This is a genomic window from Streptomyces sp. NPDC060232 (assembly GCF_042726555.1).
Taxonomy (GTDB): domain Bacteria; phylum Actinomycetota; class Actinomycetes; order Streptomycetales; family Streptomycetaceae; genus Streptomyces.
Genome location: NZ_JBHXAG010000004.1, coordinates 289176 through 334861 on the forward strand (window position 1 = coordinate 289176; position 45686 = coordinate 334861).

The following is a 45686-nucleotide window of genomic DNA, read 5'->3' on the forward strand; positions in this document are numbered from 1 at the left end:
GGCCCCGAGACGCCGCGCACACCACGCGCACGCCAATGCGATGGGGAGGGCAGTACTAGTGACCGCAGAAGCAAGCGGTTCTGTGGTGCGCCGCATCCTCCTGGGCTCCCAGCTCAGGCGACTCCGAGAATCCCGCGGCATCACCCGTGAGGCGGCCGGCTACTCGATCCGCGCATCCGAATCGAAGATCAGCCGCTTGGAGTTGGGAAGGGTGAGCTTCAAGGCAAGGGACGTGGAGGACCTCCTCACGCTCTACGGAGTCACGGACAGCACCGAGCGCGAGTCCCTCCTGGGACTGGTCCGCGAGGCCAACGCGACCGGCTGGTGGCACAGTTACGGCGACGTGCTGCCGGGCTGGTTCCAGACCTACGTCGGGCTGGAGGGCGCCGCGTCGCTCATCCGCATCTATGAGGTGCAGTTCGTCCACGGCCTGCTGCAGACCGAGGCCTACGCCCACGCCGTCGTCAGCCGCGGCATGCCCGGCGCCTCCGCCGCCGAGATCGACCGCCGCGTCGCGCTGCGCCTGGAGCGGCAGAAGGTGCTCGTGTCCGAGAGCGCCCCCGTCTTCCACGCCGTCCTGGACGAGGCCGCGCTGCGCCGCCCGTACGGCGACCGCAACGTCATGCGCGGCCAGTTGGAGCACCTCATCGAGGTCTCGCAGCGGCCCAACGTGCAGCTCCAGGTGATGCCCTTCTCCTTCGGCGGGCACGCGGGCGAGAGCGGAGCCTTCACCCTGCTGCGCTTCCCCGAGTCCGACCTGCAGGACATCGTCTATCTGGAACAGCTCACCAGCGCCCTCTACCTGGACAAGGACGAGGAAGTGGGGCAGTACGGGCGGGCGATGGAGCGCCTCCAGGCCGACTGCCCCGACCCCGACCGGACCCGGGATCTTCTCCGCGGCCTACTCCAACTGTCTTGATCCGCACGTAGTATGACGTCTGATCAGTGCATGATGACCGATCGGTCTCCGGTGCAGCGCACGGGTGCGCGCTCGCAGTAAGGGATGGCATGTCCATATTCAGCGACCTCGCTCACCAGTACATCGACGGCGAATGGCTGGCCGGCAACGGTTCATGGGACATCATCGACGTCAACCCGTACAACGGGGAGAAGCTCGCGGCCATCACCGTGGCCACCGTCGAGCAGGTGGACCAGGCGTACCGCGGCGCCGAGCGCGCCCAGCGGGAATGGGCCGCCACCAGCCCGTACACCAGACGCGCGGTCCTGGAGCGCGCCCTGCGGATCACCGAGGAGCGCGAGAAGGAGATCGTCGAGGCGATGATCGACGAGCTCGGCGGGACCCGTCCCAAGGCCGAGTACGAGGTCCACCTCGCGATGGAGTTCATCCGCGAGTCGCTCCAGCTGGCCGTCCGGCCGGAAGGAAGGATCCTGCCCTCGCCGGTCGAGGGCAAGGAGAACCGGGTCCAGCGGCTGCCCGTCGGCGTCGTCACCGTGATCAGCCCCTTCAACTTCCCCTTCCTCGTCACGCTCAAGTCGGTCGCCCCGGCCCTGGCCCTGGGCAACGCGGTGGTCGTCAAGCCCAACCAGAACGCCCCGGTCGTCGGCGGCGGCGTGATCGCCAAGATCTTCGAGGACGCCGGGCTGCCCGCCGGCCTGCTGAGCGTCCTCGTCACCGACATCGCCGAGATAGGCGACGCGCTCCTGACGCACCCCGTCCCCAAGGTCATCTCCTTCGCGGGATCGGACCGGGTCGGCCGGCACGTCGGCGCGATCGCCGCCCGCCACTTCAAGCGCACGGTCCTGGAGCTCAGCGGCAACAGCGCGCTCGTCGTCCTCGACGACGCCGACCTCGACTACGCGGTGGACGCGGCCGTCTTCAGCCGCTTCGTCTACCAGGGCCAGGTCTGCATGGCCGCCAACCGGATCCTCGTGGACGCCTGTGTCGCCGAGGAGTTCACCGAGAAGTTCACCGCGCGCGTGCGCGCCCTGAAGACCGGCGACCCGCACGAGGCCGACACCCACATCGGCCCGCTGATCAACTCCTTCCAGGCCGACGCCCTGACCGCGCTCGTGGACCAGGCCGTTGAATCCGGTGCCCGGGCACTCGTACGGGGCTCTACGCGCGGCAACCTGGTCGAGCCGACGGTGCTCGCCGGGATCCCCGAGGACTCCCCGCTGCTGGGCCAGGAGATCTTCGGCCCCGTCGCGCTGCTGGTGGTCTTCGACGGCGAGGACGAGGCCGTACGGCTGGCCAACGCGACCCCGTACGGGCTCAGCGGCGCCGTGCACACCCGGGACGTGGAGCGGGGCGTGCGCTTCGCCCAGCGGATCGAGACGGGGATGATGCACGTCAACGACTCCACGATCGGGGACGAACCGCTGGCCGCGTTCGGCGGGGAGAAGGCCTCGGGCCTGGGCAGGCTGAACGGCGAGGCCACCGTCGAGGCGTTCACCACCCAGAAGTGGATCTCCGTCCAGCACGGGCGGACGGCGTTCCCGTTCTAGTTAGACTCGGCCGGGCGTAGGCAGCCGCCCGGGGGAGATCGAGTTGAGCAACATACCGGAGACCGGCCGGACCCCTCGGGTCCAGAACCGGCTCGTCGTCATCCAGGTCGTGGTCTTCTCCCTGCTGCTCACGCTGGGCGGACGGCTGTGGTACCTCCAGATCCGCAACGGCCAGGAGTACACCGACGAGGCGAAGAACAACCACGTCCAGCAGGTGGTCCAGCCGGCCGTGCGCGGCTCGATCCTCGACTCGCGCGGGGTCCCGCTCGCCGACAACGCCACCCACCTGGTGGTCTCCGCGAGCCGTACCGAGCTGCTGAAGATGAAGGACAAGGGCAAGTCCGTGCTGACCCGGCTCGCCGAGGTGCTGGGCACGGACCCGCAGGAGGTCGTCGACAAGGTCCGGCTCTGCGACTCCAAGACCAAGCAGCCCTGCTGGAACGGCTCGCCCTACCAGCCCATCCCGATCAGTGACGAGGCGACCACGGAGCAGGCCCTGCAGATCCGTGAGCACCCCGAGGACTTCCCCGGCATCACGGCCGAGGCGACCGCGCTGCGCCGCTACGCGGGCCCGGACGGGGCCAACACCTCCCAGGTGCTGGGCTACCTCTCGCCGGTCACCGACGAGGAGATCGCCAAGGCGAAGAAGACCGACTCCCCCTACCTGCGCTCCGACCAGGTGGGCCGCTCCGGTCTGGAGCGCACGTACGACAAGGATCTGCGCGGCAAGGCCGGTGTCACCCGCTACGAGGTGGACAACCTCGGCCGGGTCATCGGGCAGGGCGAGACAGACCCGGCGCGGCCCGGCTCGAACATCGTGACCTCGATCGACTCCCGCGTGCAGGCGGTCGCCGAGCGCGAGCTGAACAACGCGATGATCGACGCCCGCAAGGTCCACGACAGGAACACCGGCCGCAACTACGAGGCCGACTCGGGCGCGGTCGTGGTGATGGAGTCCAAGACGGGCCGGATCGTCGCGATGGCCTCGAACCCGACCTACGACCCCAACGCCTGGGTGGGCGGCATCTCCGCGAAGGACTACGCCTCCCTCACGGACAAGGAGTCCAACTACCCGCTGCTGAACCGCGCGATCCAGGGACAGGCCGCGCCGGGCTCCATCTTCAAGGTGGTCACCTCGACCGCCGCGGTCAACGCCGGCTACCCCTTCAACAACCGCTACCCCTGCCCCAGCTCGTACTCGGTGGGCAACCAGACCTTCACGAACTTCGAGTCGCAGGGCTACGGCGACATCACCATCGGCCGGGCCCTGGAGGTCTCCTGCGACACGGTCTACTACCTGATCGCGGACCAGGAGTGGAAGAAGGACGGCGGCATCAAGCCGAAGAAGGACCCGAAGGACTGGTTCTTCAAGACGGCCCACGAGTTCGGTCTGGGCAAGCGCACCGGCATCGACCTGCCCAACGAGGTGCCCGGCCGGGTCCCCGACCGCAAGTGGAAGCAGGACTTCTTCGACGCCAACAAGGACGCCTGGTGCCGGGACGGCAAGAAGAACGGCAGCTTCGCCGAGAAGATCGCCTACGAGAACTGCCGCCAGGGCAACCAGCTGCGCGAGGGTGACGCGATCAACTACTCGATCGGGCAGGGCGACACGCTCGTCACCCCGCTCCAGATGGCGTCCGTCTACGCGGCCATCGCCAACGGCGGCACCCTGCACCAGCCGAGTGTCGGCAAGGCGGTCGTCAGCGCCGACGGGACGTCGGTGAAGGAGATCGCCCCCAAGGAGACGGGCAAGCTCCCGATGGACGCCAAGACGCGCGACAACATCGACCGGGCCCTCGCCGGCGTGGCCACCGACGGCAGCGCCGCCTGGCGCTTCGGCGGCTGGCCGCAGAAGCAGATCCCGATGCACGCCAAGACCGGCACGGCCGAGGTCCAGGGCAAGCAGACCACCTCGTGGTTCGCCTCCTACACCGAGGATTACGCGATCGTCATGACGATCTCCCAGGGCGGCACCGGCTCCGGGGCCTCCGGGCCGGCCGTCCGCAAGATCTACGAGGCGATGTACGGGCTCGACCCGACCGGGAAGCAGGACCTCTCCAAGGCCCTGCTCCCGAAGCCCGCCACGGCGCTGCCCGCGATTCGGCCGGACGAGGAGAACACGTCGAACCCGGCCGGGGAATGAGGACAGGATCTGACCGCATCGCTCCGTAGCGTGTGGGTTGCCGGGGGAGAGGCCCCCGGCGACACCACGCAGAGGCGGTCCGGTCATGGCCCAGATTTCCACCGAGGTCCTCGGCGACGAGCGCGGCACGCTCCTCGCCTTCGTCGAGTCCCAGCGCGCGGCGATCCGCGAGACCCTTCTCGGACTCGACGAGGAGCAGGCGGCGAGCCGCCCCAGCGTCAGCGAGCTCAGCCTGTCCGGAATCCTCAAGCACGTGGCCGAGTGTGAGCTGAGCTGGTTGCGCATGGCCCAGCAGCGGCCGAACGAGCTCCAGCGCACCGAGGAGAACTACAGCGAGGCCTTCCGGCTCGTGGACGGCGAGTCCGTGGCCTCCGTCCTGGCCTTCTGGGACGGGATCCGGCAGGAGACGGAGGCCTTCGTCGCCTCCGTGCCGAGCCTGGACGCCACCTTCCCGCTGCCGCCCGCGCCCTGGTTCCCGCAGGACGGCAAGGTCTCGATCCGCTGGATGCTGCTGCACCTGGTGGAGGAGTTCGCCCGGCACGCGGGCCACGCCGACATCGTCCGCGAGTCCCTCGACGGCACCAAGGCGACGGGCTAGGCGAGGGGCCGGACGGCCGGGGCTTAGCCTGGCCCCATGTCAGCGATCCGGCTTCTTGTCCTCGGCGCGGTCCGCCAGCACGGGCGGGCCCACGGGTACCAGGTGCGCAACGACCTGGAGTACTGGGGCGCCCACGAGTGGTCGAACACCAAGCCGGGATCGATCTACCACGCGCTGAAGCAGATGGCGAAGCAGGGCGTCCTGCTCGCGCACGAGGTGGCGCCGAGCGCGGCGGGCGGACCGCCGCGCACCGAGTACGAGGTGACGGACGCCGGCCGCGAGGAGTACTTCAGGCTGCTGCGCGAGGCGCTCGCGGCGTACGACCAGAAGACGGACGTGCTGTCGGCGGCGATCGGCTTCATGGTCGACCTGCCGCGGGACGAGGTGCTGGCGCTGCTGCGGGAGCGGCTGGCGAAGCTGGCGGGCTGGCGGTCGTCGGTGACCGACTACTACACGCCCGAGGGCGGCCCGGAGGCGCTGGGCCACATCGGCGAGATCATGCACAGGTGGGTCCACTCCGCCGACGCCGAGGCGGAGTGGACGCGCGGGCTGATCGCCCGGATCGAGGGCGGCGCGTACTCCTTCGCGGGCGAGGGCGGGGAGCCCTTCGTGGGGGTACTGGCCGAGGGCCAGGAGAACCCCTACGCCTAATCAAGTTTGACTAGCTCGCGAGCGGGCACTACTTTTGCGGATCCTGGTATTCAAATTTGACTAGTGAGGAGTGGACTTTGGCGATCTCCGTCCAAGGCGTCCACAAGCGCTACGGCGACAAGCAGGCCCTGGCCGGGCTCGACCTGGAGGTGGCTCGCGGCACCGTGCACGCCGTGCTCGGCCCCAACGGCGCCGGCAAGACCACGGCCGTGCGGATCATGAGCACCCTGCTCCGGCACGACGAGGGGACGGTCCGGGTGGCGGGCCACGACGTGGCCGCCGACCCGGCGGCCGTGCGCTCCCGCATCGGCCTCCTCGGCCAGCACGCGGCGCTCGACGAGGAACTGGCCGGGCGGCAGAACCTGGAGATGTTCGGCCGCCTCCACCACCTGGGCGCGCGCCGGGCCGGGCGGCGCGCCGACGAACTGCTGGAGCGCTTCGGCCTCGCGGACACCGGCCGCAAGGCGGTGAAGCAGTACAGCGGCGGCATGCGGCGCCGGCTCGACCTCGCCGCCTCCCTGATCACGGACCCGCAGGTGCTGTTCCTGGACGAGCCGACCACCGGCCTCGACCCGCGCGGGCGCGCCGAGGTGTGGAGCGCCGTCCGCTCCCTGGTGGGCGGCGGTACGACCGTCCTGCTCACCACGCAGTACCTGGAGGAGGCCGACCAACTGGCCGATCGCATCGCCCTCGTCGACGGCGGCCGGGTCGCGGCCGAGGGCACGGCCGACGAACTGAAGGCCCTGGTCGGCGCGGACCGGATCGTCGTGGTCCTGCGGGACGCGGCCCGGCTGGCGCAGGCGGCGCGGCTGCTGCCCGATCCTGCCGTCGACCCCGACACCCTGACTCTGAGCTTCCCGGTCCAGGACCGGATGGCGGGCCTGGCCCGGACCCTGCGGACGCTGGAGGAGGCGGGCGTCGAGGCGGTCGACCTCGCCGTCCGGCGCCCCACGCTGGACGAGGTGTTCCTGCACCTGACCGACCGCGAGGAGGTGGCCGCATGAGCGCGGTCTGGGTGGTCTCGGACTCCTGGACGATGACCCGGCGCGAGCTGGCGCACTGGGCGCGGCAGCCGGTCCAGATGGTCGTCGGGCTGGTCTTCCCCGTGATGATGCTGCTGATGTTCGGCTTCCTGGTGGGCGGCGGGCGAGGGATCGACGGCGAGTACGTCGAGTTCCTCGTCCCGGGGATGCTCGCCCTGACCATGGCCTTCGGGCTGGAGGCCACCCTGACGGCCGTCACCCAGGACCTGAACAAGGGGGTGATCGACCGCTTCCGCGCCATGCCGATGTCCTCCTCGGCGGTCCTGGTGGGCCGAAGCGCCGCCGACATGCTCCAGTCGGCGGTGGGCCTGCTGGTCCTGGCCGCGGTCGGGCTGCTGCTCGGCTGGCGCTGGCACGGCGGCGCGGCGGCCGCGCTGCTCGCCTTCGGGCTGCTCCTGCTGCTGCGCTTCGCGATGCTGTGGATCGGGATCTGGCTCGCCATGGTCGCGGGCCGGCCGGAGCTGGTCCAGGCGGTGCAGATCCTGGTGTGGCCGGTGGGCTTCCTGTCCAACGCGTTCGCCACGCCGGAGTCGATGCCGGGCTGGCTGGGCGTGGTGGTGGAATGGAACCCGCTCTCGGCGACGGCCACCGCCGTCCGCGACCTGTTCGGCAACCCGGCCGCGGCGCCCCCGTCGTGGGCCGCCGACCACGCGGCCCTGCTGGCGGTCGCCTGGCCGCTGGTGCTGCTCGCGGTCTTCTTCCCGCTGGCGGTGGGCCGCTACCGGGCACTGAGCAGGTAGCCCGCGAAAGGGACTTGCACCTCACGCGGCGTGAGGAACCACAGTGAGGGACGTACCCGAGCAGAGGAGGGAAGAGATGGGCTACTCCGTGGGCCAGGTCGCCGGTTTCGCCGGGGTCACGGTGCGCACCCTGCACCACTACGACGAGATCGGGCTGCTCTCCCCGGGCGGCCGCAGCCACGCGGGACACCGGCGGTACGACGACGCCGACCTGGACCGGCTGCAGCGGATCCTGTTCCACCGGGAGCTCGGCTTCCCCCTCGAAGAGGTCGCGGTCCTGCTGGACGACCCGCAGGCGGATCCACAGGAGCATCTGCGCCGGCAGCATGCCCTGCTGACCGACCGGATCGCCCGGCTCCAGCAGATGGCCAAGGCCGTTGAGCACGCCATGGAGGCGAAGAAGATGGGCATCAACCTCACGCCCGAGGAGAAGTTCGAGGTCTTCGGTGACGCGGACCCCGAGAGGTACGCGCAGGAGGTCGAGGAGCGCTGGGGAGACACCGAGGCGTACGCCGAGTCCCAGCGCCGCGCGGCCTCGTACACGAAGGACGACTGGCAGCGGATCCAGGACGAGTCCGCCGAGTGGGGCCGCCGGTACGCCGCGGCCATGGAGGCTGGTGAACCCGCCGACGGCGAGGCCGCGATGGACCTGGCCGAGGAACACCGCCTGCACATCCACACGTGGTTCTACGACTGCCCGTACGAGATGCACACGTGCCTCGGTGAGATGTACGTGGCGGACGAGCGCTTCACGGCGTTCTACGACGCGGTGAAGCCGGGCATGGCCGCACACCTGAGGGACGCGATCCTGGCGAACGGTGTGCGCAAGGCGTAAGCGGAACGTCACACCCGCGACCCCCGCCGGTACCTGGAACCGGGCGGGGGTCGTGTGCGTTGATAATTGAAACCGCCCCCATCGCTGCCTTCCCCCGATTCCAGGAGAGTCCGGAACCCGTGTATACGCTTGCGCTCGGCCCTGAGTGGCTGTCCCCGGACTACCTGATCTCGCACTTCGGTCTGATCGGCATCCTGGTCATCGTCTTCGCCGAGTCGGGTCTTTTCGCCTTCCTGCCCGGCGACTCCCTGCTCTTCACCGCGGGCCTGCTGGTCGCGGACGGGCAGTACATCAAGCAGCCGCTGTGGCTGGTCTGCACCCTGATCGTCGCCGCGGCGATCATCGGCGACCAGGTCGGCTACATGATCGGCAAGTACTTCGGGCCGAAGCTCTTCAACCGGCCCAACTCCAAGCTCTTCAAGCGGGAGAACCTGGACAAGGCGCACGAGTTCATGGACAAGCACGGCCCCAAGGCCATCGTGCTCGCCCGCTTCGTGCCGATCATCCGCACCTTCGCCCCGATGGTCGCGGGCGCCGGCACGATGAAGTACCGCACCTTCCTGACCTACAACATCATCGGCGGCATCGGCTGGGGCGCGGGCGTCACCGTCGCGGGCTACTGGCTCGGCCAGATCGAGTTCATCAAGACGAACATCGAGCCGATCCTCGTCGGCATCGTCCTCATCTCCGTCATCCCGGTCGTCTTCGAGGTCCTGAAGGCCCGCAAGGAGAACAAGGCGAACGCCGCCCAGGCCCCGGACGCGGCCGCCGTCGTCGACGGCACCGGCCCGCAGTCCCCGGGCCCGCGCGGCCGCCACGCCAAGCGCTGAGACCACGCGTCGTCGAACGGGCCGCACGCCCGCCCCGCCGGGGGCAGGGGGTGCGGCCCGTTCCGCATGCCGGGGCCGGTGTGCGGGCCGTCGGCGGGCCCTCAGTAGCCGCGGGTCCGCTTCGCCGCCGCGCGGCCCTTGACGGCGCTCGCCGCCCCGGGGATGCGCATGAACAGCCGGGAGGTCTCCGACCCCAGGTTGACCCCGATCGCGATGGCCAGCGCGATGGCCGCGGCGTTCACCAGGGAGCCCAGCCCCTCGTTGAGCCGGTCCTCGGCGATCAGCAGCAGCCCGTAGTACGTCGCCGAGCCGGGCAGCAGCGGCCCGATCGCGGCGGTGACGTACGGCAGGGCGGAGGCGAAGCGGTAGCGGGAGAAGAGCTGCCCGAAGAGCCCCACCAGCCCGGCCGCGATGCACGTGGACGGCACGGGCGGGATCCCGCCCGCGTAGTGCAGCGCCCCGAACGTCACCCACGCCACCCCGCCGTTGAGGGTCACGATCCACACGGTGGAGCGTTCCTGCTGGAGCAGGATCGCGAAGGTGAAGACGAGCACCATCGACGCCGCGATCTGCACCAGCGGCCGCTGGGTGATCTGGAGGACCTCCTCCGGCTTGGGCGAGGCGCCCAGCTGGAGCCCGAGATAGAGCACGACCAGCACGCCCATGATGATGCCGATGAAGAGGTACATGACCTCCAGGAGCCGGGCGGCGGCGGTGATGTAGAAGCCGGTCAGGCCGTCCTGCACGGCCGCGACCAGGGCCCGTCCCGGCAGCAGCGCGAACAGCCCGCCGGTGATCACGGCGGAGGCCTTGATGTTCTCGATCTCGGCGAGCTTGAGCGCCACCCCGAAGGCGGCCGGCGGCATCGCCGCGGCCACGAACTGGTAGAACTCCGGCAGTCCGCGCCCGGCGCACAGCCACGCGAGCCGGTCGCCGAGGACGGCGCCGAGCGCCGCCGCGAAGAAGACCAGCACCCCGCCGCCGACCAGGGTCGAGGCGGCCCCGGCGAGGAGCCCGGCGGCCGCCGTGAGCACCCACGTGGGGTACGGGTGCCGGTTGCGCCGGATCTCGGCGAGGCGCCGGTAGGCCTCCTCCAGCGAGATGTCGGTCTCGGGCGAGCTGATGTCCGCCACCAGCCGGAACACGGCCGCCAGACGGGTGTAGTCGGTGCCCCGGCGGCGCACGGTCCGGCTGGCCGAGACCGGGTGGTCGACCAGCGACGGCTGGTGCGTGATCGACAGCATGGTGAAGGTGACGGTCGGCTCGCAGCGGTCCAGCCCGTAGGAGCGGGCCACGGCGAACATCGCCGCCTCCACGTCCTCGGAGCCCTCGCCGCCCGACAGCAGCAGCTCCCCGATGCGCAGCGTCAGGTCGAGCACGCGGCCCACGGCCGGCCCCGCCTCGCTCGGCCGCTGCACGAGGTCCGGAACGGGGCGCACGTCGACCGGCATGCGCAGCATCGTGCGCATGCGGTCCTGCCAGGGCGACTCCTTCATCTGGGCGACGGGGAAGCCCTGGCCCGGGGTGTAGGCGGGCGGGGAATGCGCGGCGCTGTAGGTGGCCGGCGCGGCGAAGGCCGACCCCTCCGGCTCGGGCTGTGCCGGCTCCGCCCCCGGCGGGCGCACGAACTCCGAGGTGGGCTGGTCGTCGTCGGGGACCTCCGGTCCCGTGCCGGGAGGCGGCGTGAAGGCGCTGTGCGCTTCGTCGGACCGGGGCTTGCTGTCCTCCGCCCCGTCGGCCTCCGCCACGCGTCCTCCCGTTCGTGATCACCCGGAGTACCAGTATGCGGAACCGTTTCCTCCCCGTCGAAACCTGGTTCCCCGCCGAACACGACGGCGGGCGGCACCCCCCCAGGGGGATGCCGCCCGCCGTGTCACCGTCGCGCGGGCCCGGGGGAGACCCCCGGCCCGTCACCGCCGCCGAGCCTGAGCTCAGTGGTGGCCGCCCTGCGCCTCCAGGCGCTTGTACGAGGCCTCGATCTCGGCCTCGGCCTCGGTGCGGCCGACCCAGTTCGCGCCCTCGACGGACTTGCCCGGCTCCAGGTCCTTGTAGACCTCGAAGAAGTGCTGGATCTCCAGGCGGTCGAACTCGGACACGTGGTGGATGTCGCGCAGGTGCTCCACACGCGGGTCGGAGGCCGGCACGCACAGCAGCTTGTCGTCGCCGCCCGCCTCGTCCGTCATGCGGAACATGCCGATGGCGCGGCACTTGATCAGGCAGCCCGGGAAGGTCGGCTCGTCAAGGATGACCAGCGCGTCCAGCGGGTCGCCGTCCTCGCCGAGGGTGTTCTCGACGAAGCCGTAGTCGGCCGGGTAGCTGGTCGAGGTGAAGAGGCGACGGTCCAGACGGATCCGGCCGGTCTCGTGGTCCACCTCGTACTTGTTCCGCGAACCCTTGGGGATCTCGATGGTGACGTCGAACTCCACGTCCTGCTCCTCCATGATCAGCTTCATTGCTTCGAGACGGCATTGATTCAACTGCGTGCGCGTCCGGCCCAGCCCTGTCGGGTGGGGTGCCATGCTCGCGGCAAGACGCAGTGGTTAAGTGTCCCTCACGCATATGTGTGATCGCGAAAGGGGCTGGTCCGAGGTGCCATTGGTCAAGACGTGGCAGCTCACCGCGGGTGCGGCCGTCGCCGGCCTCGCCCTGTCGGTGGCAGCGGTGGCCGCCGCCGGTCCATGGGACTCCGGCCAGCGTAAGGCCGAGCGGGACGCGGCCGCCTCCTGGGGCCGCACGGGTGGCGCAGATCACGGTGGCGCGGCCGGCGCCGGCGCCGGCTCCCTCCCCCAGGCCGCGCCCAGCGCCCCGGGAGTACTGGGCGCCGTCGGTCCCGGCGAACCGCGGGGGCAGGCCGCCGCCGCCGGACCCGCCGACGCGCTGGCCGCCCGGCTGGGGCCGCTGCTGGCCGACCCGGCGCTCGGCACCGTCCGTACCGCCTCCGTGGTGGACGCCGCCACCGGGCAGGTGCTCTACGAGTCCGGGGCGCGCGAGCCGATGACCCCCGCCTCCACCGTCAAGATCGCCACCGCGGCGGCCGTGCTCGCCGCGCTCGGGCCCGAGCACCGGATCAGGACCACCGTCGTGCCCGGCGCCACCCCGGGACAGGTCGTCCTGGTCGGCGGCGGCGACCCCTCCCTCACCGCGAAGAAGAAGAGCCCCGCCGGATCCGGCGGCAGCCTCGTCGCCCTGGCCGCGGACGCCGCCCAGGCCCTCAAGGCCGCCGGCACCGACACGGTGACCCTGGGGTACGACGACAGCCTCTACACCGGGCCCGTCCGGCACCCGATCGGCGTCAATCCCAACATCGCCCCCGTGACCGCCCTGGCGGCCGACGAGGGCCGCCCCGACGACTCCACCTCCGGACCCGTGGACCGCGTCGACGACCCCGCCAAGGCCGCCGCCCGCGCCTTCGCCACCCTGCTGTCGGAGCGCGGCATCAAGGTCACCGCGGAACCCGTCCGGGCCAAGGCCGCCGCCGGCGCCCAGCCACTGGCCGTCACCCAGTCCACCCCCGTGGCCGGGCTCGTCGAACGGATGCTGACCAACAGCGACAACGACATCGCCGAGGCCCTCGCCCGCCAGACCGCCCTCGCCTCCGGGCAGCCTGCCAGCTTCGAGGGCGCCGAGAGGGCCGTCACCGCCAGGCTCGCCGGCCTCGGCATCGACACGGCCGGCTCCCGCTTCGCCGACGGCAGCGGCCTGAACCGCGCCGACAAGGTCAGCGCCGGCCTGCTGACCGGCCTGCTCGCCAAGGCCGCAGACCCCCGCCACCCCGAGCTGCGGCCCGTCCTCACCGGGCTCCCCGTCGCCGGCTTCACCGGCACCCTGCGCGCCCGCAACGCGGGCAGCTCGCCGGCCGCCGGCCTGGTCCGCGCCAAGACCGGCACCCTCACCGGAGTGAACTCCCTGTCCGGCACCGTCGTCGACTCCACGGGCAGGCTCCTCGCCTTCGCCTTCCTCACGGCGGGCAGCCCCGGCCCCGAGGGCGCCGAGAAGGGCCTCGACAAGCTGGCCGCCGCCGTCGCGGCCGCTCCGTAGGGGGTCCGCCGGAGGGCTCGCCCACGTACGGTTGACGCATGACGAGCATCAGTGGTGCGGAGATGGTCGACTGGAACCTCGCGGTGGCGACGGCGACCCGGCTGGTGCGACCCGGCCCGGAGGTCACCCGGGACGAGGCGCGGGCCGTCGTCGCCGAACTGCGCGGGCACGCCAGGACCTCGGAACGGCACGTACGCGAGTACACCCGGATGATCCCGGACGGCGGCGCCGTCCCCGACACCCCCGTCCTGGTCGTCGACCGGGCCGGCTGGGTCAAGGCCAACGTCGCCGGATTCCGGGAGCTGCTCACGCCGCTCCTCGGCAAGATGCAGGAGCGCCGCGCCGGCGCCCCCGGCGGAGCGGTCCTCAGCGCGGTCGGCGGCAAGGTCACCGGCGTCGAGCTGGGCATGCTGCTGAGCTTCCTGGCCTCCAGGGTCCTGGGCCAGTACGAGACCTTCGCGCCCGTCTCCCGCGACCTGCCGGCCTCCGCTGCGGGCGGCCGGCTGCTGCTCGTCGCCCCGAACATCGTCCACGTCGAGCGCGAGCTGGAGGTGGCCCCGCACGACTTCCGGCTGTGGGTCTGCCTGCACGAGGAGACGCACCGTACCCAGTTCACGGCCGTCCCATGGCTGCGCGCCCACCTCGAAGGCGAAATCCAGACGTTCCTCGGCGCCACCGAAATCGACCCGATGACCGTCCTGGAACGCATCCGGGAGGCCGTCCAGTCCTTCGCCGGCGCCCGCCCGGACGCCGAGGAGGCAGACGAGGGCCGCTCCCTCGTCGAGCTCGTGCAGACCCCCGAGCAGCGCGAGATCCTGGCCCGCCTCACCGCCGTGATGTCCCTGCTGGAGGGACACGCCGACTTCGTCATGGACGGCGTCGGACCCCAGGTGGTGCCGTCGGTCGCCGAGATCCGGGAGAAGTTCCAGCAGCGCCGCGCCAGCGGGGCGGGCCGCCTCGACGTCGCCCTGCGCAAGCTGCTCGGCCTCGACGCCAAGCTGCGCCAGTACCGCGACGGCGAGCGCTTCGTGCGCGCCGTCGTCGGCCAGGTCGGCATGGAGGGCTTCAACCGGGTCTGGACCTCCCCGAACACGCTGCCCACCAAGGCGGAGATCGACCGGCCCGCGGACTGGGTGGCCCGGGTCCACGGCAAGGGGAGCGAGGGGAGCGGAGAGGCCGGGGAGGGGTGACCTCCGTGGAGCACGGGCCCGCCCCGCACCGCCGGGGCGGGCCCGTGCCGCCCAGCCGCTTCCCTCGCGTTCACCCGCGCCACACGTGACGGAGAGGCCTAAACATGTCTCACTGGGGGAAGCAGCATCACCCGTCCGAGGGACCGTGAGCCGTATAAGGGCGTGCGATGCTCGGGGAACGGCTCGGTTCTGTCACCATCGACGCACTCTGAGTGACATCCTCCCGTTCCGCGGGGGCAGCCGGGCAAGCACCCCCAGCACACCACCCGAAGCCTCCGAGGCATCCGAACTCCATCGAAGGGCACCGGACATGGGTCCCCATCCTGCGGTCGCGGCGATACGCCTGGCGGTCCGCCGCGTACTCCACGACGTCCTCACCGAGCTCACCGACCGCCCCCGGACCCCGTCCGGAGCCTTCCCCTGCGCCGACTCTCGCACCGGCGCGGACACCCCGCCACTCGTGCTCGTCGCCTGCTCCGGCGGCGCCGACTCCATGGCCCTCGCCTCCGCCCTCGCCTTCGAGGCCCCCAAACTCGGCATCCGGGCCGGCGGCATCACCGTCGACCACGGACTGCAGGACGGCTCCGACCAGCGCGCTGCCGAGGTCGTCACCCGCATGACCGCCCTCGGCCTCGACCCGGTGGAGTCCGTCGCCGTGCGCGTCGGCCGTGACGGCGGCCCCGAGGCCGCCGCCCGCGACGCCCGCTACGGCGCCCTGGACGAGGCGGCCGACCGCCTCGGCGCCGCCGCCGTGCTGCTCGGCCACACCCGGGACGATCAAGCGGAAACCGTCCTGCTGGGCCTCGCCCGCGGATCCGGCATCCGCTCGCTGTCCGGCATGCCCGAGGTCTCCGGCGGCCCCGGCGGCCCCGGACGCCCCGGCCGCGGCCACCGCTACCGCCGCCCCTTCCTCCAGGTCGACCGGCAGACCGCCCGCAAGGCGTGCATGGTCCAGTCCCTGGCCGTCTGGGACGACCCGCACAACATGGACCCGGCCTACACCCGCTCCCGCCTGCGCCACGAGGGACTGCCCGCCCTGGAGAAGGCGCTCGGGAAGGGCGTCGTCGAGGCCCTCGCCCGCACCGCCCAGCTCTCCCGCGACGACGCCGACGCCCTGGACGCCTGGGCCGCCGAGGCGGAGGGCGGCGTACGCGACGAGGACGGCCGCCTGGAGTGCGCCAAGCTGTACGCCCTGCCCCCGGCCGTCCGCCGCCGGGTGCTGCGCAGGGCCGTCGTCGCCGCCGGCTCCCCCGCGGGCTCCCTCTTCGCCCGCCACATCGAGGAAGTCGACCGCCTCATCACCGGATGGCGCGGCCAGGGAGCCATCAACCTGCCCGGCAGGGTGGAGGCCCAGCGGCAGGGTGGCAGACTTGTCATCCGGCAGGGCTGATTGGTGCTGAAACACGGCTGAGCCCTCCGGGGGACACCCCGGAGCCCCGGCCGACAACGAAAGTGATGCGGGTGGACGAGAAGGACATGGGCAACGACCTCCAGTCGGTGCTCATCACCAAGGAAGAGATCGACGCGAAGCTGGCCGAGCTGGCCGCGAAGATCGACGCGGAGTACGCGGGCAAGGACCTGCTCATCGTCGGCGTGCTCAAGGGCGCCGTCATGGTGATGGCGGACCTGGCGCGCGCCTTGTCCACCCCGCTCACCATGGACTGGATGGCGGTGTCCTCGTACGGCGCCGGGACCCAGTCCTCCGGTGTGGTGCGGATCCTCAAGGACCTGGACACCGACATCAAGGACAAGCACGTCCTGATCGTCGAGGACATCATCGACTCCGGTCTGACGCTGTCCTGGCTGCTGTCGAACCTCGGCTCCCGCCAGCCGGCCTCCCTGGAGGTCGTCACGCTGCTGCGCAAGCCGGAGGCCGCGAAGGTCGCGATCGACGTGAAGTGGGTCGGCTTCGACATCCCCAACGAGTTCGTCGTGGGCTACGGCCTCGACTACGCGGAGAAGTACCGCAACCTGCCGTTCGTCGGCACGCTCGCCCCGCACGTCTACGGCGGCTGACCCCGCCCCGCCCCGGGAATCCCCGGCGCCGCCGGGGAACCTGGGGGCGATTCCCGCCGTTGGAGCAGGGGAAGGCGGGTCTGTCAGCCGTCCCACGGGCCGCGGGTGACAATTCAGGGGTACATTCCGAAGAACAGTCTTTACTCACACAGCAGCATTTACCTACGGGCAGGAGGGACGGGGCGCCTGGCGCCCCGTATGGATGGACGTGAAGCGATACTTCCGTGGGCCGGTCATGTGGATCGTGCTGGCCGTCCTCGCCGTGGTCGTGTTGATGAATGTCGTCGGCTCCGGCGGCGGCTACAAGTCGGTGGACACCAGCGAGGTCATCAAGGCGATCAACACTGGCCAGGTGGAGACAGCCAAGCTGACCACCGGCGACAGCCAGATGATCAAGATTGAGCTCAAGCAAGGCGAGAAGCTCGGCAAGCACGACGGCACCAAGTTCCAGGCCAACTACATCGGGGATCAGGGCGTCCAGCTCGCCCAGAGCCTCCAGACCAAGTACGACGCCGGTCAGATCCCGGACGGATACTCCGTCACCCCGGACAAGACCAGCCCGTTCCTGAGCGTGCTGCTCTCGCTCCTGCCCTTCGTCCTCATCGTCCTCGTCTTCCTGTTCCTGATGAACCAGATGCAGGGCGGCGGCTCCCGGGTCATGAACTTCGGGAAGTCCAAGGCCAAGCTCATCACCAAGGACACCCCGAAGACGACGTTCGCCGACGTCGCGGGTTCGGACGAGGCCGTCGAGGAACTCCACGAGATCAAGGAGTTCCTCCAGGAGCCGGCGAAGTTCCAGGCGGTCGGCGCCAAGATCCCCAAGGGCGTGCTGCTCTACGGCCCGCCCGGCACCGGAAAGACCCTGCTCGCGCGCGCCGTCGCGGGCGAGGCCGGTGTCCCCTTCTACTCGATCTCCGGTTCCGACTTCGTCGAGATGTTCGTCGGTGTCGGTGCCTCGCGTGTCCGCGACCTGTTCGAACAGGCCAAGGCCAACGCGCCGGCGATCGTCTTCGTCGACGAGATCGACGCCGTCGGCCGGCACCGCGGTGCGGGCCTCGGCGGCGGCCACGACGAGCGTGAGCAGACCCTCAACCAGCTGCTCGTCGAGATGGACGGCTTCGACGTGAAGGGCGGCGTCATCCTGATCGCCGCCACGAACCGCCCCGACATCCTCGACCCGGCGCTGCTGCGCCCGGGCCGCTTCGACCGGCAGATCGCGGTCGACCGTCCCGACATGCAGGGCCGTCTGGAGATCCTCAAGGTCCACCAGAAGGGCAAGCCGGTCGCCCCGGACGTCGACCTGGGCGCCGTCGCCCGCCGCACGCCCGGCTTCACCGGTGCCGATCTCTCCAACGTCCTGAACGAGGCCGCGCTGCTCACGGCCCGCTCGGACAAGAAGCTGATCGACAACCACTCGCTGGACGAGGCGATCGACCGCGTCGTGGCGGGTCCGCAGAAGCGGACCCGGATCATGTCGGACCGGGAGAAGAAGATCACCGCGTACCACGAGGGCGGACACGCCCTGGTCGCGGCGGCCTCCCCGAACTCCGACCCGGTCCACAAGATCACGATCCTGTCCCGCGGCCGGGCCCTGGGCTACACCATGGTCCTGCCCGACGAGGACAAGTACTCGACCACGCGCAACGAGATGCTCGACCAGCTGGCGTACATGCTGGGCGGGCGCGCGGCCGAGGAGCTGGTCTTCCACGACCCGACCACGGGCGCGGCGAACGACATCGAGAAGGCCACCGCCACGGCGCGGGCCATGGTCACGCAGTACGGCATGACCGAGCGTCTCGGTGCGATCAAGTTCGGCGGCGACAACACCGAGCCGTTCCTGGGCCGCGAGATGTCGCACCCGCGGGACTACTCGGAAGAGGTTGCGGCGCTGGTCGACGAAGAGGTCAAGAAGCTCATCGAGACCGCGCACAACGAGGCCTGGGAGATCCTCGTCGAGAACCGTGACGTCCTCGACAACCTGGTCCTCGCGCTGCTGGAGAAGGAGACGCTGGGCAAGGAGGAGATCGCCGAGATCTTCTCGACCATCGTCAAGCGTCCGGCCCGCCCCGCGTGGACCGGCTCCTCCCGCCGCACCCCCTCCACCCGCCCGCCGGTGCTCTCCCCCAAGGAGCTGCAGCTGACGAACGCGGCGAACGGCTCGGCCTCCGTCGCGCCGGTCTCCACGGAGAAGGGCATCGAGGTGGCTCCGGAGGACCGCCCCGAGTAACGGCGGAGCCGACCCACCCGGAATGGAAGCCGCGCCCCCCAGGTTCTAGCCTGGGGGGCGCGGCACATTTGTACGACCGCGTGTGCGGACAGGAACGAGGAAGAGATGACCGACCCAGTGACCCTGACCGGTGACGAGGGCACGATCGGCGAGTTCGACGAGAAGCGCGCCGAGGCGGCGATCCGAGAGCTCCTGATCGCGGTCGGCGAGGACCCGGACCGCGAAGGCCTCCTGGAGACCCCGGCACGCGTGGCGCGCGCCTACCGGGAGATATTCGCCGGCCTGTACCAGAAGCCGGAAGAGGTCCTGACCACGACGTTCGACCTGGGCCACGACGAGATGGTCCTCGTGAAGGACATTGAGGTCATGAGCTCATGTGAACACCATCTGGTCCCCTTCCACGGCGTCGCCCACGTGGGCTACATCCCGTCCACCGACGGCAAGATCACCGGTCTGTCGAAGCTGGCCCGCCTCGTGGACGTGTTCGCCCGCCGCCCCCAGGTGCAGGAGCGCCTGACCACGCAGATCGCGGACTCCCTGATGGAGATCCTGGACCCGCGCGGGGTCATCGTGGTCATCGAGTGCGAGCACATGTGCATGACCATGCGCGGGGTCCGCAAGCCCGGCGCGAAGACCATCACCTCGGCGGTTCGCGGCCAGCTCCGCGACCCCGCCACCCGCAACGAGGCGATGTCCCTGATCATGGCCCGCTAGGTCCTGTCTGGAGTTCCGGCGCGGGAGAAGGGGCGGCGTCTGGTGCCGTCGGATCCAAGGCGGGGGAGGGAGTCGACGCGGAGCGTCGGCGACTGACGACAACGCCGGAAGCGGCGGTGCCGGACGCCGCAACGCCGCGGGGGAACTCCAGACAGGACCTAGGGTCCTGGGTCCTGGTGCCGTCGGTGCTGCCCGCACAAGCGAGGGTCCCCTGCGTGATGTCACGGAGGGGACCATCGCTTGTGCCGGTGTCCCGGTCAGGCGCGGGCGGGGGCCTGCGGGGTGGGGTCCTCGTCCTCGGGGAGTTTCAGCACGCGCTCCAGGAAGAGGGCGGCGGCGATGACCGCGATGCCCGCGAGGACCGAGAAGCCGGCGTACCAGGCCTGCTCGCGCCGCGCGGGGACGTCGAGGGCGTCCGTCAGCAGGAAGACGCCCACACCGCCGTACATGCCCGCCACCAGCGCGGCCACCAGAGCACTGGCCTGCCCGAAGACCACCGCGCGGGCCGCCATCAGCGGCTCCACGCCCTTCGCGCCCGGCCGGCGCTCCCGCTGGGCCTTGAGCCGGGCCTTCAGCGACAGCGCCGTGGCCAGCAGCACCGCCGCGATGGCCCCCAGGACGATCGGTGCGGCCAGCGGAACGCCCGGGAGGGTGCCGTACGCGTTCCACAGCCGGGCACCGGACCAGGACAGGACCCCGGCGACCACGAAGATGCCCGCCAGGATCCCCGGCCTCAGTTGCTTCACTTGCCCGTCCCCACTTTCAGCGAGTAGCCGTGAACAGGCTACTAACGACTACTCGGGGAGGTGGAGTTCCAGGTCGGGGCGCGGCGTGACGCCGCTCAGGCCGATTCCGGCCAGGAGGGCGGACACCGGGCCGCGGCCCGGGAGCTGGGCCTCCGGGTCGATGTCGTGCCAGGGCGCCAGCACGAAGGCACGCTGGTGGGCGCGCGGGTGCGGGAGGGTGAGGACCGGGTCGTCGCAGACGCGGTCGGCGTACGCGACGATGTCGACGTCGATCGTGCGCGGGCCCCAGCGCTCGTCGCGGACGCGGTCGAACGCCTCCTCGATGGCGTGCCCGCGCTCCAGCAGAGAGGACGGGGGCAGGGTGGTCTTCACCGCGATGACCGCGTTGAGGTACGAGGGCTGCGTGCCGGGCTCGACGCCCCACGGCTCGGTCTCGTAGACGGGGGAGACGGCCTTGACCCGCAGGCCGGGGGTGTCGCCGAGGGCGTCGACGGCGCCCTGGAGGGTCTCCAGGCGGTTGCCGAGGTTCGCGCCGAGCGCGATGACGGCCCATTTCGGGTTGGACAGGGTCACGTCCGCCGCGTCGACCGTCTCGACGACGGAGGCGGGTACCGGCTGGACGGTGGGGTCGCTCTGAGCGTTCAGTCCGTTGTTCATGCGCGGCTCCGGGTGATCGTGATGGTCACGTCGTCGAAGGGGACGGTGATGGGCGCGTCCGGCTTGTGGACGACGACCTCCACCTGCGCCACCGCTTCGTGCTTCAGGCACTGCTGGGCGATCCGCTCGGCCAGGGTCTCGATCAGGTCGACGGGCTCGCCCTGGACCACGGCGACGACCTCCTCGGCGACCACCCCGTAGTGCACGGTCTTCGCCAGGTCGTCTCCGGCCGCCGCGGGGCGGGTGTCGAGGTGCAGCACGAGGTCCACGATGAAGGTCTGGCCTTCCTCGCGTTCCCGGGGGAAGACGCCGTGGTGCCCGCGAGCCTTGAGGCCGCGCAGCGCGACACGATCCACGCGAATCACTCCTGCTTTCGTAGGTGCTTGCGGCCTCGGGGCTCCCCGCGGCCATGGGCCTGCGCCGAGTGCGGTCGGCGTCGTCCGACTTCGAATTTACCTGCGAAACAGTCCGGTCCCCGCCGTAGGGGTCAGGAGGCGGTGTCCTCGTCGTCCTCGTCGGACTCCGTGAGCACGGGAGAACCGTGGTGGGACCACAGGCGCCAGCCGCCGGATGTGCGTCGGAACACATTCGTGGCGACGACCAGCTGGCCGACGAGCGGGCCGAGCTCTCCGCCGTCCTCGGCGGGGCCGCCGCTGAGGATGTTCTCCGTGCACGTCACCAGTGCCGTGTCGCCTATGACGGCCACCTTGGTGTCGGTGAGGAAGAACTGGATGTACTCGGTGTGGGACATGATCAGCGCGTACGAGCGCAGTACCTCGCCGCGGCCGGAGAGCACCGGCCAGCCGGGGTGCACGCAGGAGATCTCGTCCTCCAGCCAGAGCGCCGACAGAGCGTCGAAGTCCCCCCGCTCCATTGCCTCGTAGAAGGCCGTGTTGACCTCTTCGACCGCTTCGATGTCGGTTCTGCTCACGGGGCTCCTTGTCGGTCGATGAGGATCAAAGGGCCCCTTCCACGGCACGGGCCACCCGAACCGCATCGGCGGTCGCCCGTACCTCGTGGACCCGTACGGCCCAGGCACCCTGGTGGGCGGCGAGCGCGGAGACGGCGGCCGTGGCGGCGTCGCGTTCGCGGGCCGGCGGCGGCGGGGCGTCCGCCCCGCCGGCCAGGACCCGGCCGAGGAAGCGCTTGCGCGAGGCGGCGACCAGCAGCGGGAAGCCGAGGGCGCGCAGGTCCGCCATGTGCGCGACCAGTGCCAGGTCGTGCTCGGCGTTCTTGGCGAAGCCGAGGCCGGGGTCGACCAGGAGCCGCTCGGGGGCGATGCCGCCGGCGACGACCGCGTCGATCCGGGCCCGCAGCTCGGAGGTGACCTCGGCCACGACGTCGTCGTAGACGGCGAGGCTGTTCATGTCGGCGCTGAAGCCGCGCCAGTGCATCACCACGAAGGGCACCTCGGCCGCGGCGACCGCCGGGATCATGCCGGGGTCGGCGAGACCGCCGCTGACGTCGTTGACCAGCGCGGCGCCGGCGTCGACGGCCCGGGCGGCGACGGCCGCGCGCATCGTGTCGACGGAGACGGTGACACCCTCGGAGGCCAGTCCGCGCACGACGGGAACGACGCGGCGCAGCTCCTCCGCCTCGTCGACGCGGGAGGCGCCGGGGCGGGTGGACTCGCCGCCGACGTCGACGAGGTCGGCGCCCTGGGCGACGAGGTCGAGCCCGCGCTTGACGGCGGCGGTGGTGTCGAACCAGCGGCCGCCGTCGGAGAAGGAGTCGGGGGTCACGTTGACGACGCCCATGACCGCGCAGCGGTCCCATTCCGGCAGACCTGCGACCCGGCCCCGGCCGGTGGCTCCGCGCTTGATGTTCATGGCTCCAGGGTAGGGCTGCCCGGTCTGTCCCAGCCTGCCCGGGCTCTGCCCGGCCCGCCTCCGGCCCGCCCGGGGCCGCCGCCCCAGGGCCCGCGGCCGGGACCGGGCACGGAGAAGGCCCGGACAGGGGCTGCCTGCCGGGCCTTCGGGGTGTCGCGGGGCGATGAGGGGGAGAGTGCTGTGACCGCCAAGGTTCACCGGGTCACGGTGCCCGGCACGGCACCTCGCCGCGTTGTCGGACCACGCACGTACGTCCAGTACGAGCCGTGGCCCTCCGCCTTGCGATGCACCGCGCCGAACACCGCGACCCGGCAAACCTCTCCGGCCACAGCACTACGCGGCCTGGACCTCGCGCTCCGGCTGCTTGGAGACGGGCGCCATCAGGTTGTGGGTGCAGGTACGGACCGGCTTGGGACGGCGGCGGCTCGCGAAGAGCCGCGGCAGGGCCAGCGTGACGAAGCCCTCGGCCTGCATCGCGGCGAAGCCGATGCGGGGCAGGTCGCGGGTGGTGCGGAAGACCACGAAGCGAGGCTCCCAGCGCGGGCGGAACTTCGCGTTGAACTTGTACAGCGACTCGATCTGGAACCAGCGGGAGAGGAAGACCAGCAGGTTGCGCCACATCCGTAGGACGGGGCCGGCGCCGATCTTCTCGCCGCGGGCCAGCGCCGAGCGGAACATCGCGAAGTTCAGCGAGACCCGCTCGATGCCCAGGGACGGGGCGGCCTCCAGAGAGGCGACGATCAGCAGCTCGTTCATGCCCGGGTCGGCGCCGCGGTCGCGGCGCATCAGCTCCAGCGACATGCCGTCCGTGCCCCACGGCACGAAGTGCTGGATGGCCTTCAGGTCGCCGAAGGGGCTGGCGTCGTCCTCCTCCACGCGGTGCGCGGTGGCGATGAAGCAGTCGCCGTCGCCCGGGTCGCCGACCCGGCCCAGCGCCATCGAGAAGCCGCGCTCGGTGTCGGTGCCGCGCCAGGCCTCGGCTGCGCCGCGGACCTGCTCCAGCTCCTGCGCGGTCAGCTCGCTGACCCGGCGGACCTTGGTGGTGTAGCCGTTGCGCTCGATGCGCTTCACCATCTGGCGGACATTGCGCATGGCGCGGCCCGAGAGGGAGAAGTCTTTGACATCGACAATCGCCTCGTCACCCAGCTCCAGGGCGTCCAGGCCGGTCTCGCGGGTCCAGACCTCGCCACCGGTCTCGCTGCAGCCCATCACGGCCGGGGTCCAGGAGTGGGCCTTGGCCTCCTCCATGAACCGCTCGATCGCGCCGGGCCACGCCTCGACGTCGCCGATGGGGTCGCCGGAGGCGAGCATCACGCCGGAGACGACGCGGTAGGTGACGGCGGCCTTGCCGCTGGGGGAGAAGACGACGGCCTTGTCGCGGCGCAGCGCGAAGTGGCCGAGGGAGTCGCGGCCGCCGTGCCTGGCGAGCAGCTCGCGCAGCCTGCCCTCGTCGTCGGCGGTGAGCTGGGCGGCCGGGTGCTCGGGGCGGAAGGCCAGGTAGATCGTGGTCAGCGCGGTCAGCATGCCGAGGGCGCCGAGGGAGTAGCCGACGGTCCAGGACACCCGGCCGGCGTAGTCGACGGGGCCCTCGAAGCCGAAGAGCCCGTAGACGACGTGGGTGATCTGCTCGTACAGGCCCGGGTTGCCGACGACCTTGCCCGGGTGGACGTTGACGATGACCAGGCCCAGGCCGATGGAGCCGGCGCTCATCAGGACGAAGTTCGCGAGCGCCTTCCAGCGGCTGCGCGGGTCGGGCAGCGCCTTGAACTCGCCCTGGTGGCGCAGGAGCAGCGCGAGGAGCACCGCCGCGATGACCACGCCGGTGATCGAGTGGCGGTACGCGAACTGCGCGGCGGCGCCCGCGGGCAGCAGGACGACGGCGGCCCGCCAGGCGCGCCGCTTGTGCCGCTTGAGGCCGTGGGCGAGCAGCAGGAGCAGTACGCCCGCGCTGATGGAGAGGGCGGCCGCGAACGGGCCGAAGGAGCCTGGCAGCACCTCGGTGACCGCGTGGATCCGGCTGTGCCGGAAACGCGGGAAGACCCCCGCCGCGATGTCCAGAAGGCCGACGATCATGACGGCCGTACCTACCAGGCCGGGCACCGACTCCGGCTGTGGGCCTCGGAGGATTCGGCGGACCCTGCTCGGAACCTGTCCCGACTTATCGCCATCTATCCTGCTAGACATCGCTTCCCGTTGCTCCGCGAGAGATCAAGTGGTCGAAGGCCGCGACAGCCTCCGGTGTGTGGTGCGTCCCTTAGGACGACATCGACGGACAGCGGGTTCACTCTTCCGTCGGAAATTTCCAGTCCTGCCATCAGAAAGTCGACTGACTGCTCATGGGTCTCACCAGTAATACGGTCCTGGCGCTGGCCGTCCTCGCCGGTGTGCTGCTGTTCGCGGCCACCATCTGGTTCTGGCCGAAGCTCTCGGGCCGCACCTGGCGTGCCTTCGCCGGCCGCATCGGGCTCCTGCTGGCGACCCAGCTGGCGCTGTTCTCGGCGGTGGGTCTCGCGGCCAACAAGTCGTTCCTGTTCTACGGTTCCTGGGCCGACCTGTTCGGCCAGGAGACCTCGATGGGCAAGGTCGTCGACCACTCGATGAGCAGCAAGGACATCAAGGTCGTCGACAAGCAGAAGCTGGACGTCCCCGGCGGTGCCAAGCCCCAGGTGGGCGGTCAGATCCTGAAGGTTGCCATATCCGGGCAGAAGTCGAAGATCACCAGCCCCGGCTACGTGTGGCTCCCGCCGGAGTACTTCCAGCCGCAGCACAAGGACGAGACCTTCCCGGCGTCCATCGTCCTGACGGGCTACCCGGGCACCGCCGAGAACCTCATCAAGGGGCTCGACTACCCGATGAAGGCCTTCAGCCTGTCCAAGGCGGGCAAGATGAAGCCGATGATCCTGGTCATGCTGCGCCCGACCGTGGCGCCGCCGCGGGACACCGAGTGCGTCGACGTACCCGGCGGCCCGCAGACCGAGACCTTCTTCGGGGTGGACCTCCCGCAGGCCGTCCAGGACACCTTCCGGGTCGGCAAGAAGCCCGAGAACATGGGCTTCATCGGCAATTCCACGGGCGGTTACTGCGCCCTGAAGATCGCCGCGCACTACCCGCAGACCTTCGGTGCCGCCGCGGGTCTGTCCGCGTACTACGACGCTCCGGACGACCCGACGACCGGTGACCTGTTCCACGGGGACGAGAAGCTGAAGAAGCGCGCGGACATCCTGCACGTCATGGAGAACAAGAAGCCGGCCGGTACGTCCTTCCTCGTCACCAGCAGCGAGAAGGGCGAGCCGAACCTCGCGGACACCAGGAAGTTCATCAAGAAGGTGCAGGGCCCGGACCGGGTCTCCTCCATCATCCTCGACAGCGGTGGCCACAACTTCAACACGTGGCGCCGGGAGATCCCGCCGATGCTGATGTGGATGAGCGGCCGCATCCAGGCCTGACGGCCGGGCGGTACGGCAGCGGAGCCAAGGGCCCGGCCTTTCAGGTCGGGCCCTTTCTCATGCCTCCTGCAACTCGGCCCGGCGCAGCGCCCGGTGGACGTCCTGCGGGGTGAGTACGCCGGCCAGCTCGCCGGTGTCGGGGTCCGTGACGCCGATGCGCCCCGAGTCCTCCTGGAGCAGTGCGGCGAGCGCCTCGCGCAGCGTCGCGCCCAGCCGGACCGACGCCGCCGGCGCCTCCCCGTCCGCGGGTGCCAGGTCGGCGGCCCCGACCGTGGTGACCGCGAGCCGCTTGAGGCCCCGGTCGGCGCCGACGAAGGAGGCCACGTACGGGGTGGCGGGCGCTGCGAGCACCTCCGCCGGGCGGGCGAACTGCTCGATGGTGCCCGTCCCGTAGACGGCGATGCGGTCGCCGAGCCGGATCGCCTCCTCCAGGTCGTGGGTGACCAGCAGGATCGTCTTGCGCACGGTCTTCTGCAGGGTCAGGAACTCGTTCTGGAGCCGCTCGCGGACCACCGGGTCCACCGCGCCGAAGGGCTCGTCCATCAGCAGCACCGGCGGATCGGCGGCGAGCGCGCGCGCCACGCCGACGCGCTGGCGCTGCCCGCCCGACAGCTGCTCCGGGTACCGGCCGCCGTACACGGACGGGTCCAGCCCGACCAGTTCGAGGAGCTCGGCGGCCCGGGCGCGGGCCGCGGCCCTGGGGGTGCCGATCAGCTGCGGCACGGTCGCGGTGTTCTCCAGCACGGTCTTGTGCGGGAAGAGCCCGACCTGCTGGATGACGTACCCGATCCGGCGGCGCAGCTCGACCGGGTCGGCGGCCGCGATGTCCTCGCCGCCCAGCAGGATCCGGCCGGACGTCGGGTCGATGAGGCGGTTGACCATCTTCATGGTGGTCGTCTTGCCGCAGCCGGACGGTCCGACCAGCGTGACCAGCTCTCCTTCCGCCACCTCGAAGGACAGGTCCTCGACGGCCGTCGTCCCGTCGGGGTAGCGCTTGGTCACATGCTCGAATCGGATCACGGAGCCATCTTTCCCCACGGGCGGCGTACGCGGGTGAAGGGCGTGTTGCCCTCTGCGAAAGATTCCGGCCATCGGGAGCCGCGGGGGTTAGGGTCGTCCAAGACCGCGCGATCGAGCATACGTACGTTTCATGACGGGGGGTGAGGTACATGCCGGCACGGAACTGCCTGGTGGCGAACGACTGGATCTGCTGGGACTACGTCACCTCCCGCTCGCAGGAGCTCACCGACGCCACCGTCGAACACGTGTGGATCACCGGTGCGTCCGTACTGATCGGCCTGGCCGTGTCCGTACCGCTGGCCCTGCTGGCCCGCCGCGGCCGGCACTGGGCGGCGCCCGTGCTCACCTTCACCACCCTGCTCTACACCGTCCCCTCGCTGGCCATGTTCTCCCTGCTGCTGCCCGTCTTCGGGCTGTCGGCGGCGCTGGTCGTGACCGGCCTGGTGCTGTACTCGCTGACCATCCTGGTCCGCAACGCACTGGCCGGCCTGGAGGCCGTGCCCGAGGAGGTGCGGGAGGCCGCGCGCGGCATGGGCTACGGCCCCGGGCGGCTGCTGTGGCAGGTGGAACTGCCGCTCGCGCTGCCCGCGCTGCTCGCCGGCGTACGGATCGCCACGGTCTCGACGATCGCCCTGACCACGGTCGGCTCCATCGTCGGCAAGGGCGGCCTCGGCAACCTCATCGCCCCGGCGGTGAACAGCTCCTTCAAGGCGCAGGTGCTCACCGCCTCGGTGCTGTGCGTGCTGCTCGCGCTCGTCGCGGACCTCCTGCTGCTCGGCCTGCAGCGGCTGCTCACGCCGTGGACCCGGGCCGGCGCCCGCCCGGCCGCCCCGGTGAAGGGGGCCTGACGGCATGGGCGGTGTGGTGGGAGGTGCCTGGGACTGGCTCGCGGACGGCGCCAACTGGGCCGGGGAGAACGGCGTCTGGCACCGGCTCGGCGAGCATGTCTACGTCAGCGGGATCGCGCTGGCGGCGGCCTGTGCGATCGCGCTGCCCCTCGGCCTGTACCTCGGCCACCTCGGCCGGGGCGGCACCCTCGCGGTCAACGTCTCCAACGCCGGCCGGGCGGTCCCGGTCTTCGCGGTGCTGGCGCTCTTCATGGTCTCCCCGCTGCGCAACGCGGGGTATCTGCCGACCGTCGCCGCCCTCGTGCTGTTCGCCGTCCCGCCCCTGCTGACGAACGCGTACGTCGGCATGCGCGAGGTGGACCGCTCGGTGGTGGAGGCCGCCCGCGGGATGGGCATGTCCGGCGGGCAGCTCTTCTGGCGGGTGGAACTGCCCCTCGCGCGCGGCCTGGTGATGACCGGGCTGCGGTCCGGCGCCGTGCAGGTCGTCGCCACGGCCACGATCGCCGCGATGGTCGGCCAGGGCGGCCTGGGCCGGATCATCACCGCCGGTTTCAACACCTACAACACCCCGCAGGTCGTCGCCGGAGCGCTGCTCGTGGCCGCCCTGGCCCTGCTGGTGGAGGGCGTGCTGGTGGCGGCGGACCGGCTGCTGCCCCGGACCGGCGCCCACCGCTGATTCCCGTCCCCCCATCCCTTCACTTCCCTCGAACGGAGCAACTCCATGACCAAGACCACGCGCGTCCTCGGCGCGTCCCTGGGCGCACTGGCCCTGACGGTGTCGCTGGCCGCGTGCGGCGGTGACAGCCTGGAGAAGAGCAAGGACGGCGGCTCCGCCGCCCCGGCCGCCGACGGCAGGGGCAGCCTGGTGATCGGCGCGGCCGGGTTCACCGAGTCCAACGTGCTGGCGGAGCTGTACGCGCAGGTCCTCAGGGACGCGGGCTACAGCACGTCCGTCAAGACGGTCAACAACCGCGAGCTGTACGAGCCGTCGCTGGAGAAGGGCGAGATCGACGTCGTCCCGGAGTACGCGGCCACCCTCGCGGAGTTCCTCAACGCCAAGGTGAACGGGCCGAAGGCCCCCGAGGAGAAGCCGGTCGCCTCCAGCGACGTCGCGGCGACGGTGGCGGGCCTGGAGAAGCTCGCGGCCCCGCTCGGACTGAAGGTGCTGCCCGCGGGCGCCGCGGTGGACCAGAACGCATTCGCGGTGACCAGGGAATTCGCCGAGAAGAACAACCTCAGGTCGCTTTCCGATCTCGGCCGGTCGGGGTTGAAGGTGAAGATCGCAGCCGGTGATGAATGCGCTGTCCGCCCCTTTTGCGGTCCGGGGCTGACCACAACATACGGAATTGAGGTTTCCGGTATCGACCCCAAGGGCGTCGGCACCCCGCAGGCCAAGCAGGCCGTGAAGGACGGTGTCGACCAGCTCGTGCTCACCACGACCACGGACGCCACCCTCGACAGCTTCGGCCTGGTCCTGCTGGAGGACGACAAGAAGCTCCAGAACGCGGACAACGTCCTCCCGGTGGTCAACGCCAAGGACGCCGGCGCCCCCGAGATCGCGGCCGCCCTCGACAAGCTGACCAAGGTCCTCACGACCGCCGATCTGGTCGACCTGAACCGGAAGGTGGACGCCGAGCGCGCCAAGCCCGCCGACGTCGCGAAGAGCTACCTGGAGTCGAAGGGCCTTCTGAAGAAGTAGTGCCTACGGGTTGGTGGAGGAATGTGGGGTAACTGCCCGGGAACAGATTGCCGGGTGGTATCCCACACGACCTCCACGCCCTGTAAATTTCAGGCCATGCCCCGAGGACGCCACCGCAATCCCGAACCGCTGCACCGGCTGCTCACCCCGACGGCCGTCGCCGCTGTCTGCGTCGCCGGCGCCGCAGCGGCCTGGCTGCCGGCCGGCCCCGAAGACGTGACCGTGCTGCGGCTGCTCGTGGCCCTCGCCGCGGCCGCCGGGATCGCCGGCGCTGTCATGATGCGGTCCTGGGACCGCGCGGCGGGCCGCCGGGTCGCGGAACTGGCCCGCGAGCGGGTCAAGGACGAGTGGCGGACCGACGAGCGGATAGCCGAGCTGGAGTCCGACCTCGAAGAGGCCCGGATGCTGCGCGGCAGGCTCGACGCCAAGCTGCGCGCCAAGCGCGTCGAACTGGCGGGCCTGCGGGGCGAGCACGCGGCCCTGCTGCGCCGGTACGCGACGGCCGAGACCGAGCGCGCCAGCGCCCTGGAGAAGCGCCGGCTGCTGGCCATCGAGGCCTCCGCGGCCCCGGCGCCCACGGACCCCAAGCAGCTCCCGGCCGTCTCCGAGGAGCGCACCTCGGCGGGCGCGCCCACCTCCCTGGGCTACGCCCGGGCGCACGCGGCCATGGCCGCGCTGGCCCGTAGGGCGCAGGAGCGGGCGCTGCCCAAGGCGCGGGCCGTGGGCGAGCTGCCCACGGCGGCGCCGGCCACCGCCGGCTCCTTCCCGGCCCGCCGCCCCGCGGCCGCCGTGGCCCCGTACGCGGCCCAGCGGCGTACGGCCTCCCGCGTCGAAGGCGGCTTCGACTTCTTCGGCACCAAGAACTCCGCCCAGGCCCGCGCGGCGATCGAGGCGGTACAGAACGAGGACCTGGCCGACGTGGTGGGCGCCGAGGCCCTCGCCGTGCACAAGGCGGAGTCCGTCCAGGAGACGGCCGAGCCGGAGTTCAAGCCGCCGACCGAGGAGACCCGCGCGGTGGGCCAGGTCATCGACCTGACGGCCCACGACGAGACCGAGCCGCTCGACGTGGTCCGCCTGCGCACCGCGATCTCGTAGGTCCTGTCTGGAGTTCCCCCGCGGCGTTGCGGCGTCCGGCACCGCCGCTTCCGGCGTTGTCGTCAGCCGCCGACGCTCCGCGTCGACTCCCTCCTCCGCCTTGGATCCGACGGCACCAGACACCGCTCCTTCTCCCGCGCCGGAACTCCAGACAGGACCTAGCGGCCCTCTCAGAACAGCGGCAGCTGCCCGGGGAATTCGGGCAGGACGAAGCCGTCCAGCGTCGGCGCGGTGGCGCCGAGCACCACCCGGGCCCGGGATCCGGGGCAGGACACCAGGTCCGCGCGGTCCCGCGGGGCGGGAGGGTCGTGGCGGGCGATACGGCCCGCGGTGACGGCGCAGTCGCGGCCGCAGACGGGGCAGGCCCGGCGGGGGGAGTGGGACATGCCGCCAAGTCTGCCCTGCCGTACCGACAACCAGTCCCCCGCGGTCTCCGCGGTCTCCGCGGTCCGCCGCTCCGCCGGCCGGACCTCGTGCGTCCGCTCCACCCGGGCCCACAGGGCGCCCCGGTCGGCGGCGGTCAGGTCGTCGGTGGCCGGTCGTCCTGGCCCGGCCGAAGCCTGACGGCTACTTGTCGATGTCGCCGACCACGAAGAACAGCGAGCCCAGGATCGACACCATGTCCGCGACCAACTGCCCCGGCAGCAGGACGGCCAGCGCCTGGATGTTGTTGTAGGAGGCGCTGCGCAGCTTCAGCCGGTACGGGGTCTTCTCGCCCTTCGAGACCAGGTAGTAGCCGTTGATGCCCAGCGGGTTCTCGGTCCAGGCGTAGGTGTGGCCCTCGGGCGCCTTGAGGACCTTGGGCAGGCGCTGGTTGACCGGGCCCGGCGGGAGGCCGTCCATCCGGTCCAGGCAGGCCACGGCGAGGTCGAGGGAGTTGTGGGTCTGCTCCAGCAGGCACTCGAAGCGGGCCAGACAGTCGCCCTCGGTGCGGGTGACCACCTTCAGCACGTCCTGGAGGTCGCCGTAGGCCAGGTACGGCTCGTCGCGGCGCAGGTCGAAGTCGACGCCGGAGGCGCGGGCGATCGGGCCGGAGACCCCGTACGCGTGGACGGCCTCGGCGGACAGGACCCCGACGCCGCGGGTGCGGCCGCGGAAGATCTCGTTGCCGTGGACCAGCTTGTCGTAGACGTCCATCCGGGTGCGGACGTCGGCGATGGCGGCGCGGGCCCGGCCGAGCCAGCCGGCCGGGAGGTCCTCCTTGAGGCCGCCGACGCGGTTGAACATGTAGTGCATGCGGCCGCCGGAGATCTCCTCCATGACGGCCTGGAGCTCCTCGCGCTCGCGGAACGCGTGGAAGATCGGGGTGATACCGCCCAGTTCGAGCGGGTACGAGCCGAGGAACATCAGGTGGTTCAGCACCCGGTTCAGCTCGGCGAGCAGCGTCCGCATCCACACGGCCCGCTCGGGGACCTCCATGCCGAGCATCCGCTCGACGGCCATGACGACGCCGAGCTCGTTGGAGAACGCGGACAGCCAGTCGTGGCGGTTCGCGAGCATCACGATCTGCCGGTAGTCGCGGGCCTCGAAGAGCTTCTCGGCGCCGCGGTGCATGTAGCCGACCACCGGCTCGGCGCTGGCGATCCGCTCGCCGTCCAGGACGAGGCGCAGGCGCAGCACGCCGTGCGTGGAAGGGTGCTGGGGGCCGATGTTGAGCACCATGTCGGTGCTCTCCGCCGCGCCGCCGATGCCGACCGTGGTCTCCGTCATGCGGGCATTGTCTCAGTCGCTCGTGCCGGCACGCCGCCACCCTAAGGTGGGGGAATGGATACCGGGACGAAGGGTGGGACGGACGGCCTGCGGTGGGTGGGGCTGCCCGGCGGGCTGCTCACCATGCGGCGGACGCTGCTCGTGGTCTGGTCCGGTCTGCTGGCGGTGGCGACCGCACTGCTCCTCGGGCTGCTCGTGGGCCCGGAGTGGGCAGCGGTCGGGGCGTTCTGGCCGGCTGCGGGGGTCTGGGGCTGGGTGCTCCTCGGGCGGAACTGGCGGTCCTGGCGGTACGCGGAGCGTGCCGACGACCTGCTGATCAGCCGGGGAGTGCTGTGGCGGGAGCAGACGGTGGTCCCGTACGGCCGGATGCAGCTGGTCGAGGTCACCTCGGGCCCGGTGGAGCGGCGCTTCGGCCTGGCCTCCCTCCAGCTGCACACGGCGGCGGCCGCCACCGACGCCCGGATCCCGGGGCTGGTGCCGGCCGAGGCGGAGCGGCTGCGCGACCGGCTCGCCGCCCTCGGCGAGGCAAGGTCGGCGGGCCTGTGACCCCCGGTGCGGTGGGCGGTGAGTCGGGTACCCCGGAGCCGGTGGGTGGGCAGCCGGTGACCTCCGGTCCGGCGGGAGGCGGGCCCGGCGCCCGGCCGGGGGCCCCGGGGCCCCCGGGCGGCGAGCCGCAGGGGTCCGGGCCGGCCGGGGCGAACGGCCCGACGGGGGGCGCCGCGGAGGGGCCCGGCGGACAGGCCGTGGCCGAGCGCCGGCTGCATCCCTTCACGCCGCTGCGCCGCGCCTGGGTACCGATCGCCGCGACCGTGGGCATCCTCGCCCAGCAGGGCGACCGGGCGGCGCGCTGGGTGGCGGACCTGTCGACGGCCCTGCGGCTCGTGACGCTGGTGGGCGTGGTCCTGATGTTCGGCGTGTACGGGTTCCTGAGCTGGTGGTTCACCCACTACGCCGTGACCGACACCGAGCTGCGCATCCGCACCGGGCTGCTCTTCCGCCGCACCGCGCACATCCGGCTGGACCGGCTCCAGGCCGTGGACGTCACCCGGCCGCTGCTGGCCCGGCTGACCGGTGTCGCCAGCCTGCGGCTCGATGTGATCGGCACCGAGGAGAAGGACCAGCTGGCCTTCCTCGGCGAGCAGGAGGCCGTCGCCCTGCGCGCCGAGCTCCTGGCCCGCGCCGCCGGCTTCGCCCCCGAGGAGGCGGTACGCCTCGGCGAGGCACCGCAGCGCGAACTGCTGCGGGTGACCCCGCGCGAGCTCGTCGTGTCGCTGGCGCTCAGCCTCGGCGTCTGGGCCGCGCTCGCCGGCGGGATCGTCGCGCCGTTCTTCGTCTGGTGGATCAGCTCCAGCCCGTGGGCGGCCGTCGTCACCCTGCTCCCGATGCTGGGCGCGGTCTGGGCGGGCACCGTCGGCCGTTTCCTCACCGAGTACGACTGGCGGGTCGCCGAGTCCCCGGACGGGCTGCGCCTGGACCACGGGATGCTGGACCGCGCCCACGAGACCGTGCCGCCGGGACGCGTGCAGACCGTACGGATCGTGGAGCCGCTGCTGTGGCGGCGCACCGACCGGGTCCGGGTGGAGCTGGCCGTGGCCGGGTCGAAGAACGAGGTCCTGGTGCCGGTGGCCTCACGGGCCGCCGCGTACGCCGTGATCGCCCGGGTCCTGCCCGGGGTGGACCTGGCGGGCCTGTCCTTCTCCGGTTCCCCGGACACCGGCTCGCGCTGGGTGGTCCCGGTGTGGTGGAAGGGCTACGCCCTGGCGGTCTCCCCTGAGGTGTTCGCCGCCCGGCACGGCCGCCTGTGCCGCCGTACGGAGATCGTTCCGCACGCCAAGGTGCAGAGCGTCCGCCTCTCCCAGGGGCCGTGGGCGCGCGCCCGCGGTGTCGCCGACGTGCACGTGGACACCGGCGCGAACGGCACGGTCACCGCCCGGCTGCGGGAGGCTTCCGAGGCCGCGCGGCTCCTGCACGAGCAGGCCGCCCGCTCGCACACCTCCCGCGCGACGGCCCGCCCGGACCGCTGGATGACCGGGTCCGGCCCGCAGGTGTGAGGCCGGCTATCCGGCCCCGCCGCCCGCGCGGACCAGTCCCGTCTCGTACGCCAGGACCACCACCTGGACCCGGTCGCGCAGCCCCAGCTTGGTCAGGATGCGGCCCACGTGGGTCTTCACCGTCGCCTCCGACAGCACCAGCCGCGCCGCGATCTCGCCGTTCGAGAGGCCCTGCGCCACCAGCAGCATGACCTCGCGCTCGCGCTCCGTCAGCCGCTCGACCTCCTTGTTCTGCGGCTCCTGCGTCGTCGTCGGCAGCATCGGCGCGAAGCGGTCCAGCAGGCGCCGCGTCGTGGACGGGGCCACCACCGCGTCCCCGCTGTGCACCGAGCGGATGGCGCCCAGCAGCTCGGCCGGCGGCACGTCCTTCAGCATGAAGCCGCTCGCGCCCGCCTTCAGGCCCGAGAAGGCGTACTCGTCCAGGTCGAAGGTGGTCAGGATGATCACCTTCGGGTGCTCCTCGGGCTCGCAGATCCGCCGCGTCGCCTCGACGCCGTCGAGCCTGGGCATGCGGACGTCCATCAGCACCACGTCCACCTTCGTGGCCCGCAGCACCTCCAGCGCCTCCAGGCCGTCACCCGCCTCGGCGACGACCTCCATGTCCGGCTGGGCGGCGAGCACCATCCGGAAGCCGGTGCGCAGCAGGACCTGGTCGTCGACCAGCATCACTCGGATGGACATCAGTTACCTCGTCCTCGTCATCTCTTCTTCAGGGGAAGCAGTGCGCTGATCCGGAAGCCGCCACCGGGCCGCGGCCCCGCGTCCAGGGTTCCGCCGACCATACCGATCCGCTCGCGCATGCCGATCAGCCCGTGTCCGGCCCCGTCCGCGCCGCCGTCCTCGTACAGCTCGTGGGCCGCGCCCCGGCCGTCGTCCTCGATCAGCAGGCCGAGGCCGTCGTCGAAGTAGACCAGCCGGACACTGGCCCTGGCGTCGGGGCCCCCGTGCTTGCGGGTGTTGGTCAAAGCCTCCTGCACGATCCGGTACGCCGTCAGCTCGACGCCGCTGGGCAGCTGCCGCGGGGCGCCCTCGACCTCGAAGTCCACCGTGAGCCCGGCCGCCCGTACCTGTTCGACGAGGACCTCGATCTGCTCCACGTCCGGCTGCGGCACGTAGTCCTCGGACTCCTGCGGCTCGCCCGTGCGCAGGACGCCGAGCAGCCGGCGCATCTCGGCGAGGGCTTGGCGGCCGGTGCCGGAGATGGTCTGGAGGGCCTCCTTGGCCTGCTCCGGGGCCACGTCCATGACGTACGCGGCCCCGTCCGCCTGGACCACCATCACCGAGACGTTGTGCGCGACGACATCGTGCAGCTCGCGGGCGATCCGGGCGCGCTCGGCGGCCACGGCCACCTTGGACTGCGCCTCGCGCTCCTTCTCCAGCCGCTGGTTGCGCTCGACCAGCTGGGCGTAATAGGCCCGCCGGGTGCGCAGGGAGTCGCCCAGCACCCAGGCCAGGACGAAGGGGACGATCATGAAGACGGCGAAGAGGACGTTGTCGACGTCGTTGGCGCCCTTGTCCACGCCGTACCGCAGGAAGTAGAGCGGCGCGGCCGCGAGTCCCCAGCCCAGGGCGGTGCGCGAGACCCAGCGGGGCACCTCGCTCGCGGCCACCGTGTAGAGGATCACGAACATCGCGATGTCCCAGAACCCGGCGACGATCCCCGCGCCCAGCTGCAGGAGGCCCGCCCCGAGGGTGAGCCAGAACGCCCCCTGCGTCCACCTGCGGCGCAGGGCCAGGGCCGTGCTCAGCGCGAGCACCACGGGGACCGCGACGATCTTGAGGGGCCGGCTGATGTCGGGCTCGCCCACGACGTTCAGCATCGAGACCCCGAAGAAGAGCACAGCCCAGAAGCTGTCGACGCCCGTCGGGTGTCTGCGGAGGAAGTCGTAGAGGCGCTGCACGTAACCCAGAGTAGGGAACGGTGATAGGTGCTGGAGTCAACCAGAGGTCCGAACCTGGCACCGGGGACATACTCCCCAAGGTGGAGGGTGAGCATAGCCTTCGGTGATGAGCACTCCTGGTGGACCCACCGCGGCGGTCCGGTGGCGCAGCGCGATGGAAGCCGCGCTGTACGGGCCCGGCGGCTTCTACGTGCGCCCCGGCGGCCCGGGCCCGGCCGGCCACTTCCGTACCTCCGTGCACGCCTCCGCCCTGTACGCGGGGGCCGTGGCCCGGCTGCTGCGGTGGGTGGACGCCCGGCTCGGGCACCCGCGGGAACTCGACCTCGTCGACGTGGGCGCCGGGCGGGCGGAGCTGCTGACCGGGGTGCTGGCCGCACTGGACCCCGAGACGGCCGCGCGGGTGCGCCCGTACGCCGTGGAGCGGGCGGAGCGGCCCGCGGGGCTCGACCCGCGGATCCGCTGGACCGCGCAGCCGCCCGAGGGCGTGACCGGGCTGCTGTTCGCCAACGAGTGGCTGGACAACGTCCCCCTGGACGTCGCCGAGGACGGGTCCTACGTCCTGGTCGCGCCGGACGGTACGGAGAGCCGCGGCGGCCCGCTGGAGGACGCGGACCGGGCCTGGCTGGAGCGGTGGTGGCCGGGCGGCGGCCGCGCCGAGATCGGCCGGACGCGCGACGAGGCGTGGGCGGCGGCCACCCGGACCCTGGAGCGCGGCCTGGCGGTGGCGGTGGACTACGCCCACACCCGCCGGACCCGGCCCCCGTACGGCACCCTGACGGGATTCCGGGGCGGCCGGGAGGTTCCGCCGGTCCCGGACGGCTCCTGCGACGTCACCGCCCACGTGGCGCTGGACTCCTGTGCCGGGCCGGACGCGGTCCTGCTGACCCAGCGCGAGGCCCTGACCGCTCTCGGGGTCTCGGGCGCCCGGCCCCCGCTGGCCCTGGCCTCCTCGGACCCGGCGGCCTACGTCCGGGCGCTGGCTTCGGCCGGCGAGGCGGCGGAGCTGACCTCCCGGTCCGGTCTGGGCGCCTTCGGCTGGCTGGTCCAGCCGGTCGGCGTCCCGCCCTGGCCGTGGGGCGGGCCCGGCGGGAGCTGACGCACACGGAGCGCGCGAGCGCCCCCTGAGGTCTCCTACAGCCGCTTCGCGCTGCGCAGGGTCGTCGCGTAGTAGCCGTTGCCGTCGAGGCGCGAGGTGCCGCCCTTGTCGCCGATGGTCGGGCCGTTGGCCTCCTCCCGGCTGGAGATGAAGATCTTGTGGCCGTCGGTGTCCGTGCCCAGGTAGATGCCCGTGTGGTCGATGCGGTCCCCGGTGCGCGCGTCGAGCTTGAAGAACAGCAGGTCGCCCGGCTGGATGACGTCGATGTTCACGGGCCGGTCCTGCGCGCCGACGCCCTTGAGGGGGAGGATGTCGGCGCCCAGGGTGGCGCGGGCCATGCCGTTCGCGGTCCGCGGCAGACCGGAGCCGGGCTTGTCGCCGGACAGGAGCGGGTACCGGGCGCGGTATCCGAAGACGGTGCGGACGAAGCCGGAGCAGTCCATCGACCGGTACCGGGCGGTCTGGGGCTGCTTCTTGGTGCCGTCGCGGAAGGTGTACGGCGTGCCGAGGTAGTCGTAGAAGTCCGACTGCTCCAGGCGCAGGTCGCTGCCGGCCGAGCCGTTGGGGTTGAGCGGACCGAAGGAGGCGTCGCCCGCGTACGAGGTGCCCTGCGCGTCCTTCTTCACCGGAGCCTGGTCGCCGTACTGGAAGGCCATCGCGAAGATGTCGTCCTCCTGGCTGCCGAAGTACTTCTTGAACCACTCCTTGAACCACGACTCGTTCTCCGCACCCGCCTTCCACGGCTCCGGCATGAGGCGTACCCAGTTCTCGGTCACGACCCGGGCCGTGGTGTTGGCCGGCTCGGTGAAGGTGCGGCTGGGCCCGGTGAGGGTGGCCGTGCGGGCGCCGTCGGTGAAGGTGGCCAGCACCTGCCCGGTGCCGTCGCGCACCACCGACCGGTCGGGGCTGGAGAGCCGTTCCCACTTCTGGGCACCCGCCTCGCCCGAGCCGGCCATGACGTGTCCGTCGACGACCTGGACGGCGGGCGCCTTGGCCTGCTCCTGCGCGCGGAGCGTGTAGGTGAGGTAGCCGCTGCCCGCGAGCAGGGCGATCAGGGTCGCCGCGTGCAGTGCGGAACGTGTGCGGCTCTTCGACTTGGCGGTCATGCGAGGGGCTCCGGAGCGGTTGGGGAGGGGCACGGCGCGGGCACGGTTCTGTCCGGCCTAGGCGGCCGGCATGACGCCGAGCAGGATGCCGGCGGTCAGCACGACGTACGTCATGAGCGTGGTGCTGCCGGTGGCGAGCAGGGTGGCCCCCTTCGGCTGGCGGACCAGCTGGTAGCCGATCAGGCCGGGCACGATGAAGCCGAGGGTCTGGTTCGCGTAGAGGAGGGGGAACTCCATCTGGAGCACGATCACCACGGTGGCCTGGAGCAGGACGCCGAGCAGCACGACGGCCGCGAACAGCCGCTTGCCGTAGAGGATCACGAAGCGCTGCACGACGAGCGTGAGCGCGTACGTCGCGACGGTCACACCGACCACGAGGGCGGCGCGCTGGAGGTCCTCCAGGAGGGTCAGCGCGAGCCAGCCCGGGGTGATCATTCCGCCGGGGGAGAGGTTGGTGGTGAGGTAGCAGACGAGCGAGAACAGCAGACCCAGGGCTATGCCGATCGCGGCGATCTCGGGGGTGAGGACGGCGGGGATCAACGGGGTTCTCCTGGGGTGTGCCGTTGCCCCTGCGGGGGGCTCGGGTGGATCTGCGGCCGCGGCTGCGGCGGTTGCTGCTGCGGCCAGGCCGGTACGGGCGTGGCGGCGCGGATGCCGTGCGGGTCGGGGGCGGGGCCCTGCGCGTACGGGCCCTGCGGGTGCGGGCCTTGGCCGTGCGGGCCCTGCGCGTGCGGGCCCTGCGCGTGCGGGCCTTGGCCGTGCGGGCCCTGCGTGTGCGGGCCCTGCGTGTGCGGGCCTTGGCCGTGCGGGCCCTGCGCGTGCGGGCCCTGGCCGTGCGGGCCCTGGGTGTGCGCGCCCTGCGCGTACGGGACCTGCGCGTACGGGCTCCGCGTGTGCGGGACCTGGGCGTACGGGTCGGCCTCGTACGGACGTTGCGCGTACGGGTCCTGGCCGTACGCGGTGTCCGTGTGCGGGGGGAAGGGCTGGTCGGCCCGGACCGCCGGGTCGGCCTCCCGTGCAGGGCCGCCGTCCTCGGAGTCGACCGCCTCGTCCGCCGGCAGCTCGGCGAGGTGCTCCAGCAGCACCTCGCCCTGACCGTGGATGTTGCCGATGGCGACGAGCGAGGAGCTGGGGCCGAGGTGTCCCAGCAGCTCCTGCATGAACTCCTCGCCGTCGCGGTGGTCGCCGCCGAGGTCGACGGCGCGGTCGCGCCACTCGGCCGGGATCGCGTCGATGGCGCTCTTGGCGGGGTGGCCGATCACGAAGACCTTGTCCGGCCGCAGTTCGGGGATGATCGCGCCCATCTGGCCGTTGCGCTCGACCCGGTCGGGCCGGCAGTTGATCACCACGCTCAGGGGGCGGTCCACCGCACCCAGGTCCAGCAGCTGGTTGATGTTCATCAGCGTCGACTCGGGGTCGTTCGCCGCGAAGACGTTGGCGAACCGCAGCCGCTTCCCGCCGGGGGCCAGGTACCGCTCGACCGAGAGCACACCCGGGTCCGGCGGGGCCTCGTACATCCCGCGCAGGGCGGTCTCCCGGTCGACGCCGAGGAGCTCGGCGACCAGCAGCGCGATGGCGACGTTCTCCTTGAAGGTGAACCAGCTGAAGCCGCGCAGCTCCTCGTCGCTGACGGTGTCGGGGTCGGCGTAGAGCAGCTGGCAGCCACGGGCGTCGGCCTCCTCCTGGAGGACGTCGAAGCGCTCCTTCTCGGCGGTGACGCAGATTCCGCCGTACGGCATCGACCGGGACAGGGAGCGCGCGATGTCGTCGAGGGTCGGGCCCATCTCGGCGACGTGGTCCTCGCGGACGTTGCACAGGACGCCGATGGTCGACTGGATCAGCTTGGACTGGTTGATCTCCTGGAGCGCCGGCATGACCGCCATGCACTCCATGACGAGCGCGTCCGGACGGTAGGCGGAGGCGCGCCGCACGATGCCGATCTGCTCCACGACGTTGGCGATGCCGAACTTGCGGTAGACCGGCTCCTCGGTGGCGTCCGGGTGGATGAACCGGGCTGCCGTGCCGGTGGTCTTGGCGACCGTGGTCAGACCGCCGCCGCGCAGCGCCCCCGCGCACAGCCGGGTGATGGAGCTCTTGCCGCGGATGCCGTTGACCAGCACCCGGTTCGGTATGCGGTGCAGGCTGGCGAAGTGCCGCCGCTGTTCCACGATGCCCGCGACGAGCATGATCGCGCAGCAGGCGAGCAGCACGCAGTAGAGGAAGAGCACGGGGGATCAGTTCCTTCCGGCCGGTGCGGAGGCTCGCCCGCCGGCCTGCTTGCGCTGCTGCTGGAGCTGCTGGCGGATGATCTCCAGGCTCCGCGTCACGGCGCCCACCTCGTCGTGGTGGCGCGGGTACAGGACGGTGCGGCGGTCGCCGTCGGCGAGCGCCTCGGCGCGCCGGGCGAGCTCGCGCAGCGGGGCGATCACGATGATCTGGAGCCAGCCCAGGCAGGCCGCGCCGACCGCGAAGCCGAGCAGGCCGGCGAGCACGGTGCGGTTCTGCAGGCTGTACTCGTGGATGGCCAGGCCCTTGGCGGACTGCCAGCTGACCACGGTCCAGTCCAGGGGCTTGGCGGCGCCGCCGCCCACGAACGGCGCGGCTGCCGCGATGACATGGCCGCCGCCGCTGCGGTACAGGACGCTGCCGGGCCGCGGGGCCATGCCGACCTTGAGGGCGGAGCCCTCGACGAGGGCGTCGAGCCGCTCGTCGCCGAGCTTCTCGAAGGCGCGGTAGCCGTTGTTGGAGGCGATGACCCGGTGCTGGGAGTCGACCACCCGGATCTCCCCCAGGCCCGGCCGCTTGAGCAGCGAGTTGAGGAAGTCGATGCGCAACTCGCCGACGACCGCCGAGCCGCTGTGACCCGGGAGCTGGGCGGTCGCGACGACGACCGGCTTCTTGCCGCCCTCGTGGAGGGCGATCGGCTCCTTGCGGGGGCCCTTGGCGCCGGTGGCCTGCGGTGCGCCGCCGGCCTGGGCGAGTACCTTGCCGCCGGCGTCGAGCACGTAGAGGGAGTCGTAGCGCAGGTGTTCCCGGGCGGTGCGTTCCAGGACGGTGGTCATGTGCTGCGGGGTCGTGTCGTCGCCCATCAGCGAGGCGACGGACTGCAGGTCGGCCTGGCCCTCGTTGAGGGCGCGCCGGATCCGGTCGTTGAGGGTGTCGGTGCGCTCCCGCTGGTCGTTGACCAGCTGTTGCGGTACGACGACGTCCGCGCCGGCCCGGTTGACCAGCAGGCCCAGCGGCACGCACCAGGCCAGGAGCAGGACCCCGCACAGGGCGAGGAGGGTGCGGGCGCCCGTACGGCGCTTGCGCCTGCCGGAGGGGGCGGGCGGCTGGGGTGCGTCCTGGTCCGCCAGCTGGCCGCGCAACCGCTCCAGGGCGGTCCCGATCCGGGCCGCCTCGCTCCCGCGGGGGACGGACACCGGGCGGGTCAGGTCCCCGCGGGTCAGACGGCGGCTCTCCAGGAACAGGGTGATCAGCGGCCGCTGCACGGTGCCGACGAGCAGAGCGACGACCAGGGCGCCGACCAGCAGCAGGGCGCCGGCCAGGACCAGTCCGGCGAAGGCGTCGGAGGTGCGGGCGGGGTTCTGCGCGACGTTGACCATGGCGACGACGGTCAGTTCCAGGCTGGTGGCGCTGGTGCCGACGCCCGGTTCGGGTCCGGCGAGGCGGGCGTAGCCCGCGGCGGCGCGTTCACCGCCCCATTCGCCTCCTGTCAGGCTGCCGCTGACGCCGGGGAAGCCGCCGGAGCCGGGCTCCTTCGTGGTCAGGGGGTTGGCCTTGGTCCGTTTCGCCGCGGTCTTGGCGAAGGAGCGCAGCTGCTTGGTGTCGCGTTTGACGTCGGCGCGCTGGAGGTCGGTGAGGACCATCTCGGGCTCGGGGATGCCGTCGTTGCTGAGCACCGTGCCGTCGGAGCCGACGACGGCGATGGCACGGAAGTTGCCGAGGCTGATGCCGGGGAAGCGCAGGCTGCTGGAGGCGACCAGCAGCTGTTGGGGCTGGTCCTTCCAGGACAGCAGGGAGAGGGTGAGCAGCCGGGTCTCGCCGTTGGACAGTTTGACCATGCGGGGGGCCAGGCCGCCCTCGCCGGTGAGCCGGGTGCGGTCGATCGCGGTCAGGGGGAGGTTCTCGCCGCGGGCGGCCAGCAGCCGGCCCGAGCTGATCTCGACGACCGCGGTGCCGCGCCACTTCTGGTAGACGCTGCCGATCTTGTCGAGCACGGCGTCCGGGGGGACGGGCTTCCCGGTGGAGAACAGGGCCGCGGCCCGGTCGAGGTCGGTGACACTCTCGTCCAGCGAGGCGCGCAGGGCGACCGCGCCGTCCTCCGCGAAGTGCTGCTGGGAGGTGAGCACCGCGGCGGGCAGCCGGCCCTCGCGGACGCTGCCCAGGGTCACCGCGGTGAACCCCGCCAGGGCGAGCAGCAGCACCGACAGCACGGTGATCGGCGGCCTGATGCCGCCGAGCAGCGACATGTCGGCCCTGCGGCCGGCCTTGCGCCGCCGCTTGCTGCGGGGTGCGGCCACGGCTGGTTGTCCTTCCTGGGACGGCTTGGAGGGCGGGGAGGTCGTGCGTTCGCCTGCTGGTGTAAGGGACGGGGTCACCCGGGCAGCCCCCGCAGGGCGCGCAGCCCGTCCTTGCCGGCGCCGCGGTTGAGCATGGTGCCCTGGGTGCGCTCGAAGGCCAGGCGGTAGCGGGCGCGCTGTTCCGGCAGCAGGCCGCTGTCGCCCCGGAGGGCCTCCACGACGTCGACCAGGCGGTGGTCGCGCACCGGCTGCGGGTCGGCGCCGGGCAGCTCCGATCCCGGGGTGCCCTCGGGGTCCGGCGGGATGTCGGTGAAGGTGGGCACGAAGCGGGCCTGTACGTCCCACGCGCCGTTCTTCTCGCTGAACTCGAACCAGCCGATGGCACCCTCCTCGGTCAGACCGCTGGGCACGTCGTGGCGGGCGAGCTGGTTGCCGAGGCCGTAGGCGACCCACGTGCCGTCGACCTTCTCCATCGGCTGCACGACGTGGGCGTGGTGGCCGATGACCAGGTTGATCCCGGTCTCCTTGGCGATCTTGCGGGCCAGTTCCAGCTGCGGGTTGCTCGGGTTCGGCTGGTGCTCGCGGCCCCAGTGGATGGAGAGGATCACCACCTCGGCGCCGGCCGCGCGGGCCTTCTTCTCGGCCGCGGCGACTGCCTTGAAGCTGGTGAGGTTGGCCAGCCAGGGCTTGTCCTCGGGGACGTCGCGCCCGTTGAAGCCGAAGGCGAAGGAGATCTGGCCGACCTTGACGCCCTTGACGTCCAGGATCAGAGGCGTGTCGTGCTCCTCCTGGCTGCGGGCGGACCCGGTGTGCTTGAGGCCCTCGCGGTCCAGCGTGTCCAGGGTGCGGAACACGCCGTCCGGTCCGTGGTCGAGGGTGTGGTTCGAGGCCGTCGAGCAGGTGTCGTAGCCGACGTTCTTGATCGTCTTGGCGATCTGCGGCGGGACGAGGAAGTCGGGGTAGGTCTGGAAGGGGCCGTTCGGCTTGCCCAGGACCGGCTCCATGTGGCAGATGCCGAGGTCGGCCTTGCTGATGACCGGTGTGACCCCCGCCATGATCCGGTCGAAGTCGTACCCCGTGTGACCGGCGGCCTTGGCATCCCGGGCGGCCTGGGCGGTCAGCTGCGGGTGGATGAGGATGTCGCCCGCGGCGGCGACGGTGAAGGAGCGGCCCGCGCCCTTGGCGCCGGTGCCCGCCGCGTCGCCCGACGGCCCCTGGTTCTCCTGCGGGCCGCCGAGGAGGCCGCACCCCGCGAGCGCGAGGCTCAGCGGGAGGACGAGGAGCACCGCGCGGGTCAGGGCGGGGGCCGGACGGGGAGGAGCTATTTTCACTCGGCTATTTTCAGCCAGTGCAGACTGTGAAGTTCACAAAGGGCGTAACGATTGGTGTGATCTTGTGCGGCGTGGTCATGTCGCTGGTGGCTTACGCCGCTTTTGATCCAAGCAATTCGGCCGAAAAGGGATCCAGTCGCTCGGCGCCCCCTGTGGCGGAGGACATAGATCTACTGGACCGTGTCACCCGCTTCGCGGGGGAGTTCGGCGTGACGGGCGGTTACCGCACGCCCACGCAGACCGAGAAGGCGATCATTGTCGAGGGTGTTTCCGACCTGTTTGACGGGAATGTCGACATGGCTCGTAGCCGGTTGGCCGAGGTGGACTACAGGCTCGACACCTTCACCGACACGGCCGGCGGCCGCCGCTTCGCGGAGGTCTCCGACGCGGCGGGCCGGTCCGGGTCCGCCCATCGCGGCTGGGGCCGCGTCTACGTCGACCTCGGCGCGCCTCCCCGCTGGTCGGTCCAGGTCCCGCACCCCGTCGCCGACCAGGGGACCGAGCGGCTCGGGGCCAGGGTCCTGCGCGGCGCCCCCGGCGGGGTCATGGTCATGGCGGGGGCCCACCGTACGGCGGGTTCGGCGGCAGGCTCGGGCGCGGCGGAAGCGGAAGGGGCGGGCGACGAGGCGGACGACGGGGACGAGGGGAACCCGGCCGACATGGCGCACCGCACCGACTCGGTCTTCCACGCCGTGGTCGCCGAGCTCACCAGGCGCGGCCTGCCCGGCATCCAGCTGCACGGCTTCGCCGACGACTCCGTCCCCGGCAGCGACTGGGTCGTCTCCACCGGCGCGGGGAGCCGGGCGGTCCAGGACGCCGAACGGCTCGCCGACAAGCTGGCCGGCCAGGACGTCGCGGTGTGCCGGGCGTGGTCCGCCACGTGCAAGCTGTCGGGCCGGACCAACGAGCAGGGCCGGCTCGCCGCCCGGCACGGGACCCGCTTCCTGCACGTGGAACTGAGCAGGACCGTCCGCTCCGGCTCCCGCCGGATGGACGAGGCCGCCCAGGCGATCACGTACGTCACCACGAGGTGGTCGCGGGACTAGCTTGATCTTTAACCTGTGCGGCGGGGTCGTGGGGTCGTGGGCTTGGCCTTCCTGGACGCTGCAGTGCCCGTTGTGCGGGGTCTGTGGACGT

At 71.7% G+C, this 45686-nt stretch carries 42 protein-coding genes; 24 read left to right on the forward strand and 18 right to left on the reverse strand.

Going from position 1 to position 45686, the window contains the following annotated elements; genetic code table 11:
• Positions 1-40: 40 nt before the first annotated feature.
• From ACFWFZ_RS09710 to ACFWFZ_RS09750, 9 genes are all read left to right on the forward strand, one after another.
• A complete protein-coding gene (locus ACFWFZ_RS09710; RefSeq protein ID WP_387119112.1) occupies positions 41-919 on the forward strand; it encodes a helix-turn-helix domain-containing protein in 879 nt (292 codons plus the stop codon).
• 89 nt (positions 920-1008) lie between these two features.
• Entirely contained in the window at positions 1009-2466 is a 1458-nt protein-coding gene (locus tag ACFWFZ_RS09715; RefSeq protein WP_387119115.1) for an aldehyde dehydrogenase family protein, read from the forward strand.
• A 43-nt stretch (positions 2467-2509) separates the two neighbouring features.
• The gene (mrdA, locus tag ACFWFZ_RS09720) at positions 2510-4609 is read left to right on the forward strand and encodes a penicillin-binding protein 2 (protein ID WP_387119118.1); all 2100 of its coding nucleotides are present in this window, start codon (positions 2510-2512) and stop codon (positions 4607-4609) included.
• 85 nt (positions 4610-4694) lie between these two features.
• Positions 4695-5207: a DinB family protein gene (locus ACFWFZ_RS09725; protein WP_387119121.1), complete on the forward strand. Its 513-nt coding sequence runs from the start codon at positions 4695-4697 to the stop codon at positions 5205-5207.
• Between the two features lie 36 nt (positions 5208-5243).
• Positions 5244-5858, forward strand: coding sequence for a PadR family transcriptional regulator (locus ACFWFZ_RS09730; RefSeq protein ID WP_387119124.1), 615 nt, complete (start codon positions 5244-5246; stop codon positions 5856-5858).
• 77 nt (positions 5859-5935) lie between these two features.
• Positions 5936-6862, forward strand: a complete 927-nt coding sequence (locus ACFWFZ_RS09735) for an ATP-binding cassette domain-containing protein (protein ID WP_387119127.1) — start codon at positions 5936-5938, stop codon at positions 6860-6862.
• Positions 6859-7641, forward strand: a complete 783-nt coding sequence (locus ACFWFZ_RS09740; protein WP_387119130.1) for an ABC transporter permease — start codon at positions 6859-6861, stop codon at positions 7639-7641. The genes ACFWFZ_RS09735 and ACFWFZ_RS09740 overlap by 4 nt, the downstream gene beginning before the upstream one ends.
• A gap of 76 nt (positions 7642-7717) precedes the next feature.
• On the forward strand, positions 7718-8476 hold the full coding sequence (locus tag ACFWFZ_RS09745) for a MerR family transcriptional regulator (protein WP_387119133.1): 759 nt from the start codon (positions 7718-7720) through the stop codon (positions 8474-8476).
• A gap of 119 nt (positions 8477-8595) precedes the next feature.
• On the forward strand, positions 8596-9306 hold the full coding sequence (locus tag ACFWFZ_RS09750) for a DedA family protein (RefSeq protein WP_387119136.1): 711 nt from the start codon (positions 8596-8598) through the stop codon (positions 9304-9306).
• Between the two features lie 101 nt (positions 9307-9407).
• Here the strand turns inward: ACFWFZ_RS09750 and ACFWFZ_RS09755 are convergent, their stop codons facing one another.
• Positions 9408-11054 (reverse strand): threonine/serine exporter ThrE family protein, encoded by a 1647-nt coding sequence (locus ACFWFZ_RS09755; protein ID WP_387119138.1) that lies wholly within the window; start codon positions 11052-11054, stop codon positions 9408-9410.
• A gap of 183 nt (positions 11055-11237) precedes the next feature.
• Positions 11238-11732 (reverse strand): inorganic diphosphatase, encoded by a 495-nt coding sequence (locus ACFWFZ_RS09760; protein ID WP_008742522.1) that lies wholly within the window; start codon positions 11730-11732, stop codon positions 11238-11240.
• A gap of 163 nt (positions 11733-11895) precedes the next feature.
• On the opposite strand from ACFWFZ_RS09760, the gene dacB reads away from it, so the two are divergent.
• The 6 genes from dacB to folE all read left to right on the forward strand — a co-directional run bounded on the left by dacB (position 11896) and on the right by folE (position 19491).
• Complete coding sequence (gene dacB / locus ACFWFZ_RS09765) at positions 11896-13344, forward strand: D-alanyl-D-alanine carboxypeptidase/D-alanyl-D-alanine-endopeptidase (protein WP_387119141.1); 1449 nt, start codon at positions 11896-11898, stop codon at positions 13342-13344.
• 38 nt (positions 13345-13382) lie between these two features.
• The gene (locus ACFWFZ_RS09770; RefSeq protein ID WP_387119144.1) at positions 13383-14534 is read left to right on the forward strand and encodes a zinc-dependent metalloprotease; all 1152 of its coding nucleotides are present in this window, start codon (positions 13383-13385) and stop codon (positions 14532-14534) included.
• Between the two features lie 310 nt (positions 14535-14844).
• On the forward strand, positions 14845-15924 hold the full coding sequence (tilS, locus tag ACFWFZ_RS09775; protein WP_387119147.1) for a tRNA lysidine(34) synthetase TilS: 1080 nt from the start codon (positions 14845-14847) through the stop codon (positions 15922-15924).
• A gap of 65 nt (positions 15925-15989) precedes the next feature.
• Complete coding sequence (hpt, locus tag ACFWFZ_RS09780; protein WP_030010907.1) at positions 15990-16550, forward strand: hypoxanthine phosphoribosyltransferase; 561 nt, start codon at positions 15990-15992, stop codon at positions 16548-16550.
• Positions 16551-16752: 202 nt separating this feature from the next.
• On the forward strand, positions 16753-18777 hold the full coding sequence (gene ftsH / locus ACFWFZ_RS09785; RefSeq protein WP_387119150.1) for an ATP-dependent zinc metalloprotease FtsH: 2025 nt from the start codon (positions 16753-16755) through the stop codon (positions 18775-18777).
• A 105-nt stretch (positions 18778-18882) separates the two neighbouring features.
• A complete protein-coding gene (gene folE, locus ACFWFZ_RS09790; RefSeq protein WP_387119153.1) occupies positions 18883-19491 on the forward strand; it encodes a GTP cyclohydrolase I FolE in 609 nt (202 codons plus the stop codon).
• 257 nt (positions 19492-19748) lie between these two features.
• Here folE and ACFWFZ_RS09795 read toward each other — a convergent pair whose 3' ends face one another.
• The 6 genes from ACFWFZ_RS09795 to ACFWFZ_RS09820 all read right to left on the reverse strand — a co-directional run bounded on the left by ACFWFZ_RS09795 (position 19749) and on the right by ACFWFZ_RS09820 (position 24907).
• Positions 19749-20237, reverse strand: a complete 489-nt coding sequence (locus ACFWFZ_RS09795; protein ID WP_387119156.1) for a DUF3180 domain-containing protein — start codon at positions 20235-20237, stop codon at positions 19749-19751.
• Between the two features lie 48 nt (positions 20238-20285).
• Entirely contained in the window at positions 20286-20894 is a 609-nt protein-coding gene (folK, locus tag ACFWFZ_RS09800; RefSeq protein WP_387119159.1) for a 2-amino-4-hydroxy-6-hydroxymethyldihydropteridine diphosphokinase, read from the reverse strand.
• On the reverse strand, positions 20891-21250 hold the full coding sequence (folB, locus tag ACFWFZ_RS09805; protein WP_030032394.1) for a dihydroneopterin aldolase: 360 nt from the start codon (positions 21248-21250) through the stop codon (positions 20891-20893). Before folB ends, folK begins: the two co-directional genes overlap by 4 nt.
• A 131-nt stretch (positions 21251-21381) precedes the next feature.
• A complete protein-coding gene (locus ACFWFZ_RS09810) occupies positions 21382-21825 on the reverse strand; it encodes a nuclear transport factor 2 family protein (protein WP_387119162.1) in 444 nt (147 codons plus the stop codon).
• A 25-nt stretch (positions 21826-21850) separates the two neighbouring features.
• On the reverse strand, positions 21851-22723 hold the full coding sequence (gene folP / locus ACFWFZ_RS09815; RefSeq protein ID WP_387119165.1) for a dihydropteroate synthase: 873 nt from the start codon (positions 22721-22723) through the stop codon (positions 21851-21853).
• Positions 22724-23056: 333 nt separating this feature from the next.
• Positions 23057-24907 carry a phosphatidylglycerol lysyltransferase domain-containing protein gene (locus tag ACFWFZ_RS09820; RefSeq protein WP_387119169.1) on the reverse strand — a complete coding sequence of 617 codons (1851 nt, stop codon included), beginning with the start codon at positions 24905-24907 and terminating at the stop codon, positions 23057-23059.
• Positions 24908-25059: 152 nt separating this feature from the next.
• On the opposite strand from ACFWFZ_RS09820, the gene ACFWFZ_RS09825 reads away from it, so the two are divergent.
• Positions 25060-26169 carry an alpha/beta hydrolase gene (locus tag ACFWFZ_RS09825; RefSeq protein WP_387119172.1) on the forward strand — a complete coding sequence of 370 codons (1110 nt, stop codon included), beginning with the start codon at positions 25060-25062 and terminating at the stop codon, positions 26167-26169.
• A gap of 57 nt (positions 26170-26226) precedes the next feature.
• On the opposite strand, the gene ACFWFZ_RS09830 is transcribed toward ACFWFZ_RS09825, so the two are convergent.
• Positions 26227-27189 carry an ABC transporter ATP-binding protein gene (locus tag ACFWFZ_RS09830; RefSeq protein ID WP_387119175.1) on the reverse strand — a complete coding sequence of 321 codons (963 nt, stop codon included), beginning with the start codon at positions 27187-27189 and terminating at the stop codon, positions 26227-26229.
• 149 nt (positions 27190-27338) lie between these two features.
• On the opposite strand from ACFWFZ_RS09830, the gene ACFWFZ_RS09835 reads away from it, so the two are divergent.
• The 4 genes from ACFWFZ_RS09835 to ACFWFZ_RS09850 all read left to right on the forward strand — a co-directional run bounded on the left by ACFWFZ_RS09835 (position 27339) and on the right by ACFWFZ_RS09850 (position 30831).
• The gene (locus ACFWFZ_RS09835; RefSeq protein WP_387119178.1) at positions 27339-28037 is read left to right on the forward strand and encodes an ABC transporter permease; all 699 of its coding nucleotides are present in this window, start codon (positions 27339-27341) and stop codon (positions 28035-28037) included.
• Positions 28038-28041: 4 nt separating this feature from the next.
• Positions 28042-28713, forward strand: coding sequence for an ABC transporter permease (locus ACFWFZ_RS09840; protein WP_387119181.1), 672 nt, complete (start codon positions 28042-28044; stop codon positions 28711-28713).
• Between the two features lie 45 nt (positions 28714-28758).
• Positions 28759-29736, forward strand: coding sequence for an ABC transporter substrate-binding protein (locus ACFWFZ_RS09845; RefSeq protein ID WP_387119184.1), 978 nt, complete (start codon positions 28759-28761; stop codon positions 29734-29736).
• A 96-nt stretch (positions 29737-29832) separates the two neighbouring features.
• Complete coding sequence (locus ACFWFZ_RS09850; protein ID WP_387119187.1) at positions 29833-30831, forward strand: hypothetical protein; 999 nt, start codon at positions 29833-29835, stop codon at positions 30829-30831.
• Between the two features lie 170 nt (positions 30832-31001).
• Here the strand turns inward: ACFWFZ_RS09850 and ACFWFZ_RS09855 are convergent, their stop codons facing one another.
• Together ACFWFZ_RS09855 and ACFWFZ_RS09860 are read right to left on the reverse strand one after the other, a co-directional pair.
• Positions 31002-31217: a hypothetical protein gene (locus ACFWFZ_RS09855; RefSeq protein ID WP_387119191.1), complete on the reverse strand. Its 216-nt coding sequence runs from the start codon at positions 31215-31217 to the stop codon at positions 31002-31004.
• 181 nt (positions 31218-31398) lie between these two features.
• Complete coding sequence (locus ACFWFZ_RS09860) at positions 31399-32541, reverse strand: NADH-quinone oxidoreductase subunit D (protein ID WP_387119194.1); 1143 nt, start codon at positions 32539-32541, stop codon at positions 31399-31401.
• Between the two features lie 54 nt (positions 32542-32595).
• On the opposite strand from ACFWFZ_RS09860, the gene ACFWFZ_RS09865 reads away from it, so the two are divergent.
• Together ACFWFZ_RS09865 and ACFWFZ_RS09870 are read left to right on the forward strand one after the other, a co-directional pair.
• On the forward strand, positions 32596-33087 hold the full coding sequence (locus ACFWFZ_RS09865) for a PH domain-containing protein (protein ID WP_387119197.1): 492 nt from the start codon (positions 32596-32598) through the stop codon (positions 33085-33087).
• Positions 33088-33284: 197 nt separating this feature from the next.
• Positions 33285-34592: a PH domain-containing protein gene (locus ACFWFZ_RS09870; protein WP_387119200.1), complete on the forward strand. Its 1308-nt coding sequence runs from the start codon at positions 33285-33287 to the stop codon at positions 34590-34592.
• A gap of 6 nt (positions 34593-34598) precedes the next feature.
• On the opposite strand, the gene ACFWFZ_RS09875 is transcribed toward ACFWFZ_RS09870, so the two are convergent.
• Both ACFWFZ_RS09875 and ACFWFZ_RS09880 read right to left on the reverse strand, forming a co-directional pair.
• Entirely contained in the window at positions 34599-35273 is a 675-nt protein-coding gene (locus ACFWFZ_RS09875) for a response regulator (RefSeq protein WP_387119203.1), read from the reverse strand.
• 17 nt (positions 35274-35290) lie between these two features.
• Positions 35291-36493, reverse strand: coding sequence for a sensor histidine kinase (locus ACFWFZ_RS09880; RefSeq protein WP_387119206.1), 1203 nt, complete (start codon positions 36491-36493; stop codon positions 35291-35293).
• A 106-nt stretch (positions 36494-36599) separates the two neighbouring features.
• Here ACFWFZ_RS09880 and ACFWFZ_RS09885 point away from each other — a divergent pair, with 106 nt between their 5' ends.
• A complete protein-coding gene (locus ACFWFZ_RS09885; RefSeq protein ID WP_387119209.1) occupies positions 36600-37589 on the forward strand; it encodes an SAM-dependent methyltransferase in 990 nt (329 codons plus the stop codon).
• Positions 37590-37624: 35 nt separating this feature from the next.
• Here ACFWFZ_RS09885 and ACFWFZ_RS09890 read toward each other — a convergent pair whose 3' ends face one another.
• From ACFWFZ_RS09890 to ACFWFZ_RS09910, 5 genes are all read right to left on the reverse strand, one after another.
• Positions 37625-38695 (reverse strand): C40 family peptidase, encoded by a 1071-nt coding sequence (locus ACFWFZ_RS09890; protein WP_387119212.1) that lies wholly within the window; start codon positions 38693-38695, stop codon positions 37625-37627.
• Positions 38696-38752: 57 nt separating this feature from the next.
• On the reverse strand, positions 38753-39235 hold the full coding sequence (locus ACFWFZ_RS09895) for a poly-gamma-glutamate biosynthesis protein PgsC/CapC (RefSeq protein ID WP_030028214.1): 483 nt from the start codon (positions 39233-39235) through the stop codon (positions 38753-38755).
• The gene (gene pgsB / locus ACFWFZ_RS09900) at positions 39232-40923 is read right to left on the reverse strand and encodes a poly-gamma-glutamate synthase PgsB (RefSeq protein ID WP_387119215.1); all 1692 of its coding nucleotides are present in this window, start codon (positions 40921-40923) and stop codon (positions 39232-39234) included. Before pgsB ends, ACFWFZ_RS09895 begins: the two co-directional genes overlap by 4 nt.
• A 6-nt stretch (positions 40924-40929) precedes the next feature.
• Positions 40930-43167: a cache and HAMP domain-containing protein gene (locus tag ACFWFZ_RS09905; protein WP_387119236.1), complete on the reverse strand. Its 2238-nt coding sequence runs from the start codon at positions 43165-43167 to the stop codon at positions 40930-40932.
• Between the two features lie 125 nt (positions 43168-43292).
• Complete coding sequence (locus tag ACFWFZ_RS09910; protein WP_387119240.1) at positions 43293-44543, reverse strand: CapA family protein; 1251 nt, start codon at positions 44541-44543, stop codon at positions 43293-43295.
• Between the two features lie 158 nt (positions 44544-44701).
• On the opposite strand from ACFWFZ_RS09910, the gene ACFWFZ_RS09915 reads away from it, so the two are divergent.
• Positions 44702-45595 (forward strand): hypothetical protein, encoded by an 894-nt coding sequence (locus tag ACFWFZ_RS09915; RefSeq protein ID WP_387119218.1) that lies wholly within the window; start codon positions 44702-44704, stop codon positions 45593-45595.
• The last annotated feature ends 91 nt before the right edge of the window (positions 45596-45686 follow it).

Excerpts from the sequence above, each read along its gene's own strand:
- ACFWFZ_RS09725 (WP_387119121.1), top strand. The coding sequence starts at position 4,695 with ATGGCCCAGATTTCCACCGAGGTCCTCGGCGACGAGCGCGGCACGCTC.
- ftsH (WP_387119150.1), top strand. The coding sequence starts at position 16,753 with ATGGACGTGAAGCGATACTTCCGTGGGCCGGTCATGTGGATCGTGCTG.
- ACFWFZ_RS09820 (WP_387119169.1), bottom strand. The coding sequence starts at position 24,907 with ATGTCTAGCAGGATAGATGGCGATAAGTCGGGACAGGTTCCGAGCAGG.
- ACFWFZ_RS09710 (WP_387119112.1), top strand. The coding sequence starts at position 41 with ATGGGGAGGGCAGTACTAGTGACCGCAGAAGCAAGCGGTTCTGTGGTG.
- ACFWFZ_RS09845 (WP_387119184.1), top strand. The coding sequence starts at position 28,759 with ATGACCAAGACCACGCGCGTCCTCGGCGCGTCCCTGGGCGCACTGGCC.
- hpt (WP_030010907.1), top strand. The coding sequence starts at position 15,990 with ATGCGGGTGGACGAGAAGGACATGGGCAACGACCTCCAGTCGGTGCTC.
- ACFWFZ_RS09890 (WP_387119212.1), bottom strand. The coding sequence starts at position 38,695 with ATGACCGCCAAGTCGAAGAGCCGCACACGTTCCGCACTGCACGCGGCG.
- ACFWFZ_RS09745 (WP_387119133.1), top strand. The coding sequence starts at position 7,718 with ATGGGCTACTCCGTGGGCCAGGTCGCCGGTTTCGCCGGGGTCACGGTG.
- ACFWFZ_RS09885 (WP_387119209.1), top strand. The coding sequence starts at position 36,600 with ATGAGCACTCCTGGTGGACCCACCGCGGCGGTCCGGTGGCGCAGCGCG.
- ACFWFZ_RS09770 (WP_387119144.1), top strand. The coding sequence starts at position 13,383 with ATGACGAGCATCAGTGGTGCGGAGATGGTCGACTGGAACCTCGCGGTG.
- ACFWFZ_RS09875 (WP_387119203.1), bottom strand. The coding sequence starts at position 35,273 with ATGTCCATCCGAGTGATGCTGGTCGACGACCAGGTCCTGCTGCGCACC.
- ACFWFZ_RS09835 (WP_387119178.1), top strand. The coding sequence starts at position 27,339 with ATGCCGGCACGGAACTGCCTGGTGGCGAACGACTGGATCTGCTGGGAC.
- ACFWFZ_RS09840 (WP_387119181.1), top strand. The coding sequence starts at position 28,042 with ATGGGCGGTGTGGTGGGAGGTGCCTGGGACTGGCTCGCGGACGGCGCC.
- ACFWFZ_RS09860 (WP_387119194.1), bottom strand. The coding sequence starts at position 32,541 with ATGACGGAGACCACGGTCGGCATCGGCGGCGCGGCGGAGAGCACCGAC.
- ACFWFZ_RS09905 (WP_387119236.1), bottom strand. The coding sequence starts at position 43,167 with ATGTCGCTGCTCGGCGGCATCAGGCCGCCGATCACCGTGCTGTCGGTG.
- folP (WP_387119165.1), bottom strand. The coding sequence starts at position 22,723 with ATGAACATCAAGCGCGGAGCCACCGGCCGGGGCCGGGTCGCAGGTCTG.
- ACFWFZ_RS09825 (WP_387119172.1), top strand. The coding sequence starts at position 25,060 with ATGGGTCTCACCAGTAATACGGTCCTGGCGCTGGCCGTCCTCGCCGGT.
- ACFWFZ_RS09740 (WP_387119130.1), top strand. The coding sequence starts at position 6,859 with ATGAGCGCGGTCTGGGTGGTCTCGGACTCCTGGACGATGACCCGGCGC.
- ACFWFZ_RS09855 (WP_387119191.1), bottom strand. The coding sequence starts at position 31,217 with ATGTCCCACTCCCCCCGCCGGGCCTGCCCCGTCTGCGGCCGCGACTGC.
- ACFWFZ_RS09850 (WP_387119187.1), top strand. The coding sequence starts at position 29,833 with ATGCCCCGAGGACGCCACCGCAATCCCGAACCGCTGCACCGGCTGCTC.
- folK (WP_387119159.1), bottom strand. The coding sequence starts at position 20,894 with ATGAACAACGGACTGAACGCTCAGAGCGACCCCACCGTCCAGCCGGTA.
- folE (WP_387119153.1), top strand. The coding sequence starts at position 18,883 with ATGACCGACCCAGTGACCCTGACCGGTGACGAGGGCACGATCGGCGAG.
- tilS (WP_387119147.1), top strand. The coding sequence starts at position 14,845 with ATGGGTCCCCATCCTGCGGTCGCGGCGATACGCCTGGCGGTCCGCCGC.
- ACFWFZ_RS09730 (WP_387119124.1), top strand. The coding sequence starts at position 5,244 with ATGTCAGCGATCCGGCTTCTTGTCCTCGGCGCGGTCCGCCAGCACGGG.
- ACFWFZ_RS09865 (WP_387119197.1), top strand. The coding sequence starts at position 32,596 with ATGGATACCGGGACGAAGGGTGGGACGGACGGCCTGCGGTGGGTGGGG.
- ACFWFZ_RS09715 (WP_387119115.1), top strand. The coding sequence starts at position 1,009 with ATGTCCATATTCAGCGACCTCGCTCACCAGTACATCGACGGCGAATGG.